Consider the following 57467-nt stretch of genomic DNA (forward strand, 5'->3'; position numbering starts at 1 on the left):
CGTTAGAGAACTGAACGATAACCGGTGCTTTTACTTTTGCAGCAGTTTCGAGAACGGCGTTGATGGAGTCGGTACCTACGCAGTTAACCGCTGGCAGAGCAAAGTTGTTCTCTTTAGCTACCTGGAATACTTTCTGAACGTCATCACCGGTGATCACGCCTGGTTTTACGAAATCAAAAATTTTAGACATGTTGTAAATCCTGTATTTACAGAAAACGGGTCTGAAATCAGGCGGAGCGATCCGCCTGCTCAGGCATTACTTCTTAGCGCGCTCTTCGAGCATCGCTACGGCTGGCAGCACTTTGCCTTCCACGAATTCAAGGAACGCGCCGCCACCGGTGGAGATATAGGAAATTTTGTCAGCGATGCCGAACAGGTCGATCGCCGCCAGGGTATCACCGCCACCTGCGATGGAGAACGCTTCGCTGTCTGCGATAGCGTTAGCCACGATCTCAGTACCTTTACGGAAGTTCGGGAACTCAAAAACGCCAACCGGGCCGTTCCACAGAATAGTTTTGGCGTTTTTCAGGATTTCAGCCAGTTTCTCAGCGGAAACATCGCCCAGATCCAGAATCTGCTCTTCATCTTTGATGTCGCTAACAGATTTCAGGGTCGCAGTCGCGGTTTCGGAGAACTCAGTGGCTACGCGCACGTCGGTCGGGACCGGAATATCACAGGTCTGCAGCAGGCGTTTCGCTTCGTCAACCAGGTCAGCTTCGTAGAGGGATTTACCCACGTTATGGCCCTGAGCGGCAACGAAGGTGTTAGCGATACCACCCCCGACGATCAGCTGATCGGCGATTTTTGACAGGGAGTCCAGTACGGTCAGTTTGGTAGAGACTTTAGAGCCACCCACGATAGCTACCATCGGGCGAGCCGGCTCTTTCAGCGCTTTACCCAGCGCGTCCAGTTCGTCAGCCAGCAGCGGGCCTGCGCACGCGACGTCAGCAAACTTGCCTACGCCATGGGTAGAAGCCTGTGCCCGGTGAGCGGTACCGAACGCATCCATTACGAACACGTCGCACAGGGCAGCATATTTTTTCGCCAGGGTTTCGTCGTCTTTCTTCTCGCCTTTGTTGAAGCGAACGTTTTCCAGAACGACCAGCTCACCCTCAGCCACTTCCACACCGTCTAGGTAGTCTTTAACCAGACGTACTGGGCTGGAGAGCTTGTCTTTCAGGTAGTTAACAACCGGCAGCAGAGAGAATTCTTCGTTGTACTCGCCTTCGGTCGGACGACCCAGGTGAGAGGTGACCATCACTTTCGCACCCTGTTTCAGGGCCAGTTCGATAGTCGGCAGGGAGGCACGGATACGCGCATCGCTGGTTACTTTACCATCTTTAACCGGTACGTTGAGATCCGCACGGATAAAAACGCGTTTACCAGCTAGATCCAGATCGGTCATCTTAATTACAGACATGGTGAATCCTCTCGTTGATTCTTAAAGTTTTGCAGACGCAAAACGCGTCCTACCTAAAACCTTTGGCGGCCATCGCTAACGTCGTGTCGAGCATTCGGTTAGCGAAACCCCATTCGTTATCACACCAGACCAGCGTTTTGATGAGGTGTGCCCCACTGACCCGCGTCTGTGTGCCATCAACAATGGCGCTGTGCGGATCGTGGTTAAAATCAGTTGAGACCAACGGTAATTCCGTATAGTCAACTATACCATGAAATGCTTCCTGTGACGCTTTTTGCAGCAACCGATTGACTTCTAATGCATTTACCGGACTTCTTACCGTCACGCTAAGGTCAATTGCCGTCACATTGATTGTCGGTACGCGCACGGCAATGGCTTCAAATTTATCGTTAAATTTTGGAAAGAAGCGCGTAATGCCCGCCGCAAGCTTGGTATCCACCGGAATGATCGACTGACTCGCCGCGCGCGTGCGCCGCAGATCAGAATGGTAGGCGTCGATCACCTGCTGATCGTGCATCGCCGAGTGGATCGTGGTGACCGTACCCGACTCAATGCCAAAAGCATCATCAAGGAGTTTAATGACGGGAATAATGCAGTTTGTGGTGCAGGAGGCGTTAGAGACGATGTTATCGTTCGGACGCAGATCGTCCTGATTGACGCCGAAGACCACTGTGGCATCGAGATCGCTGCTGCCCGGATGGGAAAAGAGCACCTTCTTCGCACCGGCGGCCAGGTGCGCCTCGCCATGCTGACGGTTGCCGTAGACTCCGGTGCAGTCTAATACGACGTCGACCTCCAGCTCACGCCAGGGGAGCGCCTCAATGCCAGGCTCGTGCAGCAGACGGATCGCGTCATGGCCGACAAACAGCTGTCCACCCTCGTGATGAACACGCTGGCTAAAGCGGCCGTGGCTGGTGTCATACTTCAACAGATGCGCAATGCCTGCGTCGTCCGCCAGCTCGTTAATGGCCACTACGGCGATCTCCGCCCGGCGTCCGGATTCATACAAAGCACGAACCACGTTACGCCCGATGCGACCAAAGCCATTTATCGCGATGCGTAGGGTCATAAGTCTCCTGCAAAGCTATCCCTGAGTCGATGGCTGACAGAGTAATGCAGCAGCATAGTCAGGGAAACCTCGCCTGTCACAAACCGTGACTAAATGGTTAAATGTCGAACAGAATTTCGACTGAAACGCTTCAGCTAGAGTAAGCGAAACGCGGAATAAAGGGAATGACTCTCAGAAGCAATAAGCCAGCTATATGACGTGCGTCACATTTTCGATGGAATAATTTCAGTGGGTTTTCGCTCACGCAGGAATAACAGACATAAAAAACCGGGCAATGGCCCGGCTTTTAGATTAACCCGGCAGATGCGCCGGGCTTGACGGATTACAGCAGCTCTTTCGCTTTGGCTACCACGTTTTCCACGGTAAAGCCGAACTCTTCAAACAGCTGCTCTGCCGGAGCAGATTCACCGAAGGTGGTCATCCCGACGATCGCGCCGTTCAGGCCGGTGTATTTGAACCAGAAGTCCGCAATACCCGCTTCGATGGCCACACGCGCCGTAACCGCTTTCGGCAGCACGGATTCGCGGTACGCCGCATCCTGCTTGTCGAATGCGTCGGTGGACGGCATGGAGACCACGCGCGCCTTCACGCCTTCGGCAGTCAGCTGTTCCCATGCGCTCACCGCCAGCTCTACTTCCGAACCGGTGGCAATCAGGATCAGCTGCGGCTGTCCTTCGCTGTCTTTCAGCACGTAGCCGCCGCGAGCGATGTCCGCCAGCTGCTGCTCGGTACGCTCCTGCTGAGCCAGGTTCTGGCGGGAGAGGATCAGCGCGGTCGGGCCGTCCTGACGCTCAACGCCGTATTTCCACGCCACCGCGGATTCAACCTGGTCACACGGACGCCAGGTGCTCATGTTCGGGGTCAGACGCAGGGAAGCGACCTGCTCCACCGGCTGATGGGTCGGGCCGTCTTCGCCCAGACCGATAGAGTCATGGGTGTAGACCAGCACCTGACGCTGCTTCATCAGCGCAGCCATACGCACTGCGTTACGGGCGTACTCAACGAACATCAGGAAGGTAGAGGTGTACGGCAGGAAACCGCCGTGCAGGGCGATGCCGTTGGCAATCGCGGTCATACCGAACTCGCGCACACCGTAGTGGATATAGTTCCCGGCAGCATCTTCGTTGATGGCTTTGGAGCCAGACCAGATGGTCAGGTTCGACGGAGCCAGGTCAGCAGAGCCGCCGAGGAATTCTGGCAGCAGCGGGCCGAAGGCTTCGATAGCATTCTGGGATGCTTTACGGCTGGCGATTTTGGACGGGTTCGCCTGCAGTTTAGCAATGAACTCATTCGCTTTCGCGTCGAAGTCAGCGGGCATCTCACCGCTCATACGGCGGGTGAACTCGGCCGCTTCCTGCGGGAAGGCGTTGGCGTAGGCAGCGAACTTCTCGTTCCAGGCGTTCTCTTTCGCCGTGCCCACTTCTTTCGCATCCCACTGAGCGTAGATGTCAGATGGGATCACAAACGGCTCGTGTTTCCAGCCCAGCTGCTCGCGGGTCAGAACGATCTCTGCATCGCCCAGCGGCGCGCCGTGGGAGTCGTGAGTTCCGGCTTTGTTCGGAGAGCCGAAGCCGATAACGGTTTTGCACATCAGCAGGGACGGCTTGTCGGTAACGGACTGTGCTTCCTCAACGGCGCGCTTGATAGCTTCTGCGTCGTGACCGTCCACGCCGCGCACGACGTGCCAGCCGTAGGCTTCAAAGCGTGCTGCGGTGTCATCGGTGAACCAGCCCTCAACGTGGCCGTCGATGGAGATGCCGTTGTCGTCATAGAACGCCACCAGCTTGCCGAGCTTCAGGGTACCGGCCAGGGAGCACACTTCGTGGGAGATGCCTTCCATCATGCAGCCGTCGCCAAGGAAAGCGTAGGTGTGGTGGTCAACGATATCGTGGCCCGGACGGTTAAACTGCGCGGCCAGGGTCTTCTCAGCAATCGCCATGCCCACGGCGTTGGCAATCCCCTGCCCCAGCGGACCGGTGGTGGTCTCAACGCCAGCGGTGTAGCCCACTTCCGGGTGGCCCGGCGTTTTGGAGTGCAGCTGACGGAAGTTCTTCAGCTCTTCGATCGGCAGGTCGTAGCCGGAGAGGTGCAGCAGGCTGTAGATCAGCATTGAGCCGTGGCCGTTGGAGAGCACAAAACGGTCGCGGTTGGCCCAGGCCGGGTTGGCCGGGTTGTGGTTCAGGAAATCACGCCACAGGACTTCGGCGATGTCTGCCATACCCATTGGGGCACCCGGATGACCGGATTTGGCTTTCTGTACCGCGTCCATGCTCAGCGCACGAATAGCATTGGCAAGCTCTTTACGTGAGGACATTTTGACTCCAGATCGGACTGTTAAAGGCCATGCCCGTAGCGACTTGACTACAGCGCAATATGGGCTACGCCGGAAAAAAGTGTCAACAATGTAACCCAAGCGGCTAGCCATGTACATGGACCATCCTTTTGCTACTTCAGAAATCTCTGGAAGCCGCTCGCAGGTTGCGCAAACACTCGCCCACGGCTTGTGATTTTCTTTATACTCAGGGAAGGTTCCCGTCTCCCTGCGTCGGGAAGACCATTAAAATTATCAATATATTGATGCGGAAGATAACCAATGAAGATTCGGCAAGCATTGCTCGCTCTGGGTGTAGCAGCGGCGTTAACCGGCTGCCAGAACATGGATTCAAACGGTTTACTCAGCTCAGGGGCGGAGGCGTTTCAGGCCTACTCTCTGAGCGATGCACAGGTTAAGGCGCTGAGCGACGAATCCTGTAAAGAGATGGACAGCAAAGCCACGTTGGCACCCGCTAACAGCGCGTACCGTCAGCGTCTGGATAAGATCGCTTCCGCGCTTGGCGACAACATTAACGGCCAGCCGGTGAACTACAACGTCTACATCACCAAAGACGTTAACGCCTTCGCGATGGCGAACGGCTGCATCCGCGTTTACAGCGGATTGATGGATATGATGAATGACAACGAGGTCGAAGCGGTTATCGGCCACGAAATGGGCCACGTTGCGCTCGGCCATGTTAAGCGCGGTATGCAGGTCGCGCTGGGCACCAACGCCGTGCGCGTTGCCGCTGCCTCGGCAGGCGGAATTGTAGGCAGCCTCTCCCAGTCGCAGCTTGGCGACCTTGGCGAGAAGCTGGTGAACGCCCAGTTCTCCCAGCGTCAGGAAGCCGAAGCGGATGACTACTCCTACGATCTGCTGCGCAAGCGTGGCATCAACCCGTCAGGCTTAGCCACCAGCTTCGAGAAGCTGGCCCAGCAGGAGGCGGGTCGTCAAAGCACCATGTTTGACGATCACCCGGCATCCGAGGCCCGTGCGCAGCATATTCGGGATCGTATGGCGGCGGACGGCATTAATTAATTAATAACAGGAGGCGATATCGCCTCCTTATTATTTCGCATCAATTGCTAATTAAACCGCACATAACGGTAAATATAGCTTTCCATATAATTAGCGTTCTTCTGTAGCGCGCTGCGCCTGCCTGTAAACCCTGATACCTCTGGTCACATAATTATTGCAATGATTTATCATTCAGGTGAATATCGAACACGCAACAACACAATTTGATATTATCCAGAAAGAGAAGTTCCCTCAGTGAAAAAAGAGTTATCATTAATTGCATTAAGTTTATTCGCCGCTATTCCCGCCGTTGCCAGCCAGCAATCCGACAGCAAGGGTTTTATTGACGACAGCCATTTAAATGTGCTTTTACGCAATGCGTATATTGGCCGGGATTATCAGCAGGGCGCGCAGGACAGGGCCGAATGGGGCCAGGGCATTATCGCCATCTATCAGTCTGGCTATACCGAAGGCGTTATCGGTTTTGGCGTTGATGGTATTGCTCAGTATGGTGTGCGTCTGGACGGTGGCCGCGGCCGCAGCGGCGCAGGCGGCATCGACTTCTTTAAACAGGAAGATGATGGTCGTGCGAAGTCCGAGCTGGCTAAGTTTGGCGCAACCGCCAAAATGCGTATCTCCAATACCGTACTGAGCTACGGCACCCAGCGTCCTGAACTACCTATTATTAATTCCGACGCCTCACGCCTGCTGTTTGAAACTTATACCGGCACTATGCTGAACTCGAAAGAGATCGACGGACTGGAGATTAATGCCGGTTACCTCACCGACGAACAGCGTAAAAGCGACGATCGCCATGACAGCGGCCTGAAGAGCCTCTCCTTCGGCGGCGCAAGCTACCAGTTCAACGACCAGTTCAGCGGCACGCTCTATGCTTCACATGTAGAAAATGTACTGAACAAACAGTACCTGGGCCTGAACTTCAACCAGCCGTTCAGCACCGGGCAGCAGCTGGTACTCGATTTTAATGGCTATAACTCCCGTCTGGATCAGGGTTATGCTAACGAGCTTAACACCGGGCGTAGCAATAGCATCTGGAGCCTGGCCGCCAGCTATATCTGGGATATCCATACCTTCAAGGTGGCATACCAGCAGAGCAGCGGCAGCACCGGCTATCACTACGGTAGCTATCGCGATCGGGGCGGCGTGGGCGACGGCGGCAACACCATCTGGCTGGCGAACTCATACTGGTCTGATTTTAACGGCGAAGACGAACGCTCCTGGCAGGCCTCATACGGGCTGGACTTTGCCGGCCTCGGTTTACCGGGCCTGAGCTGGACCACTGCTTACGTGCGTGGCGATAACATCAAGACGGCCGAAACCAGCAACGGTAAAGAGCACGAGTGGTTTAACCAGGTGCAGTACCAGGTCCAGGATGGCCCGGCAAAAGATCTGAAGCTGAAGCTGCGTTATTCCGTACTGCGCGTCTCCAGCAGCGCCAGCGATTACAACGTGGGCGGCAATGAGATCCGCGCTTACGTGGAATATCCGTTTAACGCTTTCTAAGCACAATAAAAAACCCTCTCACAGGAGAGGGTTTTTTTATCCCGCAACGAGAGGCTTATTCGCCTTTTTTTGCCGCCTGGATATAGAGCATCTCCAGCGCCAGCGTGGCTGCGGCCAGAGCGGTAATTTCCGACTGATCATATGCCGGCGCGACTTCCACCAGATCCATCCCCACGATATCCAGATCCTGCAGGCCGCGCAGCAGCTTGATCGCGCGATCGGAGGTCAGGCCGCCAATCACCGGCGTACCGGTACCCGGCGCGAAAGCCGGATCCAGGCAGTCGATATCAAACGTAAGGTAAACCGGCATGTCGCCGACGATCTGCTTCACCTGAGCGATGATGTCATCAACGCTACGATCGTTTACCTGGCAGGCATCCAGCACCGTAAAGCCGTTGTCTTTATCAAACTCGGTACGGATCCCGATCTGCACAGAGTGGTTCGGATCGATCAGACCCTCTTTCGGCGCGGTATAGAACATGGTGCCGTGATCGAACTCGCAGCCGTTGGAGTAAGTATCGGTGTGGGCATCGAAGTGCACCAGCGCCATCTTACCGAAGTGTTTGGCGTGGGCGCGCAGCAGCGGCAGCGTGACAAAGTGGTCGCCGCCGAAGGAGAGCATACGCTTGCCAGCCGCCAGCAGACGCTCGGCGTGGGCCTGGAGTTTCTCACTCATTTCACGGGCGTCGCCAAAGGCGTAGACCAGGTCACCGCAGTCAACCACGTTCAGGCGCTCGCGCATGTCGAAGTTCCACGGGAAGCGGCAGTGCTCCCACGCCAGGTTGGTGGAGACCTGACGGATAGCGCCCGGACCCTGACGGCTACCGGAGCGTCCGGACGTCGCCATATCAAACGGCACACCGGTGATAACCCAGTCAGCATCGCTGTCGTACGGCTGGAAGTTCAGCGGCAGGCGTAAAAAACCAAATGCGTTAGATACCAGAGAGTTATCGTATTGATGACCTAAGGTGCTCATGGCTATGACCTCTTTTTCGTCGATAAAAAAACCCTTCCGCGTCGTTAGGCCCGACGAGGAAGGGTTTGAATGGGGTGACTGCTTGTCTGGGGCGGATTATCGCCGTTAATCTGTACCGGTTCAAGTAAGTCCAAAATAATCTGCCCATTACCCCTGCGTTTACGTTCGTATCGACGATTATAGCCCACGCAGATGGGTGATGAGCGGCCCGGCCTCCTCAATTAAGGTTTGCGTCGAGGGTGCGCAGAGACACTCCAGGGAGACCGCATGGTAATATCCGCTGTTTTTTAATGCCCGATAGATATCATCAATGGGAAGATGGCCATACCCCGGAAAGGCCCGGTTGGAGTCGGCGAAGTGGACGTGCTTCAGGCGCGATCCCAGCGTATCAATCGCTGCGGCAAAGTCGCGATCTTCAATATTGGCGTGGAAAATATCCCACAGCACGCCAACGTTTTCCGGCGCATCGCTGAGGGTTAAAAATTCCATCATATCCTCTGCGCTGTGCAAGTGGTTCATTTCGTACCGGTTAAGCGCTTCAATGACCAGCGTCACCCCGCACTTCCGGGCCTGCTCAACGCAGGGCTGCATCGCCTCGGCCAGCTCATGCATATACTGCGTTTTGCTCAGGGCGCGATCCATCGCCCGCAGAGAGCCAATCGTGACGTGGCTCGCCAGCTGGGCGGCGACATCAATATGCTCAGAGAGCCGCTGCCGGGTGCGCTCGACAATCGCCCTGCCGCTGGAGAGCAGCGACAGACCGTCAAGCTTGCGAGCCTGGCCGGTGGCGATTGTGGTGCAGCCCAGCCCGTGATAGTCCAGGCGCTGTTTCAGCCTGGCGATATCAATCCCTTCGTAATCATTAATGCAGAGTTCGGCGGCATCAAAGCCGCTCTTCGCCAGCCAGGCCAGGCCCTGTTCCAGCTCATTCGCCGTAAATGGCGAAAAGAGCGTGTCATACCGGCACGTCAGCGTTGCGCTAAATCTGATCATAGGTCCACCCTGATAGCGTGGCCGGCACCCAGGGTCCCGGCCCGGTATGTTATTTCACTGCCTTACTTAGGATTCGGCTGGCATTACGGGGGAACTGCTCTGCTGCCTCTTTCACCGTCAGCTTGCCGTGGTCGATGTTCTCTATGGTGTTGCGCCACAGCTCCACGAATTTCGGGTTATCAAAATGGGGCGAGGTGGGAATGGCATGAGGAAGTGACAGAGACGATTTAATCCCGGCTACGGTGATATTGTCCTCCTGAATTACCCCCTCCTCACTCAGCTGCTGGTAAGCCTTTTTACTCAGCGGCGTGCCGCGCTCAAGCCCCATGGCCTTGACGCCCTGCGGATCGTTCATCAAGAAGTCGATTAGCTTTGCGGCCTCCGCCGGATGCTTCGTCGATTTACCGATGCTGAACATCATTGTCGGTTTGAAGAACAGTCCGGCGTCTTTTGCTCCCGGCAGCATAAAGAACGGCCCTAGCTCCAGCGTGTCGTAAGGGGCGGTCAGGTTGTTTTCATACATTACGGCGTTGGTGTTCCACATATAGACACCGCCCCATTTGCCCTGGATCCAGGGCCTCATTTCCCAGGTGTTGGTTTTGCCATAAGAGGTCAGCACCCGCATAGAGGGGAAAACATGGTTATCCACCAGATCCTTATAGATCTGGAAAAAGGCTTCCCACTGCTGCGGGGTATAGGTGAATTTACCCGTGCTCTCGTCGATAGCCGGGATGTTGTACTTCTGTACCATCCAGGACTGAACCAGCGTCAGCGACTCCATGTAGTCGAGAACCAGCGGGTATTTCTCTTTATCTTTTGCCTCGAACGCTTTTCCGGCGGCCATCAGCTCTGTCCAGCTCTGCGGATAGCTGACGCCCATCTCCTCCCACAGCTTTTTGTTGTAGTAGAAGCTGCGGGCGGTAACCGCCACCGGCAGACCGTTCAGCTTGCCGTCTACCGTGGTGCTGCTGAGCGACTGCGGATCGTACTGCTGAAGATCGAGCACCGCTTTCTGTTTATAGAGGTCATAAAAACCGTTGCCGTCCTTTGAGAAGAGCGGTAGCCAGTTCCAGTTGGTCTGGATCACATCCGGCTCGTTCCCTCCGGCTATCTGTACCGTCAGGCGTGACAGGTAGCCTTCCCAACCGGCGTACTCCGCCTTTACTTTGATGTCGGGATACTTCTCTTCAAACAGTTTTATGGCCTCCAGCGTGGCCTGGTGGCGACTGTTACCGCCCCACCATGAGATACGGATCTCCGCGGCCTGGGCAGCCGTAAGACAGGAGCACGCCAGCAAAAACGACGCGGCAACGGGGGCGATAAGCTTATGCATGGGAAGCTCCTTGTTTAGCCGTGGATTTGGCGTAAAACGTCTTCAGGAATTTCGGCCAGGTAGAGCGCTGGCTTGCCGTCTTTATCGGTGCTGAACAGAACTGCTTTCTCATCGGGGGTGAACGACGGGTGCGGGTGCGTCACCTGCCGATCTCCATCCAGTACCCGCCATGAGGTGCCGTGGCGGGCAATTTTGTGGGCCTGCTTGTTCTCTAAATCAAAGAGCCAGAGCCAGGGATCGCTGGTGTCGCCATAGCCCGCGTTATCAGCAATATCAATGGGCACGCCGGAACCGTCCCCGACCGCCAGCGAGCCGCTGTCGTTGCTCATGACGTGTGAGCAGGGTGGCATCGCCATCAGACGCTCATCTTCACCGGTCTCGCCGTCGATGCGGCAGAGATAGCGCACGGGGCTGTTCTTGACGTAGGTGACATACATCAGGGCAGAGCCATCCGGCACCCAGAACTCGTGGGTATAGCTCTCTCCCAGCGCGGGCTCCCGGGCCTTGCGGATGTTGCTGCCATCCTCATTCATCAGCCACATGCGGGCATCGACGCGATCGAGCGGTCCCTCATGGCAGAAGGCCACGGTGTTATCATCGAATGGTCGGTAGATGGGGTGTCCCAGCCACTGGTTCTCCTCCAGCAGCGTCTCCCGCTCCCCGCTGCGCAGGTCGATACGGATCACCCGGCAGCGCGGCGCTTCGGCATAGAACTCCTGAAAGACGGTCCAGTCGCTGATAGGCCGCCAGCTGTCGCGATGGATCTCCACCCCAACCAGCTTGTCGCAGGCGGAGTTTGCCACCCAGGTGCCATACCCTACCCACTCGTCGGGCACGCGATATACCGCCTCTTCCTGGAGTGTCGCCAGGGTGACACGCATTAAATTGCGTTCACCTTTGACGTAATAGAGATAATTTTCATCGGGGGATAAAAAGCCGCCAAAGGTATTATCCCCGGCCCCTTCGGTTAACTGCGTTGCTATACCGGTAGCCAGCTCGAGTAAATAGTAATTACGATGGGTATCAAACTCGCCAGCAAAAATAAGCTTCTTGCCGCCGTCGATGAAACACTTTTGATAAAAGTAGTTGCGGTGGCAAATAACATCCGTTGGCGTGAAGCGGGTGACCTTCGCGCCGGTATCCTCATCAATATAGCGTTCGTAGTTCAGTTGCAGCGTTGTACCTTTGGCCATTTACTTTCCTCTCATTGATACGCAATTAGCCCGGTCGCCTTCGAGCAGGCTCACACTTTCTGTTTTACTCAGGCCACGATGTTTGACCTTTCATCTCGCCGCCTCTAGCATTCCCGCTCAACGTTGCTAGCGGGATGGGCGTAATGACAACAACGAAGCCTTATCTGTTAATGGAAATTAACTCCCCTGAAATATGGCGCTGGTCTTTTTTTGAAAAAACCGTGAGCATGGCACAACGTTATGGCTTTCAGGGCCTCGTTATTCATCAACAGTCGTTATTAGCCCGCCTGGCCGCACCGTCACCGCGCTGTCATAGCGCTGAGTTAATTAACCTGAAGCTTGTTCAGGAAAACGCGCTTATTTATCTGCAAAAAGCGGGAGAATATTTGCAGCAGCGCGGCTTACAATTTTGGTTACAGGGCGAAGCCACGCCCGATAGCCATGAGCTAAAAGCAAAGTTCCCGGAGTTTTTTCTCTCTGAAAATAGCGCCAGCGATTTTATTGACTATTTCTTTCAGCACAGCATTCCGCAGATGTTGGCCGCGCTGCCTGCCGTTCGCGGCTTGCGTCTTTCGCTATCGACTCCCGACGTCAGCAATGAACGCTGGAAAACGTCACTAAAAACGCTTTACCAGGGTATTCGTCAGCTGGGACGCCAGCTTATCCTGCGCGACTATCAGGACAAAACCTGGCCCCGGCAGATGCTGCGTACCGCACTGGAGACGCTCCCTGATGACGTACGCGCCTCTGTAAAGGCGACCGAGCTTGATTACCGCCCGGGCTTTGCCAATAACCCCAACCTGCTTAATCTTCACGGCAACCGGAAGTGGCTGGAGCTGGATCTCTGGGGCCTGGAGTATGGCTGGACCCTGCTGCCCTGCTATCTGCTGGAGGAGATCCAGCAGCGTCTCGCCTGGCTTAGCCAGCACACCAACAGCGCTCCCGAGGCCATTACCGTACGCGTCGACTGGGAGTGGCTGCCCGATCTGGCGCTTTCCGACTCCCTTAATGAGCTTAATCTGTCCGGCCTTTCCCGCCTGGTTAACGAGCCGGAGTTATCTCCCCGCCAGATTGTTAGCCACTGGCTGCAGCAGCGTGCCGCCATATCCGCTCACGATCTCAGCGCGATCGGCGATATTATCGTTGCCAGCCATGAGTGGAGCTGTAAGACACCCAATCTGTTAGGCCGCGTGTTGCAGAGCCACAGTCGGCTCCCGGCGGATTTTACCCATGCGCTGCACCTGCTTCATCTTGATACCCGCAGCGCCAACTGGACACAGTCCTTTCAGCCTCTGATGCCCAGTGACGATCCCGACCTGGGTTATCAGCAGCGGCAGCTGATTGAGCTGGAGATCCAGCGCAGCCGCTTTCTTGCCGACTACATGCATAGCCGCTCGCTTAAGCTGCTGCCCGATGCTCCGCTGGCGGGCGAAACCCGGCAAGCCATCAGCGGCAGCGTTGTCCGCGCCCTAAAGTACACCCAGATTTACAGCGCGTTCACCCAGGCGCTGACGCTCAAGCTCTGGCTGCGTAAATATGGGGAACAGGCGGATATCCGCTCCCAGTTCAATGCTGCCCTACACGAATTTAGCCGTCAGAACCGGGAGCTTGCAGCGTGGTTTGAGCAGCACGGCGCACAACATCCACTTGCCTTCGAAACGCTGCTCAACCCGCAGCGCATCGCTGCCCTGATTTCCAGCCTGCAACACGACTAAGCGATGGTCTAAGCATGGCGGTACCCCAGCGGGAAGTAAATTGCCGGGCTTGCCAGAAAAAGGCTCTAAAGCCAGAGAACGGGAGAAAAAGCGAAGGCGATCACGACCTGGGAAGATTTCAGGTGATGCCGCTCACACTCTGGCTGTAGGGTTTTGTGATCGGGTAAAAGATTTTTGCCACCCAATAAAAAAGCCCAGCAGGGCCGGGCTTTAGTTTAGGTACGCAATATTCACTCTATGACGAGCTTTTCGGTGCTGCTCTCTGATAACAGCCGATCCCAGTCGCTCGGTGGGTTGCCGTTGGATATCATTGCGCTGAATACCTTATACGCATCACGCTTGTGATCGTAGGCGCGCCTGGTAGATTCATCGTTTACCCACGCCAGAATAATGGTTCTATGCTGCTCACTGAATCGAAAAAACAAATGGTACTGGCCAAGAAACTTAGCACGAAACCAGTGTTTATTTTCTTCCCCCAGCGTCTCTCCTTGCCTAAACCTGGCGTCCATTGGGTTGCCGCAGATTTCCATTTTGATAACCTTCAAAATCGCGGCAAGCAATTTCGTGGCGGCTTTCTTTTGATAGTTATCCGGACCCTTTTTCTTAAGCTCTTCTACCTGCGCCACCAGCGCTTCAAGTTGTGAATCAAAGCAGGGGTGGGTATACAACTTCCAACCATTAATTTCGGTCGTCTTTCCGTTCATTTGTCCACTTACTCTTCATCAGTAAGCGGAGCGTCGAGGTCGATATCCATATCAGCAGTTAAAGACTCCGCGTGCGCCAGAAGTGAAGCGCGTAACGGTTTAATGCGGCCTGGATTTTCTTGCATATCGTTCTCAAGAAATTGCAGGAAAGAGCCTATTACTGGATCTTCATTTTCCGCAGAATTTTTGCGACACATAAGAACCTGACCATCGGGAAGTACGGCATATTCTATCTCCTCCCCAGGTTTTAACTTCATCGCGTCTCTAACTGAAGCAGGGATAGTCGTCTGACTGCGGGCGGTGAGTTTCGAAGACGCACGCAGAGACACTCCGGCTTGAGTTAAAAGGTTCATTTGGATTTGCTCCGCTCTAACGAGTCAATTTTACATAGCTACTACAACAATAAAGGATAGCGAGCGTTGACGGTTTCCCGTGCTGCAAAGAGTAGCTCACCGGCAAAAGCAATGCAAGTGCATTGCAATGCATGTGAATTGCTAAAGATGAAAGCTAACCATGAATGAAAAACAGGCAGGAAAGACCCGGCAGCACTGAGGCCGCCGGGCAAACACGATTACTCGTCTTCGAGATAGGTGTAGCCGTAAAGCCCGGCTTCGAACTCTTCGAGGAACTGTTGCTGCAGCGCATCGTCCAGCCCGGTCTGCTTCACCTGATCGCGGAAGTGGGTCAGCAGCGTATTCGGATCAAGCTGCACGTACTCCAGCATATCCGCCACCGTGTCCCCTTCGTCGGAGAGCTCCACCTCAACACTGCCGTCCGGGAAGACAAAGACGTCCACCGCTTCGGTATCGCCAAACAGGTTGTGCATGTTGCCAAGGATCTCCTGATACGCGCCTACCATAAAGAAGCCCAGCAGCGGCGGGTTGTCAGGATCGTACTCCGGCATCGGCATCGTCGTAGCGATCCCGTCGCCATCCACGTAGTGATCGATAGCGCCGTCAGAGTCACAGGTGATATCCAGCAGCACCGCACGACGCTTAGGGATCTGATCCAGCCCTTCCAGCGGCATTACCGGGAAGAGCTGGTCGATACCCCACGCATCCGGCATCGACTGGAATAGCGAGAAGTTGACGTACATTTTGTCCGCCATCCGCTCCTGCAGCTCATCGATAATCGGACGGTGCGCGCGGTTGCTCGGATCCAGCTGCTTCTGCACCTCGTGGCACATGTTCAGATAGAGCTGCTCTGCCCAGGCACGCTCCTGCAGGCTGAACGAGCCGGAAGAGTAGCCGATATGAATATCGTGCAGATCCATCTGGCTGTCGTGCAGCCACTCACGCAGCGAGCGGCGGGTGCCCGGCTCGTGCATCTCCTGCCATGTCTCCCACATGCTTTGCAGGGCACGCGGCGCATTCTCAGCAGGCGGCGTCGCTTCGGTATATTCGTTGCGCTCCACACCGATAATGTTCGACACCAGCACGGTATGGTGCGCGGTCACGGCGCGGCCAGACTCGGTGATCACCGTCGGGTGCGGCAGGCCATGCTCTTCGCAGGCGTCGCCAATGGCCCAGATGATGTTGTTGGCATACTCGTTCAGGCCGTAGTTAACCGAGCAGTCAGACTGGGAGCGGGTGCCCTCATAGTCCACACCCAGGCCACCGCCCACGTCAAAGCACTCAATGTTCACGCCCAGCTTGTGCAGCTCAACGTAAAAACGGGCCGATTCACGCACGCCGGTGGCGATATCGCGAATGTTCGCCATCTGCGAGCCGAGGTGGAAGTGCAGGAGCTGAATACTGTCGAGACGTCCCCGCTCGCGCAGGATCTCCACCAGCTGCAGCACCTGGGTTGCTGCCAGGCCAAACTTGGATTTTTCCCCGCCGGAGGACTGCCACTTGCCGGAGCCCTGCGACGCCAGACGCGCACGCACGCCGAGGCGTGGCACCACGTTCAGACGCTCGGCCTCTTCCAGCACGATGGCAACTTCAGACATCTTCTCAATGACCAGATAGACCTTGTGGCCCATCTTCTCGCCGATCAGCGCCAGGCGGATATACTCCCGGTCTTTATAGCCGTTACAGACGATGACGCTGCGGGTCATGCCCGCGTGCGCCAGGACCGCCATCAGCTCGGCCTTCGATCCAGCCTCAAGCCCCAGCGGTTCGCCGGAGTGGATCAGGGATTCAATGACGCGGCGGTGCTGGTTAACCTTGATCGGGTAGACCAGAAAGTAGTTGCCGTTATAGCCGTAGGATTCACGGGCGCGCTTGAACGCGGCGTTAATAGAACGCAGACGGTGCTGCAGGATCTGCGGGAAGCAGAACAGCGCAGGCAGGCGTTGCCCCTGGGCCTCGCGGGCTTTGACCAGCTGAGCGAGATCAACGCGCGCTTCCGGCACGTCAGGATCGGGGCAGACGGTGATGTGGCCCAGCTCGTTGACGTCGTAATAGTTATTGCCCCACCAGGCAATATTGTATGTGCGCAGCATTTTACTGGCTTCCTGGGAGCTCATCGCTACCTCCTGCATGGAACGTAGTACACCTTGTTCGCCCGCTGACGAAGGCGAAACCGAAGAGATGTCGTCAGACATAGCGAACCTCAAATTGTATTAGTAAGTGTAAAACAGTTGACTACTATCGCGTTCCGTAGAGGCGATAACAACCCATAAACGGCCCGGTTATCCAGCGTATTATGCTGAAGCGTGAGCCGTGCGACCGGTTTCTTATTCATATCATTGTAAAACACGTATCCGAACTCTGTATGACAAGGTTCGGCGAAACCACGAGAAAACTCCTGAATTAACAAGAGCGCCCTTGTTCAGTTGTCACCAGGCGTAACCGGCCCTGGAGTCCTGAGAAGCGCCGAAATGGGTATAACATCGGCAGGTTTGCAGAGTAGATGTGCGGGTAGCGGGAAATGCGTGCACGCCAGAACGGCGCGGCAGATTTTGCGGTAAACAACGGTTCATTATTGGGTATCACCTCCACGCCAACCAGCTGGTTAGCGGCTGGTCCAGGTATACAAGCCGCGTGCGGCGTTTTATACCGATAACAGGGTGAAAAAGCAAAACAAAAAAGCCCGTTTTGCCGCGTGGATAGAGAAAGTTACGTCCTGAATTTCACCCATAGTGCGATGAATATCAAAAAATGCTGGAAACGGGGTCAAGAAGTGACCTAAAATAGCCGTCCAGATGTTAATCCATCCATACCGATTAACCCTCAGACCTCCGGTGCCACTTACCTGCATGCCTTGTTAAGGCACATACAGGCACTGAGTCCGAGCTAATAAAATTTCCCCCAGGGTGAAGAGAACATGGCAAAACACCTTTTTACGTCCGAGTCAGTTTCCGAAGGGCATCCTGACAAAATTGCTGACCAGATCTCCGATGCGGTGCTGGATGCAATTCTTGAGCAGGATCCGAAAGCACGCGTGGCGTGTGAAACCTACGTTAAAACCGGCATGGTTTTAGTCGGCGGTGAGATCACCACCAGCGCATGGGTCGATATCGAAGAGATCACCCGTAACACCGTGCGTGAAATCGGCTATGTCCATTCAGATATGGGCTTTGACGCAAACTCCTGTGCGGTACTGAGCGCTATCGGTAAACAGTCTCCGGATATCAATCAGGGCGTTGACCGTGCCGATCCGCTGGAGCAGGGTGCAGGCGACCAGGGCCTGATGTTTGGCTATGCCACCAATGAAACTGATGTGCTGATGCCAGCACCGATCACCTACGCACACCGTCTGGTGCAACGCCAGGCTGAAGTGCGTAAAAATGGTACCCTGCCGTGGCTGCGCCCGGACGCAAAAAGCCAGGTGACCTTCCAGTACGACGCAGGCAAAATTGTCGGTATCGACGCGGTAGTACTCTCTACCCAGCATGCAGAAGATATCGACCAGAAATCGCTGCAGGAAGGGGTGATGGAAGAGATCATCAAGCCGATCCTGCCTGCCGAGTGGCTGAACAGCTCGACTAAATTCTTCATCAACCCAACCGGACGCTTTGTTATCGGCGGCCCGATGGGTGACTGCGGCCTGACCGGACGTAAAATCATCGTTGATACCTACGGCGGCATGGCCCGTCACGGCGGCGGTGCCTTCTCCGGTAAAGATCCATCAAAAGTTGACCGCTCTGCGGCCTACGCGGCACGTTACGTGGCGAAGAACATCGTTGCTGCTGGCCTGGCCGACCGCTGTGAAATTCAGGTCTCCTACGCTATCGGCGTAGCCGAGCCGACCTCTATCATGGTGGAAACCTTCGGTACCGAGAAGATCGCTTCTGAGCAGCTGACTCTGCTGGTACGCGAGTTCTTCGACCTGCGTCCGTATGGTCTGATCCAGATGCTGGATCTGCTGCACCCGATCTATAAAGAGACTGCCGCTTACGGTCACTTTGGTCGCGAACACTTCCCGTGGGAAAAGACCGACAAAGCAGACGTACTGCGCGAAGCCGCTGGCCTGAAATAAGCCACCCCGCTCTCCCTCTCTACTAAGGCCAGCCTCGCGCTGGCCTTTTTTATAGCCATTTTCTGATAGCGATTACACGCACGATCCGCGGGTTTATTTACCTGTTTTGCTCAAAATGCTGCATCCAGTGGCTTTGTTACATAATATTTCGGTATAGTCTGAGCCCCTTTACACAAGATTACGCTACTATTCATTAACTTTATGATTTGTATTGTTACTTTTCGGTGACGCCGCCTGAGAACAGTGTAACCGATTACACTGATGTGATTAACCTCACATCTTTTTATGCAGCTCTCACCTAACCTTTATACCGTTAAAATTGATAACCCAACTGGAGGGCAGTATGCCTGACAATAAAAAATCGGGGCGCTCGAACAAGGCAATGACCTTCTTTGTCTGTTTTCTCGCCGCGCTGGCCGGATTGCTGTTCGGCCTTGATATCGGCGTCATTGCGGGCGCGCTGCCCTTTATCGCTGACGAATTTCAGATTAGTTCACACACGCAGGAGTGGGTCGTTAGCTCCATGATGTTCGGGGCTGCCGTCGGTGCCGTAGGCAGCGGCTGGCTCTCCTTTAAGCTGGGCCGTAAGAAAAGCCTGATGATTGGTGCGATCCTGTTTGTGATCGGCTCACTCTTCTCGGCTGCGGCACCTAACGTTGAAGTGCTGATCCTCTCCCGCGTGTTGCTGGGGCTGGCGGTTGGCGTTGCTTCCTACACCGCCCCGCTCTACCTCTCTGAGATCGCCCCGGAAAAAATTCGCGGCAGCATGATCTCCATGTATCAGCTGATGATCACCATCGGTATTCTGGGTGCTTACCTCTCCGATACCGCCTTTAGCTACAGCGGCGCATGGCGCTGGATGCTCGGCGTGATCATCATTCCGGCTATCCTGCTGCTGATCGGCGTCTTCTTCCTGCCGGATAGCCCGCGCTGGTTTGCCGCTAAACGCCGTTTCCACGATGCCGAGCGCGTGCTGCTGCGTCTGCGCGACACCAGCGCCGAAGCTAAGCATGAGCTGGACGAGATCCGTGAAAGCCTGCAGGTGAAGCAGAGCGGCTGGGCGCTGTTTAAAGAGAACAGCAACTTCCGCCGCGCGGTATTCCTTGGCGTGCTGCTGCAGGTAATGCAGCAGTTCACCGGGATGAACGTCATCATGTACTACGCGCCGAAGATCTTTGAGCTGGCGGGTTACACCAACACCACCGAGCAGATGTGGGGGACGGTTATTGTTGGCCTGACCAACGTGCTGGCGACCTTTATCGCTATCGGACTGGTTGACCGCTGGGGCCGTAAGCCTACCCTGGTGCTTGGCTTCCTGGTGATGGCTGCCGGTATGGGCATTCTGGGTACCATGATGCACATCGGCATTCACTCGCCATCGGCGCAGTATTTTGCCGTCGCGATGCTGCTGATGTTTATCGTGGGCTTTGCGATGAGCGCCGGTCCGCTGATCTGGGTACTGTGCTCTGAAATCCAGCCGCTGAAGGGGCGCGATTTCGGTATCACCTGCTCTACCGCGACCAACTGGATCGCCAACATGATCGTCGGTGCGACCTTCCTGACCATGCTCAATTCACTGGGCAACGCCAACACCTTCTGGGTCTACGGTGCACTGAACGTGCTGTTCATTGTCCTGACCCTGTGGCTGGTGCCGGAAACCAAGCATGTCTCGCTGGAACACATCGAGCGCAACTTAATGAAAGGGCGTAAACTGCGCGAGATTGGCGCAAGCAACTAACCTGATAAACCTCCTCCCGTCCGGGAGGAGGTTTTTTACTTTACCCGCCGTTAGCTTCCCCGATACGTTGAGTAACCATACGGGCTTAACAGCAGGGGAACGTGATAGTGCTGATCCGTTTTGCTGATGTGAAATTCAACCGGGATCTCCGGGAAAAAGCTCTCCTGCTTTTTGCTGTCAAACCAGGGTTTAGTTTTAAACGTCACGCGATAATCACCGGGCTTCGCCTCCTGCTCTGGCCATAACGCCTTAATGCGGCCATCTTTATCCGTATAGCCACTGTTTAACTGTTGCCATCCGCTATTGCTTTTCTGCTCCAGCACTACCTCAACATTCTCGGCAGGTTTGCCGGTCTGCTGATCAAGAATATGCACGCTCAGAATATTGGCGGCGGCCATGGCGAGAGGGGATGCTGAAATAACAGCAAGTGTCGCTGCGGTCAGGATATACTTTTTCATGTGTTGCTCCGTGTTCAAGTCGTCCCTGAAATGTATATGAACCGTGCGCCGCTAACCTGACATTAGCATTACATTTTCGTCATCCTCGACGATATTTTTACCCCTCCCCCACCGCTTGTGACATAGTGAATCCATGAAGATTTTACTTATTGAAGATAATCAAAAAACTAGCGACTGGGTAAGCCAGGGGCTGACCGAGGCTGGCTATGTTGTGGACACGGTGAGCGATGGCAGAGACGGTTTACGCCTCGCATTGCAGGAGTCTTATTCGCTGATCGTTTTAGATATTATGCTGCCCGGCATGGATGGCTGGCAGGTTCTGAAAGCGATCAGGACGGCGCATCAGACACCGGTTATCTGTCTCACCGCCCGCGATGCGGTCGAAGACAGGGTAAAAGGGCTGGAGCTGGGCGCCAATGATTATCTGGTTAAGCCTTTCTCCTTCGCTGAGCTATTAGCGCGGGTGCGAACGCAGCTCAGAAATAACCCCGCTGCCCATACGCATCTGAAATCGCATGGGCTGGAGATGGACTCCATTAAGCAAAGCGTCTCCAGGGATGGGAAAACAATAGTATTAACCCGTAAGGAGTTTCTCCTGCTGTGGCTGCTGGTCTCAAGGGCCGGTGAAATTATTCCCAGGGCGGTAATTGCCAGTGAGGTATGGGGAATTAACTTTGACAGCGAGACCAATACGGTTGATGTCGCCATTCGGCGCCTGCGGGCAAAGGTCGACGATCCTTTCGATACGAAATTGATCGGCACCGTCAGAGGCATGGGCTACAGATTTGGGGCAGATGAAAACAGTGAAACCTGAGTTATCAATGACGTTACGTCTGACGTTATCATTTGTGCTTGTTATGGCATTAGCCTGCACCGGCGTAAGCTGGACGTTATACCGGGCGCTAAGCCACGAATTAACGTGGCGGGATGATATCACCCTGATTAACCGGGCTGAGCAGATCAGACAGCTGCTAGTAGATGGCGCAAAAGCAGAGAATCTTCCGCTCTACTTTAACCGCATGATGGATACCCACCAGGATATGCTGCTTATCCATACACCCAATGCGCAGACTGTTTCCGTCAACCATACGGGAGTCGATGCCTCGCTGCTGGCTCCGTTACCCGCACTGAAAAAACCGGCTTTGGACACTATCGTCAAACGCGATGTCGCAGGTACAGAGCTTTCTGCAGTACGGATTACTGCGCTTAGCTATGACCAGCCCGTAACCATTACCGTCGCCAGGCTGGCATCAGAGCGACAATATATGCTGGAACAGTATCGCAATAACAGTATCGTCATCTGCATCATCGCTATTCTGATCTGTTCGGCGCTGAGTCCGTTATTAATCAGGCGTGGCCTGAGCGCCATTCACTCTCTGAGCCGTTTAACGGCGAATATAGATAGCCGCGGACTGAGCCAGCCTTTAGATGAAAAAGCGCTGCCCGCTGAGCTGAAACCGCTGGGTAGCGCGTTAAATATTATGCGCCAGAAACTGGCTGACGATTTTACGCGGCTGAATCAGTTTGCTGACGATCTGGCACATGAATTACGGACGCCGGTCAATATCCTGCTCGGCCATAATCAGGTGGTCCTGAGTAAAGAGCGCTCTATAGATGAGTACCAGCAGGCGCTGGCAAACAATATCGAAGAGCTTGAGGGGCTTTCTCGCCTGACGGAAAATATCCTTTTCCTTGCCCGCGCTGAGCATAATAATATTTTGCTGAAAAAAGAGGCGATCTCTGCTGCTGATACGATCGGGGACCTTATTGAGTTTCTGGAGTATGAAGCGGATGAAAAAAATATCACCTTTGTCACCGCATGCGAGGGGACGCTTCAGGCCGATCGGATCCTACTCCAGCGCGTGCTGTTAAATCTGCTCAGCAATGCGGTGAGATACTCACCGGAAAATGCCGTTATCCGGATCGCTACGCAGGTGAAAAATAGCGAAACAGTGGTTGAAGTGAGCAATCCTGGAAGCGAACTGGACGCGCCGGACAAGCTATTTAACCGTTTTTGGCGAGGCGATAACGCCCGCCACTCATCCGGTTACGGCCTGGGGCTATCGATGGTGAAAGCGATTATGACATTACATTCAGGCTCGGCAGAGTACCGTTTCGCCGACGGGTATCACATCTTCTCCCTGCGTTTTCCTGGCTGAGGGTCGGGCGGCTGTTGCAGCGGTTTTTTTTAGCGATTATCCTCTGCGATTATGAAAACGCCACGAATCCCCATCGCCCTCCAGCAGGCCGTTATGCGCAGCCTGCGCGACAAGCTTGCCCAGGCGAACCGTTACCTTGAACGTCACTATCCTGAACCTACCCTCGTCTACCAGCAGCGCGGCGCGGCGGCAGGTACGGCCTGGCTTGCCAGCTATGAGATCCGCCTGAATCCGGTGCTGCTGCTGGAGAACCAGCAGGCGTTTATTGATGAGGTCGTGCCGCACGAGCTGGCCCACCTGCTGGTATGGAAACACTTTGGCCGCGTTGCACCGCACGGCAAAGAGTGGAAGTGGATGATGGAGAGCGTGCTTGGCGTCCCCGCCCGTCGCACCCACCAGTTTGAGCTGGCCTCGGTACAGCGGAATACCTGGCCCTACCGCTGCGCCTGCCAGCAGCACCAGCTGACCGTGCGCCGTCATAACCGCATCCTGCGCGGCGAAGCGGTCTACCGCTGCGTGCACTGCGGCGAGCCGCTGGTTGCCGAACCGGCATAAGCCTGAACAATCAAACGCTTTTGTGAACTGACTGATTGCATCTGAGAACCGCATTCGCTAGGGTGCGCCTACGTTATGCAATGGAGTTTGTCATGTTCCGCCCTCATCTTCTCACCCTTACCCTGCTGGCAGCAGGCCTCTCCCACACCGCGCTGGCCGAGGGGATCCACAGTTTCGCCCAGGCCAAGGCGGCAGGCGTAAAGATCAACGCCGACGCGCCGGGGGATTTCTACTGCGGCTGCACCATTATCTGGCAAGGCAAAAAGGGCGTTGTCGATCTCGCCTCCTGCGGCTATAAGGTGCGTAAAAATGCCAACCGTGCCAGCCGTATTGAGTGGGAGCACGTGGTGCCCGCCTGGCAGTTCGGCCACCAGCGCCAGTGCTGGCAGGATGGTGGGCGCAAAAACTGCACGAAAGATCCGGTCTACCGCCAGATGGAGAGCGACATGCACAACCTGCAGCCCGCCGTCGGCGAGGTCAACGGCGATCGCGGCAACTTTATGTACAGCCAGTGGAACGGCGGCGAGGGTCAGTACGGCCAGTGCGATATGAAGGTCGATTTCAAAGAGAAGATGGCTGAGCCGCCTGCCCGCGCCCGCGGCGCCATCGCCCGCATCTACTTCTATATGCGCGATCGCTACTCGCTGTCGCTCTCTCGCCAGCAGACGCAGCTGTTTGAGGCCTGGAACAAGCTCTATCCGGTCACGCCCTGGGAGTGCGAGCGCGACAGGCGTATCAATAAGGTTCAGGGCAACCCCAATCCCTATGTGCAGCGCGCTTGTCAGGGGTGAAAGAGCTAACCTACACTAGCGCCATCTTGTTAACCGTGCGGCAGCCTTGCCGCACTCTCTATCCCGGACGATGTTTTCATGCGCAAACCCCGCATTTATCACCCTGAACTCCTCACCGTTGGCCAGCAGGTTGCGTTAAGCGACGATGCGGCAAACCACGTCGGCCGCGTGCTGCGCATGGGCGCAGGCCAGGCCCTGCAGCTCTTTGACGGCAGCAACCAGCTTTTTGAGGCGGAGATCCTGCGCGCCGATAAGAAGAGCGTGGTAGTGAACCTGCTGTCAGGTGAGACCGACGATCGCGAGTCGCCGCTGCATATTCATCTCGGTCAGGTGATGTCCCGGGGCGAAAAGATGGAATTTACTATCCAGAAATCGATCGAACTGGGGGTAAGCCTCATTACGCCACTTTTTTCTGAGCGCTGCGGGGTTAAACTGGATGCTGAACGCCTGAACAAGAAGATCCAGCAGTGGCAAAAGATCGCCATTGCTGCCTGCGAGCAGTGTGGCCGTAACCGGATCCCGGAGATACGTCCGGCAATGGATCTGGAGGCATGGTGCGCCGAGCCTGAAGACGGGCTGAAGCTGAACCTGCACCCGCGGGCCAGCGCCAGCATCAATACGCTGCCGCTGCCGGTTGAGCGCGTACGGCTGCTGATAGGCCCGGAAGGCGGCCTGACGGCGAATGAGATCGCCATGACCGCAGAGTACCAGTTTACTGATATTCTGTTAGGACCACGCGTTTTGCGCACTGAAACAACCGCGCTCACCGCCATTACCGCACTCCAGGTGCGTTTCGGTGATTTGGGGTAAGAGTGGCTACAGGTTTAAACGGAGAAAGCGAATGATTAAGCTCGGCATTGTGATGGATCCCATCGCAAGCATTAACATCAAGAAAGACTCCAGCTTTGCCATGCTGCTGGAAGCGCAGCGTCGCGGCTATGAACTGCACTATATGGAGATGGCGGATCTCTACCTGATTAACGGCCAGGCCCGCGCCCGTACGCGCCTCCTGAGCGTGGAGCAGAACTACGATCAGTGGTATACGTTCAACGGCGAGCAGGATATCGAGCTGGCCGACCTTGACGTGGTGCTGATGCGTAAGGATCCGCCGTTTGATACTGAATTCGTCTACGCCACCTATATTCTGGAGCGTGCGGAAGAGAAAGGGACGCTGATCGTCAATAAGCCTCAGAGCCTGCGCGACTGCAACGAGAAGCTGTTCACCGCCTGGTTCCCGGAGCTGACCCCGGAAACGCTGGTTACCCGCAACAAGGCGCAGATTAAGGCGTTCTGGCAGAAGCACACCGACATCATCCTGAAGCCGCTGGACGGCATGGGCGGGGCCTCGATCTTCCGCGTGAAAGCGGGCGATCCGAACCTCGGCGTGATTACCGAAACGCTGACCGAGCACGGTAGCCGTTACTGCATGGCGCAGAATTATCTGCCGGCGATCAAAGACGGCGACAAGCGCGTGCTGGTTGTGGATGGCGAGCCTGTTCCCTACTGCCTGGCGCGTATCCCGCAGGGCGGCGAAACCCGTGGCAACCTGGCCGCCGGGGGGCGTGGTGAACCGCGTCCGTTAACCGACAGCGACTGGGATATCGCCCGTCGCGTCGCGCCTACCCTGAAGGCCAAAGGGCTGATCTTTGTCGGTCTCGATATCATCGGCGATCGCCTGACCGAGATTAACGTCACCAGCCCGACCTGCATCCGTGAAATCGAAGCGGAGTTCCCGGTCTCCATTACCGGCATGCTGATGGACGCCATCGAAAAGCGTCTCGGCAACTAAATTCAGCACGCCCGTAACGGCCTGTTTGCAGGTGAAAGACCCGGAATTGCGATCCACAGGGATAGCAAAGCTGGGGCTTTCACCGCATACTGGGTGCTTGTTGCTTTTTGAACCAGGAACAGAACCTCTGACAATGAATTTACAGCATCACTTTCTGATTGCCATGCCTGCTCTCCAGGATCCCTTCTTCCGCCGCGCCGTGGTCTATATCTGCGAATATAACGAAGATGGCGCGATGGGGATCATCATCAATAAGCCGCTGGAAAACCTGAAGGTCGAAGGGGTACTGGAGAAGCTTAAGATCAACCCAGAGGGGCGCGACCCGGCGATCCGTCTGGATAAACCGGTGCTGCTCGGCGGCCCGCTGGCGGAGGATCGCGGCTTTATCCTGCATACGCCGCCAGCGAAGTTCTCCTCAAGCATCCGTATCTCGGACAACACGGTGATCACCACCTCCCGGGACGTGCTGGAGACGCTGGGTACCAACGAGCAGCCCTCCGACGTGCTGGTAGCGCTTGGCTACTCCTCATGGGAGAAGGGCCAGCTTGAGCAGGAGATCCTCGACAATGCATGGCTTACGGCCCCGGCGGATCAGAACATCCTGTTTAAGACGCCTATCGCTGACCGCTGGCGCGATGCGGCAAAGCTGATCGGCATTGATATCTCGACCATGCCCGGCGTGGCGGGACACGCCTGATGAGCGGCACTCTGTTAGCCTTTGACTTCGGCACTAAAAGCATTGGCGTGGCGATTGGCCAGCGCGTAACCGGCACCGCCCGCCCGCTGGCGGCGCTGAAGGCGCAAAACGGCACCCCAGACTGGAACCTGATTGAGCGCCTGCTAAAAGAGTGGCAGCCCGATGAGGTCGTGGTCGGTCTGCCCCTGAATATGGACGGCAGCGAGCAGCTGCTTACCGCCCGGGCGCGCAACTTTGCCAATAAGATCCACGGCCGCTTTGGGGTGCGTATTGCCCTGCACGACGAGCGCCTGAGCACCGTTGAGGCGCGCTCAGGTCTCTTCGCCCACGGTGGCTACCGGGCGCTGAACAAGGGTAGCGTTGACTCCGCCTCGGCGGTGATTATCCTCGAAAGTTACTTCGAACAGCACGCCTGATCCCTCCCCTGCTCCCCCAGCCGCCCGGCAGCGACCCGCTGCTGACGGCTCTGGCTGAAGGTCTGCATACCCGCCAGCTGCCCGGTCTGCATCAGGCCAGGCAGCTGGTGCGTTTTGCCGTCGCGGATCAGGTTTGCCACCGCCGGGGTGTTAACCAGCAGCTCAAACAGCGCTACGCGTCCGCCCTGCTTATCAGCTTCCAGCTTTTGTGCCAGTACCGCCTGCAGGCTGCCTGCCAGCTGGCTGCGCACCCAGGCTTTTTCTTCAGCGGGAAAGGTATCGATCAGTCGCTCAACTGCCTGGGCTGCACCTCGGGTATGCAGCGTCGCCAGCACCAGATGCCCGGTCTCAGCGGCGGTCAGCGCCAGACGAATAGTCTCGCTGTCACGCAGCTCACCGATTAAAATGACGTCCGGATCCTCACGCAGCGCGGCACGCAGGCCGTCGGCAAACGACGGACAGTGCTGGCCGATCTCCCGCTGCTCAATCAGGCACTGCGCCCCCTGGTGAACAAACTCCACCGGATCTTCCAGGGTCAGAATATGTCCTGCCAGGCGATGGTTGAGATAGTCGACCATTGCTGCAAGGGTGGTGGATTTACCGCTGCCGGTAGCGCCGGTCACCAGCACCAGCCCGCTGTCGCAGGTCAGGATCTGCTCCAGCGCAGGTGGCGTATCCAGCGCGTAGAGTTTCGGACAGGCAGTGGGCAGCAGGCGCAGCGCCAAAGAAATACCGCGATGGTGCATAAAGGCGCTGGCCCGCAGCCGCTGCTGGTTTGCCAGCTCAAGGGCAAAGTCTACCTGCCGATTGGCCCACCACTCACCCTGCTGCTCGTCGGTCAGCGCCTCGCGAAGGATCGCCTCAATGTCCAGAGGTGGAAACGGGGCATCTTCAAGCAGACCCTGCCTGCGCCAGCGCGGCGGCCAGGTGCTGCACAGGTGTAGATCCGAGACGTTATGCTTTACACTAAGGGCCACTATTTCTTCCATATCCATAATTAAGCCTCCGGGAAAGATGAACGATATCGCGCATAACCTGGCACAGGTCCGGGACAAAATCTCAGCCGCTGCGCTACGCTGCGGCCGTGCTTCAGAAGATGTTGCTCTGCTTGCAGTCAGCAAAACCAAACCTGCGAGCGCTGTCGCAGAGGCCATCGACGCCGGACAACGCGCCTTTGGTGAAAACTATGTCCAGGAGGGGGTAGATAAAATTCGCCACTTTCAGGATCAAGGCGTGACGGGGCTACAATGGCACTTTATTGGGCCTTTGCAGTCCAACAAAAGCCGCCTGGTGGCAGAGCATTTTGACTGGTGCCATACCGTTGATCGTCTGCGCATTGCCAGTCGCCTGAGCGACCAGCGCCCGGCCGGCATGCCGCCGCTTAACATCCTGATTCAAATCAATATTAGTGATGAAGAGAGCAAGTCCGGCATTCCGCTTGCCGAGCTGGATCTTCTTGCCGCCCAGGTTGCTGGGCTACCGGGCGTCTGCCTGCGCGGGCTGATGGCAATCCCCGCCCCCGTGTCAACTTATGAAAGGCAGTTTGCGGTGGCACGGCAAATGGCTGTAGCATTTGACGCGCTTAAATTGCGCTACCCGACGGTAGATACGCTCTCTCTGGGGATGAGCGACGATATGGAAGCCGCCATCGCGGCGGGCAGCACCCTGGTACGCATCGGCACCGCCATATTTGGTGCTCGTGACTATACAAAAAATTAAGGAAAACTGAGGAACGCCATGAAGACGTTGACTTTCCTGCTCTCAACGGTAATTGAGCTTTATACGATGGTGCTGCTGTTACGGGTCTGGATGCAGTGGGCCCGCGTGGATTTTTATAACCCTTTCTCACAGTTTATCGTGAAGATCACCCAGCCGGTGGTGGGGCCGCTGCGCCGCATTATTCCGGCCATGGGCCCGCTCGACAGCGCCTCGGTGCTGCTGGCGCTTGTCCTCTGCGTGCTGAAGGCTATCGTGCTGTTTATGGTGGTGACCTTCCAGCCGATCATCTGGATTGCCGCCGTGCTGATCCTGCTGAAAACCATCGGCCAGCTGATCTTCTGGGTGCTGCTGCTGATGGCGATCATGAGCTGGGTCAGCCAGGGACGTAGCCCGGTTGAGTTTGTGCTGATGCAGCTCGCCGATCCGCTGCTGCGCCCTATTCGCCGACTGCTGCCCTCCATGGGTGGGATCGATTTCTCGCCGATGATCCTGGTGCTGCTGCTCTATGTGATCAACATGGGGATCGCCGAGCTGTTGCAGGGCACGGGTAATATGCTGCTGCCGGGGCTGTGGATGGCGCTCTAAGCGCCGCCTGCCGTGGTGTAAATGAATCAGGATTTAACTATGCAAAAAGTAGTTCTTGCTACCGGCAACGCCGGTAAAGTGCGCGAGCTGGCCTCGCTGCTTAACGATTTTGGTCTCGACGTGGTGGCGCAAACCGAGCTGGGCGTCGAGTCTGCCGAGGAAACCGGTTTGACCTTCATCGAGAATGCGATCATCAAAGCGCGTCACGCTGCGCAGGTTACCGGCCTGCCGGCGATTGCCGATGACTCCGGCCTGGCGGTTGACGCCCTCGGCGGCGCGCCGGGGATCTACTCCGCGCGCTTTGCCGGTGTAGACGCCACCGACCAGCAGAATCTGGAGAAGCTGCTGGTTGAGCTGCAGGACGTACCCGACAGCGAGCGCCAGGCGCAGTTCCACTGCGTGCTGGTCTATATGCGCCACGCTGACGATCCGACCCCGCTGGTGTGCCACGGCAGCTGGCAGGGCACCATCGCCCGTGCGCCTGCGGGCAGCGGCGGCTTTGGCTACGATCCTATCTTCATTGTGCCAGAGGCAGGCAAAACCGCTGCCGAGCTGACCGCGGACGAGAAGCGCGCTGCCTCCCACCGTGGCCAGGCGCTGAAACTGTTACTGGAAGCCCTGCGTAATGGCTGATTTGCCACCTCTGAGCCTTTACATCCATATCCCCTGGTGCGTGCAGAAGTGTCCCTACTGCGACTTCAACTCGCACGCACTGAAGGGAGAAGTTCCCCATGACGACTACGTTCAGCATCTGCTGAGCGATCTCGACGCTGATGCGCCCTGGGCACAAGGGCGTGAGGTTAAGACGATCTTCATTGGCGGCGGGACGCCGAGCCTGCTCTCTGGCCCGGCGATGCAGACCCTGCTCGACGGCGTGCGGGCGCGCCTCAATCTGGCCGCTGACGCGGAGATCACCATGGAAGCCAACCCCGGTACGGTGGAGGCCGACCGTTTCGTCGACTACCAGCGCGCGGGCGTTAACCGTATCTCTATTGGCGTGCAGAGCTTTAGCGAAACCAAGCTGACGCGGCTGGGGCGCATCCACGGGCCAGAAGAGGCGAAACGCGCTGCCCGGCTGGCGACGGGCTTAGGGCTGCGCAGCTTTAACCTCGATCTGATGCACGGCCTGCCGGACCAGACTCTGGAAGAGGCGCTGGACGATCTGCGTCAGGCCATTGAGCTGAACCCGCCGCACCTCTCCTGGTATCAGCTGACCATAGAGCCAGGCACGCTGTTTGGCTCCCGTCCGCCGGTGCTGCCGGATGACGATGCGTTGTGGGAGATTTTCGAGCAGGGCCATCAGCTGCTGACGGCGGCGGGCTACCGCCAGTATGAGACCTCGGCCTATGCGAAGCCGGATTACCAGTGCCAGCATAACCTGAACTACTGGCGCTTTGGGGATTACCTTGGGATCGGCTGTGGCGCGCACGGCAAGGTGACCTTCCCGGGCGGACGCATTCTGCGCACCGCTAAAACGCGTCATCCGCGCGGCTATATGCAGGGAACCTATCGCGACCGGCAGCATGAAGTTGAAACCGCCGACAAGCCGTTTGAGTTCTTTATGAACCGCTTCCGCCTGCTGGAGCCTGCGCCACGGGCTGAGTTTACCCGCTATACGGGGCTGGATGAGTCGGCGATCCGTCCGCAGATCGAACGTGCTTTAGCGCTTAACTACGTGACCGAGTCCGCCGACGCGTGGCAGATCACGGAGCACGGCAAGCTGTTTTTGAACTCGCTGCTTGAGCTGTTTCTCGCCGAATAGTTCATCTACAGAGTAGCGTGGTGAGCGCGTGCCAGCATCGGCTCGCGCTCACCGGCGAGCCGAATTATTTAAACCCTTTCTGCTCTTTGATCAGCTCGTAGGCTTTCTGAATCTCCTGCGCTTTCTGCTTCGCCATCTCCATCATCTCCGGCGGCAGCCCTTTGGCCACCAGCTTATCCGGATGGTGCTCGCTCATCAGCTTGCGGTAGGCGCGCTTGATGGTCGCCGCGTCATCGGTGGGCTTCACGCCCAGCACGTTACAGGCATCTTCCAGAGTTGGCCCGCGTTGGGCCTGCTGCCAGCCGCCATTGGACTGCTGCTGGCCGTGGAAGCCGCCGCCAAACTGGGCCCCGCCCTGCATCATGCGCAGGAACTGGTCAAACTGAACGCGAGAGATCCCCAGCTCCTCGGCGATGACGTACAGCACCTCACGCTCGTTCGGGTGCAGCGAGCCGTCGGCGAACGCCGCCTGGATCTGAATTTCCAGAAACATCCTAATCAGATCGAAGCGGCCAAAACAGACGCTGCGGAACTGACGCATCTTCTCCCGCAGCGGATAGTTATCGGTTTTGCCGACGCGGAACGCCTGCTGGGCAAAGGCGCGTGAATCGCCATGCAGGTTGAGCCGGTCCATAAACAGGCTTGCCACCTGAATATCCGCTTCGGTGACGCGCCCCTTGGATTTAGTCAGATGCCCCATCACCTCAAAGGTGGTAGCGAAAAAGAGCGTCTGGCGCTCGCGCTGGTTGGCAAAAAACGCCATTTTGCGGCTGCGCGCCTTGTCAAACATGTGTCCAATGAGTAAGCCGAGGACCACGCCCCAGAAACCGCCGCCCATCATTAATGCGATGGCGACGCCAATCACTTTTCCCCAATACTGCATATACTCCCCAAATGGTCATGCCGTCGGCTAAGATTTGCATTATCATACCCGTCATTCTATGCCGTGCACAGGCACAGCCTTCTCTACCAGGCTCGAAAGCGGGCAGGATTAACACTAGCGCTGTGAAGGTGAGTAAGTTAGTCTCTGAGCGCTTGCAAGCCGAAAAGCCACTGATGACGGAACAACAAATACAACGTATGAAAAAACGTATTCCCACCCTTCTGGCCACAATGATTGGCTCAGCCCTGTACAGTCAACAGGGGCTGGCGGCCGATCTCGCCTCGCAGTGTCTGCTGGGCGTCCCGAGCTATAACCGTCCTCTGGTAGAGGGCGAACCTAACCAGCTGCCCGTCACTATTAACGCCGATAACGCGAAAGGGGACTATCCCGAAGATGCCGTATTTACCGGCAACGTCGACGTTCAACAGGGTAACAGCCGCCTTCGCGCAGATGAGATGCAGCTTCACCAGCAGCAGCCAGAGGGTCAGACCGATCCGGTCCGTACCGTCGATGCGCTGGGCAACGTGCACTATGATGATAACCAGGTGATCCTGAAAGGGCCAAAAGCCTGGGCTAACCTGAACACCAAAGACACCAACGTCTGGAACGGCGATTACCAGCTGGTAGGACGCCAGGGTCGCGGCACCGCCGATCTGATGAAGCAGCGTGGCGAGAACCGCTATACCATTCTGGATAACGGGACCTTTACTTCCTGTCTGCCAGGCTCAAATACCTGGAGCGTGGTGGGTAGCGAAGTGATCCAGGATCGCGAAGAGCAGGTCGCCGAGATTTGGAACGCGCGCTTTAAGCTGGGTCCGGTTCCGGTGTTCTATAGTCCCTATCTGCAGCTGCCGATTGGCGACAAGCGCCGCTCTGGTTTCCTGATCCCGAACGCCCAATACAGCTCGAAGAATTACTTTGAGTTTACGCTGCCGTACTACTGGAACATCGCCCCGAACTTTGATGCCACCATTACGCCGCACTATATGGACAAACGGGGCAGCATTCAGTGGCAGAACGAATTCCGCTACCTGACCCAGGCGGGTGCAGGCCTGATGGAGTTTGACTACCTGCCCTCGGATGATGTCTTCAAGGAAGACTATCCTACTGAATCCGATAAGCACCGCTGGCTGTTCTACTGGCAGCACGCCGGGGTGATGGATCAGGTATGGCGTTTCAATATCGACTATACCAAGGTCAGCGATCCGTATTACTTCAACGACTTTACATCGAACTATGGCTCCAGCACCGATGGCTACGCCACGCAGAAATTCAGCGTAGGCTACTCGCTGGATAATTTTGACGCCACGGTTTCGACCAAACAGTTCCAGGTCTTTGACGCCGAGCGCAGCAACTCCTACGCTGCAGAGCCGCAGCTGGATGTAAACTACTACCAGAACGACGTCGGGCCATTTGATACCCGTATCTACGGTCAGGCCGTGCACTTCTCGAACACTAACTCAGATATGCCGGAAGCCACCCGTCTGCACCTGGAGCCGACGATCAACCTGCCGCTCTCTAACCAGTGGGGCAGTATCAACACCGAAGCGAAGCTGCTGGCGACTCACTACCAACAGACCAATCTCGAAGACTATAACGCAGCAAACGGTACCGACTATAAAGATTCCGTAAACCGCGTGATGCCGCAGTTTAAAGTGGATGGCAAGCTGATCTTCGAGCGCGATATGAACTGGCTGGCGGGTTATAGCCAGACGCTGGAGCCACGTGCCCAGTATCTCTACGTGCCATACCGCGACCAGAGCCATATCCAAAACTATGACTCGTCCCTGCTGCAATTTGACTACGGCGGCCTGTTCCGTGACCGAACCTACGGCGGCCTCGACCGCATCGCATCGGCGAACCAGGTCACGACCGGGGTCACATCGCGCGTTTATGATCAGGAATCTGTTGAACGTTTTAACATTTCCGTGGGTCAAATCTACTACTTCACCGAATCCCGTACCGGTGATGACAAAATTAATTGGGAAAAAGACGACCAGACCGGATCGCTGGTTTGGGCAGGTGATACCTACTGGCGGATGAGTGAACGCTGGGGTCTGCGCGGCGGCGTGCAGTACGATACGCGTCTCGACAACGTCGCGAACGGTAATGCCACGCTGGAGTACCGCCGCGATGAGGATCGTGTCCTGCAGCTGAACTACCGCTACGCCAGCGAGGAGTATATTCAGGCGACGCTGCCAAACTACGCTTATACCCCTCAGACCAAAGACGGTATTTCTCAGGTGGGTGGGGTGGCAAGCTGGCCAATCGTTGATCGCTGGTCTGTAGTCGGAGCCTACTACTTCGACACTAAACAGAACAAAGCCGCCGATCAGATGCTCGGTGTGCAGTATAGCTCCTGCTGCTACGCGATTCGCTTTGGCTACGAGCGTAAACTCAACGGTTGGGGACCTGCGCCGACGGAGAGCGTCTACGACAACGTCGTCGGCTTTAACATCGAACTGCGCGGCCTGAGCTCTAACTATGGGCTGGGCACCCAGCAGATGCTGCGTTCGAATATTCTGCCTTATAGTAGCTCTTTGTAATGTAGTCGCTTAGTGATGAAGTAGATTGGTTATGAAGTTGATTTGCCACGTAATCCGCATTGCGGTTAATTGAAATGGAAAAAGTATGAAGAACTGGAAAACGCTGCTTCTCGGTATCGCCATGGTTGCGAATACCAGCTTCGCCGCGCCGCAGGTTGTCGATAAAGTCGCTGCCGTCGTTAATAACGGCGTTGTGCTAGAAAGTGACGTTGATGGTTTGATGCAATCCGTAAAGCTTAACGCCGGTCAGGCGGGTCAGCAGCTTCCTGATGACGCCACGCTGCGTCACCAGATCCTGGAGCGTCTGATCATGGATCAAATCATTCTGCAGATGGGCACCAAAATGGGTGTCAAAGTCACCGATGAGCAGCTCGATCAGGCTATTGCCAATATCGCCAAGCAGAACAACATGTCGCTGGACCAGATGCGTAGCCGCCTGGCCTATGACGGTATGGACTACAACACCTACCGCAGCCAGATCCGCAAGGAGATGCTGATCTCGGAAGTACGTAACAACGAGGTGCGCCGTCGCATTACTATTCTGCCGCAGGAAGTTGACTCTCTTGCTCAGCAGGTGGGTAACCAGAACGACGCCAGCACCGAGCTGAACCTGAGCCACATTCTCATTCCGCTGCCGGAAAATCCTACCTCCGATCAGGTTAACGAGGCGGAGAGCCAGGCACGCTCGATCATCGAGCAGGCGCGCGGCGGCGATGACTTTGGCAAGCTGGCGATCACCTACTCTGCCGATCCGCAGGCGCTGAAAGGCGGCGAGATGGGCTGGGGCCGTATTCAGGAGCTGCCTTCAATCTTCGCCCAGCCGCTGAGCACGGCGAAGAAAGGCGACATCATCGGACCGGTCCGTTCCGGCGTTGGCTTCCATATTCTGAAGGTCAACGATCTGCGCGGCCAGAGCAAAAGCATCTCCGTGACCGAAGTTCACGCTCGCCATATCCTGCTGAAGCCATCGCCGATCATGACTGACGACCAGGCTCGCGTGAAGCTGGAGCAGATCGCAGCGGACATTAAGAGCGGTAAAACCAGCTTTGCTGCAGCGGCTAAATCCTTCTCCCAGGATCCCGGCTCGGCTAACCAGGGTGGCGATCTCGGCTGGGCGGCGGCGGATGTTTTCGATCCGGCCTTCCGCGATGCGCTGATGAAGCTGAACAAAGGCCAGATGAGCGCCCCGGTGCACTCCTCTTTTGGCTGGCATCTGATCGAACTGCTGGATACGCGTAACGTGGATAAAACCGACGCTGCGCAGAAGGACCGTGCCTACCGCATGCTGATGAACCGCAAATTCTCTGAAGAGGCGGCCAGCTGGATGCAGGAGCAGCGCGCCAGCGCCTATGTTAAGATCCTGAGCAAATAATGAACGTCCAACGCATCGTTATCACCCCCGGCGAACCCGCCGGGATTGGTCCGGAGCTGGTGGTCCAGCTGGCCCAGCGCGACTGGCCCATGGAGCTGGTGGTCTGCGCTGACCCCCAGCTTTTAGCTGGCCGGGCATCACAGCTTGGTCTGCCGCTGACCCTGCTCCCCTACGATGCCGACCAGCCCGCCCAGCCGCAGCGCACCCGCACCCTGACGGTGCTGCCCGTTGCCCTGCGTGCGACGGTTATCCCCGGCCAGCTTAGCGTGGCTAACGGTGGCTACGTTGTTGATACCCTTGCCCGCGCCTGTGACGGCTGCCTGAACGGCGAATTTGCCGCACTGGTCACCGGCCCGGTGCACAAAGGGGTGATTAACGATGCTGGCGTGCCCTTTACCGGGCACACCGAGTTTTTTGAAGAGCGTTCTGGCGTACCCAAAGTAGTGATGATGCTGGCGACCGAGGCGCTGCGGGTGGCGCTGGTAACCACCCACCTGCCGCTGCGGGACGTGGCGGACGCCATCACCCCAACTCTGCTGCGCGACGTCATCACCATTCTGTATCGCGATCTGCAAAACAAGTTCGGCATTGCCCATCCGCACGTGCTGGTCTGCGGCCTGAACCCGCACGCGGGCGAAGGCGGCCATATGGGCAGCGAAGAGATAGACACTATCATTCCGCTGCTTGAGGAGCTGCGCGGCCAGGGGATGAACCTCAGCGGCCCGCTGCCTGCTGACACGCTTTTCCAGCCAAAATATCTCGATAGCGCCGATGCGGTGCTGGCGATGTATCACGATCAGGGCCTCCCCGTGTTAAAATACCAGGGCTTTGGCCGCGGTGTGAACATTACGCTCGGTTTACCCTTTATTCGCACATCCGTAGACCACGGCACCGCATTAGAACTCGCGGGCCAGGGGAAAGCCGATGTCGGCAGTTTTATTACGGCGCTTAATCTCGCCATCAAAATGATTACTAATACTCAATGAATAGCAGAGTCCATCAGGGGCACCTGGCCCGTAAACGTTTCGGGCAAAACTTCCTTAACGATAAATTTGTCATCGACAGCATTGTGTCAGCCATTAATCCGCAGAAAGGCCAGGCTATGGTCGAAATCGGTCCCGGCCTTGCCGCGCTGACCGAGCCGGTGGGTGAACGCCTGGATGAGCTGACCGTCATCGAGCTGGATCGCGATCTGGCCGCGCGCCTGCAAACGCATCCGTTCCTCGGGCCGAAACTGACCATCTATCAGCAGGATGCGATGACCATGAACTTTGGCGAGCTCTCCCAGACCCTGGGCCAGCCGCTGCGCGTCTTTGGCAACCTGCCCTATAACATCTCTACGCCATTGATGTTCCACCTGTTTAGCTATACTGATGCCATCGCCGATATGCACTTCATGCTGCAAAAAGAGGTGGTGAATCGTCTGGTTGCAGGCCCGAACAGCAAAGCATATGGTCGTTTAAGCGTAATGGCACAATACTATTGTCAGGTGATCCCGGTTCTGGAAGTGCCGCCGACAGCCTTTACGCCACCGCCTAAAGTCGACTCTGCAGTAGTGCGTCTGGTACCGCATGCCACCATGCCGCACCCGGTGAAAGAGGTTCGCGTCCTGAGCCGCATTACCACCGAAGCGTTTAACCAACGCCGTAAAACCATTCGTAACAGCCTCGGCAATCTGTTTACGCCGGAGGTGTTAACCTCGTTGGGTATTGACCCGGCGGTGCGGGCAGAAAATATCTCTGTCGCCCAGTACTGCCAGATGGCAAACTACCTGACAGATAACGCGCCACCGAAGGAGAGTTAAGCCATGATCAATTCGCCCCGGGTATGTGTTCACGTACAGAGTGTCTATATTGAATCGCAGTCGGCACCTGATGAGCAGCGCTATGTTTTCGCCTATACGGTGACCATCCGCAATCTGGGACGCACGCCCGTGCAGCTGCTGGGGCGTTACTGGCTTATCACCAACGGCAACGGCCGTGAAACTGAGGTACAGGGCGAAGGTGTGGTGGGTGTCCAGCCGCACATTGCGCCCGGCGAAGAGTACCAGTATACCAGTGGGGCGGTTATCGAAACCCCGCTGGGTACCATGCAGGGCCACTATGAGATGATCGATGCCGAGGGCAATCCGTTCCGCATCGCCATACCGGTCTTCCGACTTGCCGTTTCAACACTCATCCATTAATCCATGTCGACATATCTTATCGGCGACGTTCATGGTTGCTACGATGAACTGATCGCATTGCTAAAAAAGGTCGCGTTTGATCCTAAAACCGACACCCTCTGGCTAACGGGCGATCTGGTTGCGCGTGGCCCGGCATCCCTGAAGGTGCTGCGCTTCGTGAAATCGCTGGGCGACAGCGTGCGTGTCGTGCTGGGCAACCATGACCTGCATCTGCTGGCTGTGTTTGCCGGCATCAGTAAAAATAAGCCGAAGGATCGTATTACGCCGCTGCTGGAGGCACCGGATGCCGATGAGCTGCTGAACTGGCTGCGTCGTCAGCCGCTGCTGCAGGTAGACGAAGAGAAAAAGCTGGTGATGGCCCATGCGGGGATCACTCCCCAGTGGGATCTGCCGACGGCTCAGGCCTGCGCGAGGGATGCGGAAGCGGTGCTGGCCAGCGACTCCTACCCGCTCTTTTTAGATGCAATGTATGGCGACCTGCCGAACAACTGGAGTCAGGAGCTGAGCGGCCTGGCACGCCTGCGCTTTATCACCAACGCCTTTACGCGGATGCGCTACTGCTTCCCGAACGGCCAGCTCGACATGTACTGCAAAGACATGCCGGATAACGCCCCTGCCCCGCTGAAGCCGTGGTTTGTGATCCCAGGCCCGGTGACGCAGGAGTACAGCGTGGTGTTTGGTCATTGGGCATCGCTGGAGGGGAAAGGCACGCCGGAAGGCATTTACGCTCTGGATACCGGCTGCTGCTGGGGAGGCGTCCTGACCTGCCTGCGTTGGGAAGATAAAGCATACTTTACCCAGGCCTCAAGCCGCCATCTGGATCTGGGCGAAGGCGAGATCGTTGCATCTTAAATTAGCGATTTCCGCGGTTAATGCGTCAGGCCCGGTTTAATAACCGGGCCTTTCTTTTTTGATAAATACCTGTCCTTAAACGTACATTGATCATTGCCGTGTTTTTGATGATATTAAGCGCTTTAAAATTAAACTCAAGCTCACGATTATTATGATTAAATATAAACACTTCCTTGCCCTTTTTACTACTACACTGATCTTTTCTTTATATCAGCCAGTTGCTATGGCATCGATAACGCTGGGTGGGACACGTTTTCTCTATAATGCTTCAGAGGACAGTATTTCTGTAAATGTAAATAATCATGATGAAAACCCTTACCTTGTTCAATCCTGGGTTTCACACTATTATCGCTCTGACAGCGAGCGTAAGCAGAACAATAAAAGTAACATTCCATTTATTATTACGCCACCCCTGTTTAAAATCTCCCCAGATGACACTGCCACGATAAATATCGTTAAAAGCGAGCATGATAACCTGCCTAAAGACCGTGAGTCCATATTCTATCTCAATGTAAAAGCGATTCCCGGCATCGCTAAAAACCATAAAAGCAGCCTAATGATATCGGTTAATTCATCAATGAAACTGTTCTTCCGACCAGAAACTCTTGAGGGAGAAGAGGCTGACTCGGCATGGGAAAAAATCAATTTCCGACAGGCTAAAAATCTTATCAAGGTAAGCAATCCGACCCCCTATTTTGTCACGCTCTACTCCTTTACCGTAAACGGTAAAAAAAAGGAGCTACCACAAAATGCGATGCTTGATCCCTTTGGTACGCTAGACATTCCCGTATCGGAAAAAGCGCGAACCATTTCATGGAAAGCTCTGGGTGCGCAAAGTCAAATAACGTCAGAAAAAAACAGAACATTATAGCTTAGCATTGGAATAGTAAGCAGATGGATAGCAATGTTTTTTCATGGCGCACGGCTGCCGTTTTATTGCTATTTTCTGGAGTGGCACACGGTGAAGCGCTTTTTTTTGATAGCGCTGCCATTGAAAACACCACTCAGATTTCGGCAAGCAGTATTGACTTAAGCAAGTTTATCGGCTCAAAGAATCCGCCAGGAAATTATTATGTTACGGTTAAAGTCAACAATCGTATTGTCGCCAAACGGAACTTTGATTTTATCGAAAACAAAGAGGGAAAGCTCTACCCTGTACTATCTGTCACTCAACTACATGAACTTGGCGTCTATCTAACAAATAATCAGATAGATGCTGATGATAACTATCAACTCCCTGGGGAACTATCAGGAATAAATATCTCATTTGATTTTCGCAAGCAGCTGCTTAATATCAATATCCCCCAAGCGTACCTTAAGGTCGGGCCGGACGCGGATCTCAGTATTGCTCCCTCACAATGGGATGAAGGTATTAGTGCGTTCAGTCTGAACTATGACCTCAACGGCGCCCAAAGAAAAAAAGAGGGAGAGAGTTTCAAACCTGATGACAGCTCTTTACGATTGAATAGCGGCATCAACCTTGGCGCATGGCGATTACGCAGCGCTGGTATGCTCGATAAGCCCGCCGATAGCACGGTGAGCTGGAATAGCGAAAAGACATGGTTACAGCGTGATATCCCCGCGTTACGCAGCCTTGTTATGCTGGGTGATAACGGTACGGATGGGAATCTTTTTGATAGCGTTGATTATCGAGGGGTCTCACTCGCAACGGATGATGCCATGTTCTCCGATCAAGTTCAGGGATACGCACCTACCATACGAGGCATCGCCAAAACTTCAAATGCACGGGTAGAGGTCAGTCAGAATGGTAATGTCATCTACCAACGTTACGTCCCTGCAGGTCAATTTGTCATTAACGATCTTTTCCCTCAGTCTGGTGGCGGAGAGCTAAAGGTCACCATTACAGAGGCGGACGGTAGCGTCCATCACTTTACCCAGGCGTGGGGAGTAGTTCCTGCAATGCAGCGCGAGGGGCATCTCCGGTACAGTCTTGATATGGGTCGCACCCATGGCGTGGATGCAAATAATCAGCAGTTCTCTCAGTTCACCTTTTTTTACGGGTTGCCAGCAGAGACAACCATGTTTGGCGGCGATCTGTTGAGCAAATATTATCATGCCTTCGATCTGGGCTATGCGGTTGGCCTTGGCGATTTTGGCTCCACGTCAGTCGACATAACGTCAATGACGACGCAAGGTAGGGAAACGCCACGCACGCATGGTCAAAGTTACCGCATACGATATGCAAAAAATTTTACCGAATCGAATACGGATATGTCGGTCTCCTGGTCTTTTGCACCCACTGATGGCTATATCTCTTTTTCGGATGCTATTGCTCCGTTAGACAGCGATAACAAGATACCCGTATCTCAAAAAAACAGATGGCAAATCTCCGTAAACCAACCGGTGGGTGACATCAACACGCTGGTGCTCTCTGCCTGGCGTGCCGATTATTGGCATCAAAGTACAGATAAAAATCTCTCACTATCTGACACTCTCTCTTTGGGCGATACCAGTATCAGCCTGAGTTGGGCATGGACACAAAACGAAGAAAATAATTCTGAGCAACAGTTTGCGATGAATGTACAAATTCCTTTCTCTGTATTTAACAAAGACATTTGGGCTTCGTTTTCCAGTAACGTACAACGTCCAGGCGCGCCTTCACAATCTATAGGCATCAATGGCAATGCATTTGCGGATGACGCCCTTAGCTGGAGCGTTGATGCTAGCCATGGGGACAGTCAGTCGACGTCACAGGACGTTCATCTTGATTATAAAAATAGTGGTGGTCAATACATAGCTAACTATAGCCATGCTACGGAACGGCAAAGTCTCAGCTATGAAGTCAAAGGCTCTTTTATTGCTTCGGCCTATGGTTTTACCGCAGGGCAGCCATTCAGTACGGATAATGCCGTCGCCCTGGTTAAAGCGGAGAGCGCATCTAACCTACCGGTTAAGAACAATATTGGCGTCGCTACTGATTACCGGGGCTATGCCATCGTTCCCTACTTACAACCCTATCGTCAGAATAGCGTTACGCTAGAGCAAACTGCTGCGAGTAAAAACAGTATTGAATTGACGAGCAGTAGCGTATCTGCAATACCCACGGAATCGGCCATTGTTATGGCTGAATTTATGCCTCATATCGGGGCGAAAATTTTGGTCACGCTGCACCTTCCTAATGGTAAGCCTCTTCCTTTTGGCGCGACTGCCACAGTGGATGGTCTGGCTAACGAAGGCATTATTGATGAGAAAGGTCAGGTCTATCTGTCAGGCGCGCCTCTTACAGGCTCTATTACTGCGCAATGGGAAAGCCCGACGCAGGAGTGCCACGCTCCGTATAAAATAAACACAGCATCTGGAAAGCATCTTTATGAATTACAACTTATTTGCCAGTAAATATTTATTAACGACGTTGCTGTTTTTTACCCTCTGCATTGGCAAAATAGCCTCTGCCCACGCTGGCTGTCATGCTTCAGGTACGCAAAGAATAAAATTTACGCTTCCCGCTATTACGCTCTCGTCTTCAACACGACCAGGCACCATTTTGGCTCAAAAAACTGTTGATGCGGATGAGGTAAAAGAGGATCTCTTTGTATGCTCTGGAAGCGGCCACCTGACGGCCTTAATGCGGAATGCCGGAAAAAATGCGCAGGGCGTACATGCAACAAATATCAAAGGCATCGGCTACCGTCTGTTTATTGATGACCACCCTTTCCCCTGGGAAACGCGGCTGAACTGCCAGCAAGAACGCTGTCAACTGCCCTGGCCGATTGTGCCCCGAATCACATTTCAGCTTGTCCAGACCCTGCCTGATATTGAAGTAAATAGCGTGGTGCACTCTGGCGTTTACGGTGTAATACGACCCGATACAGGCAGGCCAGCCGTGCTCATTACGCTGGCGAGCCCAATCCACCTTTCTCAGGAGTCTTGCTCAGTTCACAATGAAACCGTAGATTTTGGCGAGATGCTCCTCGACCCTTTACTCAAACCTGGCAGCGTTATTAGTACAAAACCCTTTTCCATTGACTACGACTGTCCCTTTACGGGTTCGATATTAACCCGTTGGGAAGGGGTAAGCTCATCGCATGGCTATCTCTCCTCACCACAGCTGCAAAAACGCGGCGTAGCCATCAGAATAAAAGATACTTATGGTACACCTGTTTATCTCAACCGCTTATTCCGGATGGCCCCTCAGGCCGATAAGCTACCATTTATAGCGCAGCTAATCAGCACTCAAAAAGTCTCAGCCGGACAGTTCAATGCTACCGCAACATTTCATATCATTTACCCTTAAATAATACTTAAATTAAAATAAGAAACCGGATCCAGTACGTAACTGGATCCGGTTATTAAAGCGAGCAAATTATAAAGCTAATTTAAAACGAGGCAGTGCGCTTAGTTATAAAGTACATGAAGGGAGGTAGAGACCATGTAATCGCCCTCATCAACACCCTCTTTCATGATTTTCATCGCGGCAGCTAATGGGAAACTTATCGCACCATTAGTTAAATTTTTGCCGGTGTTCGGGGCAACGTTAGGCTTGTAATAGCTGCCAGAGTTTACATCTTTGATCATCATCGCGATATGATCCATTTGATTACCGGTGCCCTGCTGCAAAGCAAATACAGTACTGTTACCACTAAATGCGTTACCTTCAAAATCAAGTCTGGCGCTAGTTACGCTGCTTGGGCAGTCGCTAATATCTACAGTAAATGGAATCTCGGGCGATGTTTCGCCCAGTGATAATCCGGAGGTGTCAACCTGACCGATATCAACAGTGCTTTGCCCTTGATTAACTGAAACATTACATGATGAGCTCACCATGCTGCCTTTAAAATTAATCTGCACGCCAGGAGTACTAGCGGCAAACGCGGAGCACGATACAGAGATTGCAGCAGCTAACATACCGATCTTAAAAATACTTTTCATTTTTTAATTCCTTGCTAAATAAATAAACACAGTCACCATTCATAATAATGAATAGCGATAGGTATACTATCCATTATTGAATAGCGTATAAACCCGCTTTTATGTCCTTATTAGGACATAGGATCGGATGTGTTTTATTACATAGAATTAATTATCTAGTATTTATTTTATCGCATGGAATAGCTCTGCGTTCAGACGCTAAATTGTTGGTTAAATAAATAATATTAATACCCGACAGCATTACACGTGCCGGGTCTCTGGTTCAGCGCAGATTTACCGACGCTCGAGGATCTCAAAGCAGTAACTATGAGAATTCTGCGCATCGGCATCGTGAAACTCGCTAAAGGTCGACTCCCAATCGTCCGGCTCATAGTCCGGGAAATGGGTATCCCCTTCCACCTCTGCATCAATATGCGTCAGGTAGAGGCGCTGGGCCTTGGGCAGAAACTGCTCGTAGATGCGCCCGCCGCCGATCACCATAATCTCCTGGGCATCACCGCAGGCGGCAATGGCATCGTCAATGGAGCTAACCCACTGGACGCGATCGTCACTGCCCGGCTGGCTGCTAATGACGATGTTTTTACGCCCCGGCAAAGGACGCCCGATGGATTCCCAGGTCAGGCGACCCATCACCACCGGTTTGTTTAAGGTATTGCGTTTAAACCAGGCGAGATCGGCAGGCAAATTCCACGGCATGGCGTTTTCCATACCAATTACGCGATCGACCGCTAACGCTGCAATCAGACTGATCATTGTATCTATCCCGGAGCTAAAAATTGTCGCCACTATACGGAAAGCACTGACGCTCGTCGACTGGCGGAAAGGTAAAGAGAACGAAAATTTTTCATTCTGCTGGCGGGCCCGCAGTTGCCTGTGGGCCGCCAGCATGGATGATTAAACCGTCGGCTTAGCCTGCGGCTCATCGCTGGCATCGCCGGAGTGTTTACCCTCCTCCGTGCCCTGCCAGCCGTGCCGCTGGGTATGAGAGAGGTGCGCCCGATCCTCGGTGATGATCTCCGTTAGCATGGCGCTGGTGCGTTTGAACACCGCTGCCCGCGCCTGGGTATCGTCTTCACCCTGCACCATCTCCTCTATCATGTCTGAATTATAGCGGCGAAACAGATCGGCGCGCTCCCTGGCCTCATACTCTCCTAGCCCCAGGCTCTCCAGCGCCAGACGACCGGTACGCAGTGCGCCCTCAAAGGTTTCACGCTCTGGCCGCTCAACGCCCGCCTGACGCAGGCGGATAAAGTGATCGACGTCGCGAGCGCGGGCAACGATCTGCAGGTGCGGGAAGTGCTCTTTAACCAACTCGGTCAATTGCAGGTTGGCTTTGGGATCGTCAATGGCGTTGATCAGCACCTCGGCCTTGCCTGCCCCGGCAGACTCGAGCAGATCTACGCGGGTCGCATCGCCGTAGAAGACCTTCATGCCAAACTTGCGCAGGGTTTCAATATGGTCGGGGTCGTGATCGAGAACGACCATTTTCACCCCGCTGGAGAGCAGCAGACGCCCGGCAATCTGTCCGAAACGACCGAAGCCCGCAATGATAACTCGCGGCTGCTCCTCATCAATCTCATCCGCTTCACGCTGCTGGCCCGTGGTTTTGTTATCAAGCCGGGTCAGCAGCACCAGCAGCAGCGGCGTTGCCGCCATTGAGAGCGCCACCGCCAGGGTGAGCGCTTTAGCCCACTCGGGATCCAGCACGTTGGCGGACTGTGCCGTGCCAAACACCACGAAAGCAAATTCACTCCCCTGCCCCAGCAGGACCGCGAACCAGCGCCGCTGTTTGCCCGGTACTTTTAACGGACGGGCAATCAGCCACAGCACCAGGGTTTTAATGACCAGGAAGCCCACCAGCAGGATGATAATGCGCAGCGGATGCGTCACCAGAGTACCGAAATCGATAGACATGCCGACGCCGATAAAGAACAGCCCCAGCAGCAGACCCTTAAACGGCTCGATATCGCTCTCCAGCGCGTGGCGGTATTCGGAGCTGGCCAACAGCACTCCGGCCAGGAAGGCCCCCATCGCCATCGACAGCCCGGCCTCCTCCAGCAGCAGCCCGAAACCAAAGATCAGGAACAGCGCGACGGCGCTGAACACTTCCCGCAGGCCGGTACGGGCGACAAAGCGCAGCGCCGGACGTGCGACGTAGCGGCCAATCAGCACCACGATCGCCAGCGCGGCGACAACCTTTAGTGCTGAGAGGGTAAAGGCACCCAGCGTGGTGGCTGCGCCGCTGGTCGCCAATAGAGGGATCATCGCCACCAGCGGAATGGCGGCAATGTCCTGAAACAGCAGCACGGCAAAGGCGCTGCGCCCCATCTGGGAGACCATCAGGTTACGCTCGTTCATCGCCTGCATGGCGATCGCCGTCGAGGAGAGTCCCAGCGTCAGGCCAATCAGCACCGCCACCTGCCAGCGCAGACCCAGCGCCATACAGAACGCACCCAGCAGCAGGCCGCAGACCAGCATCTGCAATGCGCCGCCGCCAAACACCGAGGCGCGCAGCTTCCATAGCCGCTGGGGATCCAGCTCAAGGCCGATGACAAACAGCATCAACACCACGCCGATTTCAGCGAAGTGTAGAATTGACTCGGCGTCGGTGACCAGCCGCAGCCCCCATGGACCAATAATGCAGCCGGCAATCAGATAGCCGAGCACCGAGCCGAGGCCGAGGCGCACCGCAATCGGCACGATCAGCGCCGCCGATCCCAGATAGATCAGCGCCTGTATCAGGGTATGGCTATCCATGATTCACCTCCTGCCATGCCATCAGCCGCTGTTTATAGTGACGCGCCTTGGCATTCAGGGTTTCATCATCGTTGACGAACGTATTGTGCATAGAGAAAGGGGCCAGCCACTTCAGGCCGCAGTAGATTGCCGTGGCCTGTAGGGGCTGCGCCAGGGCTTCAAAGCCTGGGTGCGATCCGATATCAAAGTGGTGCTCGCCACCGCCGGTGGTCACGGCCCACAGCAGGTGCTTGCCGTGCAGGGCCGTACCGCCCTCGCCGTAGGCCCAGCCGTGCGTAAGCACTTTATCCATCCACAGCTTGAGCAACGGCGGGACGCTATACCACTGGAGAGGATGCTGCCAGACCACCAGGTCCGCGCGCGAGACGGCCTCCTGCTCAGCGGCGATATCGATATTGAAGTCGGGATAGAGTTGGTAAAGCGAGCGGACTTCGACGCCGTCCAGAGTTCCTGCCTGTTCAAGCATCCGCTTATTCGCATGCGAATGACGCGGATAGGGATGGGCATAAATAATCAGAATCATTCATTAACCTGTCTAAACTGCACTATTGTAATGGCAGTGAGTTTAGACAGTTAATGGATGCGCTTACAGAGGAAAGATCCGCTTTGCTTACTCTTTTTCTATCAGCTGCGAGACGTCGGACGTTTTGATCTGGCGGCTATAGCCCTGCTGGTCGACATAGCGGGTCATACCGGTATCTTTATCAATTTCAGGCTTGCCCTGGGTAACAATCATTTCGCCGTTTTTGGTCGACATAATGTAGTCGCTTGAGCAGCCTACCAGCGAAAGTGATACTGCGCCCAGAAACAGAACAGCAACAATTCTCTTCATAACGGACTCCGTTTTATCGTGAAGAGGAGAGTTTAGCGAAGCAATATATTATTTAATATCGAGAAAATATATTAAAATGCTAAAGACGAAGCGATTGGAAATATATTCATCTGGGTTATTGTTTGGATGGCGACAATAAAAAGCCCGGCAGTTTTACTCTGCCGGGCGTTGGGCGACAAAACTCAAGGTATAAAATTAGTTATCGAGTTCGCTCATATTTTTCAGCTGGTCGCGATTGATCTGTTCTGTTTGACCCGTTGCGGCATTTTTGTACGACACCATACCGGTGTCATCATCAACCTGCGGCTTTCCATCAGTAACGATAGTTTTGCCATCAGTCGTTTTTACGGCCTGATTAGAGGAGCAACCTGCTACGGTAAACAACGTTGCTGCGGCTAAAACAGATGCCATAAGAGTGCGCTTTTGCATGGTGTTCTCCCTGCTTTTCAGTGATTTTCAGTGGTCTTCCTAATTAAAGGTAGACTATTTGTCTGATGTATCAGGAGAATACAGAACACTCTTAAACGCCCGTTAATAACGCCATGCCGTAACTGCTTAAAATGAAAAAACCCGCCGGAGCGGGTTTTGGCAACATTGTAGGACGCTTATTTAGCGATCTGGGCGTGCATCTCCTGTACGGAGGTCACTTTCTCGGTGGCATCCGCATTCAGCGCCATCGCCGTGGCGAAACCGCCGTTCAGCGTGGTGTCATAGTGCACCTTGTACTGCAGGGCGCTGCGGCGGATCAGTTTGGAGTCCTCAATCGCCTGACGGCCTGCGGTGGTGTTGATGATGTAGGTGTATTCGCCATTCTTGATACGATCCTGAATGTGCGGACGACCTTCATGCACCTTGTTCACCAGGCGCGGGTTGATACCAGCTTCACCCAGAACAATTGCCGTGCCGTGGGTAGCATCCAGCTCAAAGCCGAACTTCAGCAGCTTAGCAGCCAGGTCTACTACACGCTCTTTGTCGCCTTCGCGTACGGAGAGCAGCGCCCGGCCCTGTTTCTTCATGGTCGAGTTGCTGCCCAGCTGCGCTTTGGCAAAGGCCTCGGCAAAGGTGCGGCCTACGCCCATCACTTCCCCGGTAGAGCGCATCTCTGGCCCCAACAGCGGGTCCACGCCAGGGAACTTGTTGAACGGCAGCACCACCTCTTTCACCGAGTAGTACGGCGGGATAATCTCTTTGGTGACGCCCTGCTCGGCCAGGGTTTTACCTGCCATCACTCGCGCCGCCACTTTCGCCAGCGGTACGCCGGTGGCCTTGGAGACGAACGGCACGGTACGTGCCGCGCGTGGGTTGACCTCAATCAGATAGACTTCGTTGTCTTTCACCGCGAACTGAACGTTCATCAGGCCGCGCACCTGCAGCTCGAAGGCCAGCTTCTGCACCTGCTGGCGCATGACGTCCTGGATCTCCTGGCTCAGCGTGTAGGCTGGCAGTGAACAAGCCGAGTCACCGGAGTGAACGCCCGCCTGCTCGATGTGCTCCATAATGCCGCCAATCAGCACCGTTTCGCCGTCGCAGATAGCGTCAACGTCCACCTCTACCGCGTCGTCGAGGAAGCGGTCCAGCAGCACCGGCGCGTCGTTAGAGACGCTGACCGCCGTCAGGAAGTAGCGACGCAGGTCGATCTCGTCGTAGACAATTTCCATCGCCCGGCCGCCCAGTACGTAGGAGGGGCGCACTACCAGCGGGTAGCCAATCTCTTTCGCCTTCTCTACCGCCTGCTCGATAGCGGTAACGGTGGCGTTCGCCGGCTGCTTCAGCTTCAGACGATCCACCGCCTGTTGGAAACGTTCGCGGTCTTCGGCGCGGTCGATAGCATCCGGGCTGGTGCCAATAACCGGCACGCCTGCGGCTTCCAGCGCACGGGCCAGCTTCAGCGGGGTCTGGCCACCGTACTGCACGATAACGCCCTTCGGCTTCTCGATGCGGACGATTTCAAGTACGTCTTCCAGGGTTACCGGCTCGAAGTAGAGGCGATCCGAGGTGTCGTAGTCGGTGGAGACGGTTTCTGGGTTACAGTTGACCATGATGGTCTCGTAACCATCTTCGCGCAGCGCCAGCGAGGCGTGGACGCAGCAGTAGTCGAACTCAATGCCCTGGCCGATACGGTTTGGACCGCCGCCCAGCACCATGATTTTGTCACGATCCTGAGTCGGGTTGGCCTCACACTCCTCCTCGTAGGTGGAGTACATGTAGGCGGTATCGGTGGAGAACTCGGCCGCACAGGTGTCCACGCGTTTGTAGACCGGGTGCAGGTCGTACTGGTCGCGCAGCTTGCGCACCTCAGATTCACGCACGCCCGCCAGCTTGGCCAGACGCGCATCGGCAAAGCCTTTACGCTTCAGCTGGCGCAGGAAGTCAGCGTCGAGGCCGTTGATGCCCACTTCCGCTACCTTCTCTTCCAGGCGCACCAGCTCTTCAATTTGTACCAGGAACCAGCGGTCGATGTTGGTCAGGTTAAAGACGCCGTCAACCGACAGGCCCGCACGGAACGCGTCCGCGATGTACCAGATACGCTCCGCGCCCGCGTCTTTCAGCTCGCGGCGAATTTTGGTCAGCGCTTCTGGATCGTCCAGGCTCACCTTCGGGTCGAAACCGGTCGCGCCCACTTCCAGGCCACGCAGCGCTTTCTGCAGCGACTCCTGCTGGGTACGACCAATCGCCATCACTTCGCCCACGGACTTCATCTGGGTGGTCAGTCGGTCGTTGGCACCAACGAACTTCTCGAAGTTGAAGCGTGGAATTTTAGTGACCACGTAGTCAATGGATGGCTCAAACGATGCCGGGGTACGGCCGCCGGTGATGTCGTTCATCAGCTCGTCGAGGGTGTAGCCCACCGCCAGCTTGGCCGCGACTTTTGCAATCGGGAAGCCGGTCGCCTTCGACGCCAGCGCCGAGGAGCGGGAGACGCGCGGGTTCATCTCGATAACGATCAGACGACCATTCTTCGGGTTCACCGAGAACTGGACGTTGGAGCCGCCGGTTTCCACGCCGATTTCACGCAGTACCGCCATCGAGGCGTTACGCATGATCTGATACTCTTTATCGGTCAGGGTCTGCGCCGGGGCGACGGTGATGGAGTCACCGGTATGGATACCCATGGCGTCAAAGTTCTCGATAGAGCAGACGATGATGCAGTTGTCGTTCTTATCGCGCACCACCTCCATCTCGTACTCTTTCCAGCCGATCAGCGACTCATCAATCAGCAGCTCGTTGGTTGGGGAGAGATCCAGGCCGCGGGCGCAGATCTCTTCAAACTCTTCGCGGTTATAGGCGATGCCGCCGCCGGTGCCGCCCATAGTGAATGAGGGGCGAATAATGCACGGATAGCCGACGTCAGCGGCAACCGCCAGCGCCTCTTCCATGTTATGCGCAATGCCGGAACGAGCGGTGTCGAGGCCGATTTTCTTCATGGCGACGTCGAAACGGCGGCGATCTTCCGCTTTATCAATCGCGTCGGCGGTGGCACCGATCATGGTCACGCCAAACTCTTCCAGAACGCCCTGGCGCTCCAGCTCCAGCGCGCAGTTCAGCGCGGTCTGGCCGCCCATAGTGGGCAGCACCGCATCCGGGCGCTCTTTTTCGATGATTTTGCGTACCACTTCCCAGTGGATAGGCTCAATGTACGTTGCGTCCGCCATCTCCGGGTCAGTCATGATGGTTGCCGGGTTAGAGTTAACCAGGATGACGCGGTAACCCTCTTCACGCAGGGCTTTACAGGCCTGAGCACCGGAGTAGTCAAATTCGCAGGCCTGGCCGATTACGATCGGGCCAGCGCCAAGGATCAGGATGCTTTTAATGTCTGTACGTTTTGGCATGGTCTTCTCGGCTCCTGATTATTTAGCAGTCTTACGGTATTGCTCGATAAGTTCGATAAAGTGATCGAACAGCGGCGCAGCATCGTGCGGGCCTGGGCTGGCCTCCGGGTGACCCTGGAAGCTGAACGCTGGCTTGTCGGTACGATGGATACCCTGCAGGGTACCGTCGAACAGCGATTTGTGCGTTACGCGCAGGTTCGCCGGCATGGTCGCCTCATCCACCGCGAAACCGTGGTTTTGCGCGGTGATCATCACGGTGTTGTTATCGATATCCTTAACCGGATGGTTGCCGCCGTGGTGGCCGAACTTCATCTTCACGGTTTTCGCGCCGCTCGCCAGGGCCAGCAGCTGATGGCCGAGGCAGATACCAAACACCGGAATGTCGGTCGCCAGGAAGGCCTGAATGGCGTCGATAGCGTAGTCGCAGGGAGCCGGGTCACCGGGGCCGTTGGAGAGGAAAATGCCATCCGGGTTCATCTTCAGGACTTCATCCGCCGGGGTCTTCGCCGGGACTACCGTCAGGCGGCAGCCTCTGTCTACCAGCATACGCAGGATGTTGCGCTTCGCACCGTAGTCGTAAGCCACCACGTGGAACGGCAGCTCCTCTTCTTTTTTCGCTTCCGGCAGCTCACCGGCCAGCGTCCAGCTCCCCTGGGTCCAGCTGTAGGACTCAGCGGTGGTCACCTCTTTCGCCAGATCCATGCCGTTCAGGCCCGGGAACGCTTTCGCTTTCTCCAGCGCCAGGGCGGCATCCGGACTGTCGCCCGCGATGATGCAGCCGTTCTGTGCGCCCTTCTCGCGCAGCAGGCGGGTCAGCTTACGGGTATCGATATCGGCAATCGCCACGATGTTATGGCGTTTCAGGTAAGAAGAGAGGTCTTCGGTATTGCGGTAGTTGCTGGCAATCAGCGGCAGGTCACGAATAATCAGGCCTTGAGCGTGAACCTGGGACGCTTCTTCATCGGCTTCGTTAGTGCCGACATTACCAATATGGGGATAAGTAAGAGTGACGATTTGGCGGGAATAGGAGGGATCAGTAAGGATTTCTTGATAACCGGTCATTGAAGTATTGAAAACGACTTCCCCAACCGCCGAACCTGTTGCCCCTATGGCCCGACCGTGAAACTGGGTTCCGTCTTCCAGAACCAATAGCGCTGACTTAATCAAAACACCCTCCAGAGAATATTCACTCACTTTATTTGCATATTAATTCATATTGAAGCCACAAATCAATGCAAATCTGCTTACCGGTGTATTTTTGGCAAACGGCGGCATTCTAGAGACAAGCCTGGTAAAAGTCTACATTCAAACGTACTTTTTCTTAGTTTTTTGCCAGCCTGAGGGATAAGCGACACTTTAAGATGCAAAAAAGCCAGCTAAATTGCACAGGAAAACGCTTGCGCACCGCTGTGAATTACTCTTTTTTATACGAGGCGGTAAAAACAGCATCTGACGCGAGAAATGTGTCATTTTTAAATAAAATAGGCAGTAAAAGCTTAACTTATGGCAGACTGAAGTAGAAAACAAGACATAACAGATAAAATAAAGGGGCAATAAAATATTGCCCCTTGCAATCAAAGTATTGCGATCACAATAACCACATCACGATGGGTAATAAATATCACAAACTGTTGAGTTCAAGCACATCACGCATGTCAAAAAGACCACTCTTTTGCGACTTAAGCCATAAAGCGGCCCGAACGGCACCGTTTGCAAAGGTCATACGGCTGGAGGCCTTATGGGTGATCTCAATCCGCTCGCCAACGTCAGCAAACATAGCGGTATGCTCACCCACAATGTCGCCTGCGCGAACGGTGGCAAAACCGATGGTGCCCGGCTCGCGCTCGCCGGTGTAGCCTTCGCGGCTATAGACGGCGCAGCTCTTCAGATCCTTATCCAGCGCATGAGCAATAGCTTCACCCATTGCCAGCGCAGTTCCTGACGGGGCATCAACCTTATGACGGTGATGCGCCTCAATAATTTCAATGTCGGTGTAGTCACCCATTACCTTCGCCGCTTTCTCCAGCAGCTTAAGCATAACGTTGACCCCAACGCTAAAGTTAGCGGCAAAAACGATACTGATGTTCTGTGCCGCGTCGCTGATAGCCTGCTTGCCCGCGTCGTCAAAGCCGGTGGTGCCAATGACCATGCCCTTACCATGCTGACGGCAGAAGGCCAGATGGGTCAGGGTGCCTTCCGGACGGGTAAAATCGATAAATACATCGAAGTCGTCCTTCACCGCCTCCAGGCTGCTCTGCACCGTCACGCCTGATTTGCCGGCACCCGCCAGCTCTCCTGCGTCGCTGCCCAGCAGAGAAGATCCCTCCCGTTCCAGCGCCGCGCCCAGGGTTACGCCATCCATGTTTAGCGCCGCCTGGATCAGCTGGCGGCCCATGCGCCCACCAGCGCCCGCAATGGCAACGCGAATTTGTGCTTCGTGCATAGTTGTGCTCTTTTGTTAATGAAATGCTATAAATCGCTTCCAGATTAACCAGCCCGCTACCGGGCCGCCAGCCGAAAACGCCGATAATAAGAATTTAATGATAAACGCCGAAAAGTATCAGCAAAAGACATGATTGCTGCCTGAGCGGCAGCAACGTGCTATGGCAGGAGATAACTGATGGTAAGCTGGCCTTTCTTCTGCTTTATGCTACTAATCACCAGCTTATCGATATTTTGCAGGCTCGACACATGCGTGCCGCCGCACTCGTAAGCAGGCAGATCGCCAAAGCGTACTTTACGACGATCGCTTTCAAACTCCACATGGCGCAGCAGCCCGGCGCTTATCCATGCCTCAATGCTTGCCAGCAGCATGTCGCTGTCCGGTACTTCTGCCCCCTCGCCCGCAATAAAGGTCACTTTGCCTTCGCCCGGCCAGTGGTGTGCTTTTACCGGCTGCCAGCCATGCTGCTCTGCTGCATAGCCAACCAGATGACCAGCGCTATGCCAGCGCGCATGCAACGCTCGGACTTCCGCATTGACCTGCAACGTCGCATCGCCTGTCGCAAGCGGTTCGGGCAGAATGTGTATAACGCTCTCCCCGCGCTGGATGACGCTCTCAACGGCTATGCCATTGATGGTTCCCCTGTCAGCGGGCTGACCTCCCCCCTGCGGATGAAACAGCGTCTTATCCAGCTCGATTGCATAGCGGCCGTCAGGCTCTTCGCTGCAGCTGCGCACCTGAGCGACGCCCTGGATGGCATCGCTGGTGTAATAAAGACGTTCAGTCATGGTTGTTCTCCTCTGTCTGAGAACAGTATATTCATAATCTCCTGGGCGATAATTCCCTTTTCATTCACTGCACTTTTGCTTAACAGGCACAGATGAATCCACTTCTGCTTCCCGATCTTGCGACCTTTGTGACCATTATTGAACAGGGTAGCTTCTCTGCTGCGGCACGGACTAATGGTGCAACACCCTCCGCTATCAGTCGCTGTGTATCACGCCTGGAGCAGGAGATGGGCTGTAAGCTGCTGCACCGCACCACCCGCAAGCTGGCGCTGACGGAGACAGGCCGAACCGTTTATGAATATGCCCAGGAGATGCTGGAGGCGGCCAGGCAGGCGTTAGATTCCGGTGGCAGCCTGCAAACCGTTGCCCAGGGCAAACTTACTTTAAGCGTCCCTAAAGCCGTTGGGCGCTTTGTTATTCACCCGCTGATGCCTGAGTTTCTTGCCCGCCATCCGCAGATCGACGTCGCTCTGCGCCTGGAGGATCGCTATGTTGATTTAATTAACGACGGCGTCGATCTGGCGCTGCGCATCACCGACTCTCCTTCACCGGGGCTATATGGCAAAGCGCTGATGCCGGTAACCCACGTTATCTGCGCGACGCCTGAGTATTTACGCAAGCACGGCATGCCCACGCACCCGCAGGATCTGCGTCGTCACAGCTGCATCTCTCTGGGCGAAACGCCCGCTGACGCACGCTGGAAGTTTCGCCTGCGGGAAAAGACAGAGGCCGTGCAGACGCGGGGACGCTATGCGGCGAACCATACCGGCGTACGCCTGGACGCGGTTAAGCAGCATATCGGCATTGGCAGCCTGCCGCTGTTTACCGCCCGCGAGGCGCTGGAGAGAGGAGAGATTGTGCAGGTGCTGCCGGATTGGGAATTTATCAGCACCTACTCCGGGGAACTTTGGTTACTGTGGACGCGAAATAAACATATGCCCGCAAAGATGCGGGCAATGATTAGCTATCTTACCGAGAAGATGCCCACCGGCACCGTTTGAGGATTACTCGACTTCGCGTACGTCCATGCGCAGCTCTTTTGGTACCTCAAAGACGATATTCTCTTCGCGGCCCTCAAGAGGAATGGCTTCCCCGCCGCCCAGCGCTTGCAGGCGGGCAATAACGTTCTGCACCAGAATATCCGGCGCGGAGGCACCGGCGGTGACGCCGACGCAGGCCACATTCGCTACCCATGCTTCCTGGATATCGGACGCGTCGTCGATCAGAAACGCCGCTTTCCCCATCCGCTGAGCAAGCTCTGCCAGCCGGTTAGAGTTCGAGGAGTTCTTCGAGCCAACTACCAGCACCACGTCGGCCTGCTCGGCCAGCGCGCGCACCGCCTCCTGGCGATTAGTGGTGGCGTAGCAGATATCATCCTTACGCGGCCCGACAATTTTCGGGAAGCGGCTACGCAGGGCGTCGATAACGTCAGAGGTATCATCCACCGATAGCGTGGTCTGGGTCATAAACGACAGCTTAGTTTCGTCTTTGACGTTCAGGGTCAGCACATCTTCCGGGGACTCCACGAGGTACATCCCCCCTTTCGGATTGCTGTACTGGCCCATTGTGCCTTCAACTTCCGGGTGACCGGCATGGCCGATAAGGATCGACTCTTCGCCGCGGCGGCTGGCGCGCGCCACTTCCATATGCACCTTGGTCACCAGCGGACAGGTCGCGTCAAACACCGTCAGATCGCGGCTTTTAGCTTCGTTACGTACCGCCTGGGAGACGCCGTGGGCGGAGAAGATCAGGATAGCGCCGTCCGGCACTTCGCTGATCTGCTCGATAAAGATGGCGCCACGCTCGCGCAGGCTATCGACGACGTAGCGGTTATGCACCACCTCGTGACGCACGTAAATTGGTGCGCCGTAGATTGCCAGCGCGTTCTCAACAATGCTGATAGCGCGGTCTACCCCGGCGCAGAAGCCGCGCGGGTTGGCCAACAGGATCTGCATCTTATGCCTCCAGTGCCGGATCGACTTCCAGCACTTCAATATCAAAATGAACGGTTCGATCGGCCAGCGGATGGTTGAAGTCAACGGTGATCGAGTCGCCGTTAATCTCGCGGATCACGCCTGGCATTTCGCTGCCATCCATTGCGGTAAACAGCATGATTGCACCGGTTTCCGGCTCGCCCGCATCCATAAATTCACGGCGCGAAAAGTACTGGATCAGATCCGGGCTGCTGATACCAAAAGCAGCGTCCGGCTCCAGCGAAAAGGCACGCTTATCGCCCGCTTTCAACCCCAGCAGGTGTTGCTCCAGCCCTTCCGACAGCGAGCCGTCACCGAGACGAAACAGCGCCGGTTTACCGTTATTACGGGTGGACTCGGCAACGGAGCCATCATCAAGCTTCAGCGTGAAATGCACCAGCACCGCGCTGTTGCTCTGTACAGAGTTAGACATGCAGATATAGCCTTTCAGTGTGTTTGCCCGGTGGCGCTATGCCTACCGGGCCTACAGGTTTTGCGCTGCGGTTATGCCGCTTTTTTCTTCGCCGCTGAAGGAATAAAACCCTCCAGCACGATTAACGCCGCACCGATACAGATGGCCGTATCGGCGAGGTTAAAGGTTGCGAAGTGCCAGTCGCCAACGTAGAAGTCGATCATATCGACCACGAAGCCGTGCCACAGGCGGTCAAACAGATTACCCAGCGCGCCGCCAATAATCAGCGCGTAGGCGATGTTGTTCAGCTTCTGCGACGCCTTTGCGCGGTACATCATCACCGCCAGCACCA

The 57467-nt window shown here is 55.5% G+C and carries 55 protein-coding genes (2 of these 55 running past the window's edge); 27 read left to right on the forward strand and 28 right to left on the reverse strand.

Annotated features, from left to right (window positions below; genetic code table 11):
- The 4 genes from fbaA to tkt all read right to left on the reverse strand — a co-directional run.
- Positions 1 to 190 carry the 5' portion of a class II fructose-bisphosphate aldolase gene (gene fbaA / locus RTM13_RS15510; protein WP_103818435.1) on the reverse strand. The gene continues 887 nt to the left of window position 1, outside the view, so 190 of the gene's 1077 nt are visible here — the first part of the coding sequence; its start codon is at positions 188 to 190; its stop codon lies beyond the left edge, outside the window.
- A 66-nt stretch (positions 191 to 256) separates the two neighbouring features.
- On the reverse strand, positions 257 to 1420 hold the full coding sequence (pgk, locus tag RTM13_RS15515; RefSeq protein ID WP_312212987.1) for a phosphoglycerate kinase: 1164 nt from the start codon (positions 1418 to 1420) through the stop codon (positions 257 to 259).
- 49 nt (positions 1421 to 1469) lie between these two features.
- Positions 1470 to 2489: an erythrose-4-phosphate dehydrogenase gene (epd, locus tag RTM13_RS15520; protein ID WP_312212989.1), complete on the reverse strand. Its 1020-nt coding sequence runs from the start codon at positions 2487 to 2489 to the stop codon at positions 1470 to 1472.
- Positions 2490 to 2811: 322 nt separating this feature from the next.
- Entirely contained in the window at positions 2812 to 4803 is a 1992-nt protein-coding gene (gene tkt, locus RTM13_RS15525) for a transketolase (RefSeq protein WP_312212991.1), read from the reverse strand.
- 279 nt (positions 4804 to 5082) lie between these two features.
- Between tkt and RTM13_RS15530 the strand changes: the two genes are divergently transcribed.
- Both RTM13_RS15530 and RTM13_RS15535 read left to right on the forward strand, forming a co-directional pair.
- Positions 5083 to 5841: a M48 family metallopeptidase gene (locus tag RTM13_RS15530; protein WP_312212993.1), complete on the forward strand. Its 759-nt coding sequence runs from the start codon at positions 5083 to 5085 to the stop codon at positions 5839 to 5841.
- Positions 5842 to 6075: 234 nt separating this feature from the next.
- Positions 6076 to 7344, forward strand: a complete 1269-nt coding sequence (locus tag RTM13_RS15535; protein ID WP_312212995.1) for an OprD family outer membrane porin — start codon at positions 6076 to 6078, stop codon at positions 7342 to 7344.
- Between the two features lie 55 nt (positions 7345 to 7399).
- Here RTM13_RS15535 and speB read toward each other — a convergent pair whose 3' ends face one another.
- From speB to RTM13_RS15555, 4 genes are all read right to left on the reverse strand, one after another.
- Positions 7400 to 8320 (reverse strand): agmatinase, encoded by a 921-nt coding sequence (gene speB / locus RTM13_RS15540; protein ID WP_312212997.1) that lies wholly within the window; start codon positions 8318 to 8320, stop codon positions 7400 to 7402.
- 177 nt (positions 8321 to 8497) lie between these two features.
- A complete protein-coding gene (locus RTM13_RS15545) occupies positions 8498 to 9313 on the reverse strand; it encodes a sugar phosphate isomerase/epimerase family protein (RefSeq protein WP_312212999.1) in 816 nt (271 codons plus the stop codon).
- Positions 9314 to 9362: 49 nt separating this feature from the next.
- Positions 9363 to 10646, reverse strand: coding sequence for an ABC transporter substrate-binding protein (locus RTM13_RS15550; protein WP_312213001.1), 1284 nt, complete (start codon positions 10644 to 10646; stop codon positions 9363 to 9365).
- Between the two features lie 14 nt (positions 10647 to 10660).
- A complete protein-coding gene (locus RTM13_RS15555; RefSeq protein WP_312213003.1) occupies positions 10661 to 11839 on the reverse strand; it encodes an oligogalacturonate lyase family protein in 1179 nt (392 codons plus the stop codon).
- Between the two features lie 227 nt (positions 11840 to 12066).
- Here RTM13_RS15555 and RTM13_RS15560 point away from each other — a divergent pair, with 227 nt between their 5' ends.
- On the forward strand, positions 12067 to 13554 hold the full coding sequence (locus tag RTM13_RS15560; protein WP_312213005.1) for a hypothetical protein: 1488 nt from the start codon (positions 12067 to 12069) through the stop codon (positions 13552 to 13554).
- 230 nt (positions 13555 to 13784) lie between these two features.
- Here RTM13_RS15560 and RTM13_RS15565 read toward each other — a convergent pair whose 3' ends face one another.
- From RTM13_RS15565 to yqgB, 4 genes are all read right to left on the reverse strand, one after another.
- Complete coding sequence (locus tag RTM13_RS15565; RefSeq protein WP_312213007.1) at positions 13785 to 14258, reverse strand: type II toxin-antitoxin system YhaV family toxin; 474 nt, start codon at positions 14256 to 14258, stop codon at positions 13785 to 13787.
- 8 nt (positions 14259 to 14266) lie between these two features.
- Entirely contained in the window at positions 14267 to 14611 is a 345-nt protein-coding gene (locus tag RTM13_RS15570) for a type II toxin-antitoxin system PrlF family antitoxin (RefSeq protein WP_312213009.1), read from the reverse strand.
- A 218-nt stretch (positions 14612 to 14829) separates the two neighbouring features.
- Entirely contained in the window at positions 14830 to 16806 is a 1977-nt protein-coding gene (gene speA, locus RTM13_RS15575) for a biosynthetic arginine decarboxylase (RefSeq protein ID WP_312213010.1), read from the reverse strand.
- An 8-nt stretch (positions 16807 to 16814) separates the two neighbouring features.
- Entirely contained in the window at positions 16815 to 16946 is a 132-nt protein-coding gene (gene yqgB / locus RTM13_RS15580) for an acid stress response protein YqgB (RefSeq protein WP_312213088.1), read from the reverse strand.
- A 582-nt stretch (positions 16947 to 17528) separates the two neighbouring features.
- On the opposite strand from yqgB, the gene metK reads away from it, so the two are divergent.
- The gene (gene metK, locus RTM13_RS15585; RefSeq protein WP_312213011.1) at positions 17529 to 18683 is read left to right on the forward strand and encodes a methionine adenosyltransferase; all 1155 of its coding nucleotides are present in this window, start codon (positions 17529 to 17531) and stop codon (positions 18681 to 18683) included.
- Between the two features lie 343 nt (positions 18684 to 19026).
- The gene (gene galP / locus RTM13_RS15590) at positions 19027 to 20421 is read left to right on the forward strand and encodes a galactose/proton symporter (protein WP_312213013.1); all 1395 of its coding nucleotides are present in this window, start codon (positions 19027 to 19029) and stop codon (positions 20419 to 20421) included.
- A 50-nt stretch (positions 20422 to 20471) separates the two neighbouring features.
- On the opposite strand, the gene hiuH is transcribed toward galP, so the two are convergent.
- Complete coding sequence (gene hiuH / locus RTM13_RS15595) at positions 20472 to 20879, reverse strand: hydroxyisourate hydrolase (RefSeq protein WP_312213015.1); 408 nt, start codon at positions 20877 to 20879, stop codon at positions 20472 to 20474.
- A 133-nt stretch (positions 20880 to 21012) separates the two neighbouring features.
- On the opposite strand from hiuH, the gene hprR reads away from it, so the two are divergent.
- The 8 genes from hprR (at position 21013) to ruvX (ending at position 27286) form a co-directional block, all read left to right on the forward strand.
- Complete coding sequence (hprR, locus tag RTM13_RS15600) at positions 21013 to 21693, forward strand: response regulator transcription factor HprR (RefSeq protein ID WP_312213016.1); 681 nt, start codon at positions 21013 to 21015, stop codon at positions 21691 to 21693.
- A gap of 7 nt (positions 21694 to 21700) precedes the next feature.
- Positions 21701 to 23038 (forward strand): heavy metal sensor histidine kinase, encoded by a 1338-nt coding sequence (locus RTM13_RS15605; protein ID WP_312213018.1) that lies wholly within the window; start codon positions 21701 to 21703, stop codon positions 23036 to 23038.
- 51 nt (positions 23039 to 23089) lie between these two features.
- Positions 23090 to 23593: a SprT family zinc-dependent metalloprotease gene (locus RTM13_RS15610; protein ID WP_312213020.1), complete on the forward strand. Its 504-nt coding sequence runs from the start codon at positions 23090 to 23092 to the stop codon at positions 23591 to 23593.
- Positions 23594 to 23685: 92 nt separating this feature from the next.
- Positions 23686 to 24384, forward strand: a complete 699-nt coding sequence (endA, locus tag RTM13_RS15615; RefSeq protein WP_312213022.1) for a deoxyribonuclease I — start codon at positions 23686 to 23688, stop codon at positions 24382 to 24384.
- A 78-nt stretch (positions 24385 to 24462) separates the two neighbouring features.
- Positions 24463 to 25194: a 16S rRNA (uracil(1498)-N(3))-methyltransferase gene (gene rsmE, locus RTM13_RS15620; protein WP_312213024.1), complete on the forward strand. Its 732-nt coding sequence runs from the start codon at positions 24463 to 24465 to the stop codon at positions 25192 to 25194.
- 31 nt (positions 25195 to 25225) lie between these two features.
- A complete protein-coding gene (gene gshB / locus RTM13_RS15625; protein ID WP_312213026.1) occupies positions 25226 to 26173 on the forward strand; it encodes a glutathione synthase in 948 nt (315 codons plus the stop codon).
- Positions 26174 to 26306: 133 nt separating this feature from the next.
- Positions 26307 to 26870: a YqgE/AlgH family protein gene (locus RTM13_RS15630; RefSeq protein ID WP_312213028.1), complete on the forward strand. Its 564-nt coding sequence runs from the start codon at positions 26307 to 26309 to the stop codon at positions 26868 to 26870.
- Positions 26870 to 27286: a Holliday junction resolvase RuvX gene (gene ruvX, locus RTM13_RS15635; protein ID WP_312213030.1), complete on the forward strand. Its 417-nt coding sequence runs from the start codon at positions 26870 to 26872 to the stop codon at positions 27284 to 27286. The genes RTM13_RS15630 and ruvX overlap by 1 nt, the downstream gene beginning before the upstream one ends.
- Here ruvX and RTM13_RS15640 read toward each other — a convergent pair.
- Entirely contained in the window at positions 27265 to 28281 is a 1017-nt protein-coding gene (locus RTM13_RS15640; RefSeq protein WP_312213032.1) for a type IV pilus twitching motility protein PilT, read from the reverse strand. The two genes, ruvX and RTM13_RS15640, sit on opposite strands and share 22 nt — an antisense overlap.
- A 19-nt stretch (positions 28282 to 28300) precedes the next feature.
- On the opposite strand from RTM13_RS15640, the gene RTM13_RS15645 reads away from it, so the two are divergent.
- The 4 genes from RTM13_RS15645 to hemW are packed head-to-tail and all read left to right on the forward strand — an operon-like array spanning position 28301 to position 31352.
- The gene (locus RTM13_RS15645; protein WP_312213034.1) at positions 28301 to 29005 is read left to right on the forward strand and encodes a YggS family pyridoxal phosphate-dependent enzyme; all 705 of its coding nucleotides are present in this window, start codon (positions 28301 to 28303) and stop codon (positions 29003 to 29005) included.
- A gap of 18 nt (positions 29006 to 29023) precedes the next feature.
- A complete protein-coding gene (locus RTM13_RS15650) occupies positions 29024 to 29590 on the forward strand; it encodes a YggT family protein (protein WP_312213036.1) in 567 nt (188 codons plus the stop codon).
- Between the two features lie 39 nt (positions 29591 to 29629).
- Positions 29630 to 30223, forward strand: a complete 594-nt coding sequence (locus RTM13_RS15655) for an XTP/dITP diphosphatase (protein ID WP_312213038.1) — start codon at positions 29630 to 29632, stop codon at positions 30221 to 30223.
- On the forward strand, positions 30216 to 31352 hold the full coding sequence (gene hemW / locus RTM13_RS15660) for a radical SAM family heme chaperone HemW (RefSeq protein WP_312213040.1): 1137 nt from the start codon (positions 30216 to 30218) through the stop codon (positions 31350 to 31352). The genes RTM13_RS15655 and hemW overlap by 8 nt, the downstream gene beginning before the upstream one ends.
- 64 nt (positions 31353 to 31416) lie before the next feature.
- Here the strand turns inward: hemW and djlA are convergent, their stop codons facing one another.
- On the reverse strand, positions 31417 to 32235 hold the full coding sequence (gene djlA, locus RTM13_RS15665; RefSeq protein ID WP_312213042.1) for a co-chaperone DjlA: 819 nt from the start codon (positions 32233 to 32235) through the stop codon (positions 31417 to 31419).
- Between the two features lie 197 nt (positions 32236 to 32432).
- Between djlA and lptD the strand changes: the two genes are divergently transcribed.
- From lptD to RTM13_RS15710, 9 genes are all read left to right on the forward strand, one after another.
- Positions 32433 to 34781, forward strand: coding sequence for an LPS assembly protein LptD (gene lptD, locus RTM13_RS15670; RefSeq protein WP_312213043.1), 2349 nt, complete (start codon positions 32433 to 32435; stop codon positions 34779 to 34781).
- A gap of 85 nt (positions 34782 to 34866) precedes the next feature.
- Positions 34867 to 36153 (forward strand): peptidylprolyl isomerase SurA, encoded by a 1287-nt coding sequence (gene surA / locus RTM13_RS15675; protein ID WP_312213044.1) that lies wholly within the window; start codon positions 34867 to 34869, stop codon positions 36151 to 36153.
- On the forward strand, positions 36153 to 37139 hold the full coding sequence (pdxA, locus tag RTM13_RS15680; RefSeq protein ID WP_409456055.1) for a 4-hydroxythreonine-4-phosphate dehydrogenase PdxA: 987 nt from the start codon (positions 36153 to 36155) through the stop codon (positions 37137 to 37139). The genes surA and pdxA overlap by 1 nt, the downstream gene beginning before the upstream one ends.
- Positions 37136 to 37957 carry a 16S rRNA (adenine(1518)-N(6)/adenine(1519)-N(6))-dimethyltransferase RsmA gene (rsmA, locus tag RTM13_RS15685; RefSeq protein ID WP_312213046.1) on the forward strand — a complete coding sequence of 274 codons (822 nt, stop codon included), beginning with the start codon at positions 37136 to 37138 and terminating at the stop codon, positions 37955 to 37957. Before pdxA ends, rsmA begins: the two co-directional genes overlap by 4 nt.
- Positions 37958 to 37960: 3 nt before the next feature.
- Positions 37961 to 38338, forward strand: coding sequence for a Co2+/Mg2+ efflux protein ApaG (gene apaG / locus RTM13_RS15690; protein WP_312213048.1), 378 nt, complete (start codon positions 37961 to 37963; stop codon positions 38336 to 38338).
- A gap of 3 nt (positions 38339 to 38341) precedes the next feature.
- Entirely contained in the window at positions 38342 to 39190 is an 849-nt protein-coding gene (apaH, locus tag RTM13_RS15695; RefSeq protein ID WP_312213049.1) for a bis(5'-nucleosyl)-tetraphosphatase (symmetrical) ApaH, read from the forward strand.
- Between the two features lie 151 nt (positions 39191 to 39341).
- Positions 39342 to 40061 carry a molecular chaperone gene (locus RTM13_RS15700; protein WP_312213050.1) on the forward strand — a complete coding sequence of 240 codons (720 nt, stop codon included), beginning with the start codon at positions 39342 to 39344 and terminating at the stop codon, positions 40059 to 40061.
- Positions 40062 to 40084: 23 nt separating this feature from the next.
- A complete protein-coding gene (locus RTM13_RS15705; protein WP_312213051.1) occupies positions 40085 to 42547 on the forward strand; it encodes a fimbria/pilus outer membrane usher protein in 2463 nt (820 codons plus the stop codon).
- Positions 42522 to 43445, forward strand: coding sequence for a fimbrial protein (locus RTM13_RS15710; RefSeq protein ID WP_312213052.1), 924 nt, complete (start codon positions 42522 to 42524; stop codon positions 43443 to 43445). The genes RTM13_RS15705 and RTM13_RS15710 overlap by 26 nt, the downstream gene beginning before the upstream one ends.
- 101 nt (positions 43446 to 43546) lie before the next feature.
- Here RTM13_RS15710 and RTM13_RS15715 read toward each other — a convergent pair whose 3' ends face one another.
- From RTM13_RS15715 to RTM13_RS15760, 10 genes are all read right to left on the reverse strand, one after another.
- Complete coding sequence (locus tag RTM13_RS15715; protein ID WP_312213053.1) at positions 43547 to 44080, reverse strand: fimbrial protein; 534 nt, start codon at positions 44078 to 44080, stop codon at positions 43547 to 43549.
- Between the two features lie 273 nt (positions 44081 to 44353).
- Positions 44354 to 44833, reverse strand: a complete 480-nt coding sequence (gene folA / locus RTM13_RS15720) for a type 3 dihydrofolate reductase (protein ID WP_312213054.1) — start codon at positions 44831 to 44833, stop codon at positions 44354 to 44356.
- A 141-nt stretch (positions 44834 to 44974) separates the two neighbouring features.
- Positions 44975 to 46837, reverse strand: coding sequence for a glutathione-regulated potassium-efflux system protein KefC (gene kefC, locus RTM13_RS15725; RefSeq protein WP_312213055.1), 1863 nt, complete (start codon positions 46835 to 46837; stop codon positions 44975 to 44977).
- On the reverse strand, positions 46830 to 47360 hold the full coding sequence (gene kefF, locus RTM13_RS15730) for a glutathione-regulated potassium-efflux system oxidoreductase KefF (protein ID WP_312213056.1): 531 nt from the start codon (positions 47358 to 47360) through the stop codon (positions 46830 to 46832). Before kefF ends, kefC begins: the two co-directional genes overlap by 8 nt.
- Positions 47361 to 47447: 87 nt before the next feature.
- Positions 47448 to 47669 (reverse strand): YgdI/YgdR family lipoprotein, encoded by a 222-nt coding sequence (locus RTM13_RS15735; RefSeq protein WP_312213058.1) that lies wholly within the window; start codon positions 47667 to 47669, stop codon positions 47448 to 47450.
- Between the two features lie 195 nt (positions 47670 to 47864).
- A complete protein-coding gene (locus tag RTM13_RS15740) occupies positions 47865 to 48098 on the reverse strand; it encodes a YgdI/YgdR family lipoprotein (RefSeq protein ID WP_312213060.1) in 234 nt (77 codons plus the stop codon).
- 176 nt (positions 48099 to 48274) lie between these two features.
- Positions 48275 to 51499, reverse strand: a complete 3225-nt coding sequence (carB, locus tag RTM13_RS15745; RefSeq protein WP_312213062.1) for a carbamoyl-phosphate synthase large subunit — start codon at positions 51497 to 51499, stop codon at positions 48275 to 48277.
- Positions 51500 to 51517: 18 nt separating this feature from the next.
- Positions 51518 to 52666 (reverse strand): glutamine-hydrolyzing carbamoyl-phosphate synthase small subunit, encoded by a 1149-nt coding sequence (carA, locus tag RTM13_RS15750; protein WP_312213064.1) that lies wholly within the window; start codon positions 52664 to 52666, stop codon positions 51518 to 51520.
- A gap of 454 nt (positions 52667 to 53120) precedes the next feature.
- On the reverse strand, positions 53121 to 53942 hold the full coding sequence (gene dapB, locus RTM13_RS15755) for a 4-hydroxy-tetrahydrodipicolinate reductase (RefSeq protein ID WP_312213066.1): 822 nt from the start codon (positions 53940 to 53942) through the stop codon (positions 53121 to 53123).
- A 158-nt stretch (positions 53943 to 54100) separates the two neighbouring features.
- Positions 54101 to 54730 carry an alanyl-tRNA editing protein gene (locus RTM13_RS15760; protein ID WP_312213068.1) on the reverse strand — a complete coding sequence of 210 codons (630 nt, stop codon included), beginning with the start codon at positions 54728 to 54730 and terminating at the stop codon, positions 54101 to 54103.
- A gap of 92 nt (positions 54731 to 54822) precedes the next feature.
- Here RTM13_RS15760 and RTM13_RS15765 point away from each other — a divergent pair, with 92 nt between their 5' ends.
- Positions 54823 to 55731, forward strand: coding sequence for a LysR substrate-binding domain-containing protein (locus RTM13_RS15765; RefSeq protein WP_312213070.1), 909 nt, complete (start codon positions 54823 to 54825; stop codon positions 55729 to 55731).
- A 3-nt stretch (positions 55732 to 55734) separates the two neighbouring features.
- Here the strand turns inward: RTM13_RS15765 and ispH are convergent, their stop codons facing one another.
- The 3 genes from ispH to lspA form a co-directional block, all read right to left on the reverse strand.
- Entirely contained in the window at positions 55735 to 56685 is a 951-nt protein-coding gene (ispH, locus tag RTM13_RS15770) for a 4-hydroxy-3-methylbut-2-enyl diphosphate reductase (protein ID WP_312213072.1), read from the reverse strand.
- 1 nt (position 56686) lies between these two features.
- A complete protein-coding gene (fkpB, locus tag RTM13_RS15775) occupies positions 56687 to 57136 on the reverse strand; it encodes an FKBP-type peptidyl-prolyl cis-trans isomerase (protein WP_103818483.1) in 450 nt (149 codons plus the stop codon).
- Positions 57137 to 57207: 71 nt separating this feature from the next.
- Positions 57208 to 57467, reverse strand: partial view of a signal peptidase II gene (lspA, locus tag RTM13_RS15780; protein WP_312213074.1) — the 3' portion only. Its footprint extends 241 nt past the window's final position; only the last 260 of its 501 coding nucleotides appear in the window; its start codon lies off the right edge, out of view; the stop codon is at positions 57208 to 57210.

Source organism: Pseudescherichia sp., assembly GCF_031979925.1.
GTDB lineage: Bacteria > Pseudomonadota > Gammaproteobacteria > Enterobacterales > Enterobacteriaceae > Pseudescherichia.

Excerpts from the sequence above, each read along its gene's own strand:
- pgk (WP_312212987.1), bottom strand. The coding sequence starts at position 1,420 with ATGTCTGTAATTAAGATGACCGATCTGGATCTAGCTGGTAAACGCGTT.
- epd (WP_312212989.1), bottom strand. The coding sequence starts at position 2,489 with ATGACCCTACGCATCGCGATAAATGGCTTTGGTCGCATCGGGCGTAAC.
- tkt (WP_312212991.1), bottom strand. The coding sequence starts at position 4,803 with ATGTCCTCACGTAAAGAGCTTGCCAATGCTATTCGTGCGCTGAGCATG.
- RTM13_RS15530 (WP_312212993.1), top strand. The coding sequence starts at position 5,083 with ATGAAGATTCGGCAAGCATTGCTCGCTCTGGGTGTAGCAGCGGCGTTA.
- speB (WP_312212997.1), bottom strand. The coding sequence starts at position 8,320 with ATGAGCACCTTAGGTCATCAATACGATAACTCTCTGGTATCTAACGCA.
- RTM13_RS15545 (WP_312212999.1), bottom strand. The coding sequence starts at position 9,313 with ATGATCAGATTTAGCGCAACGCTGACGTGCCGGTATGACACGCTCTTT.
- RTM13_RS15550 (WP_312213001.1), bottom strand. The coding sequence starts at position 10,646 with ATGCATAAGCTTATCGCCCCCGTTGCCGCGTCGTTTTTGCTGGCGTGC.
- RTM13_RS15555 (WP_312213003.1), bottom strand. The coding sequence starts at position 11,839 with ATGGCCAAAGGTACAACGCTGCAACTGAACTACGAACGCTATATTGAT.
- RTM13_RS15560 (WP_312213005.1), top strand. The coding sequence starts at position 12,067 with ATGGCACAACGTTATGGCTTTCAGGGCCTCGTTATTCATCAACAGTCG.
- RTM13_RS15565 (WP_312213007.1), bottom strand. The coding sequence starts at position 14,258 with ATGAACGGAAAGACGACCGAAATTAATGGTTGGAAGTTGTATACCCAC.
- RTM13_RS15570 (WP_312213009.1), bottom strand. The coding sequence starts at position 14,611 with ATGAACCTTTTAACTCAAGCCGGAGTGTCTCTGCGTGCGTCTTCGAAA.
- speA (WP_312213010.1), bottom strand. The coding sequence starts at position 16,806 with ATGTCTGACGACATCTCTTCGGTTTCGCCTTCGTCAGCGGGCGAACAA.
- yqgB (WP_312213088.1), bottom strand. The coding sequence starts at position 16,946 with ATGAATAAGAAACCGGTCGCACGGCTCACGCTTCAGCATAATACGCTG.
- metK (WP_312213011.1), top strand. The coding sequence starts at position 17,529 with ATGGCAAAACACCTTTTTACGTCCGAGTCAGTTTCCGAAGGGCATCCT.
- galP (WP_312213013.1), top strand. The coding sequence starts at position 19,027 with ATGCCTGACAATAAAAAATCGGGGCGCTCGAACAAGGCAATGACCTTC.
- hiuH (WP_312213015.1), bottom strand. The coding sequence starts at position 20,879 with ATGAAAAAGTATATCCTGACCGCAGCGACACTTGCTGTTATTTCAGCA.
- hprR (WP_312213016.1), top strand. The coding sequence starts at position 21,013 with ATGAAGATTTTACTTATTGAAGATAATCAAAAAACTAGCGACTGGGTA.
- RTM13_RS15605 (WP_312213018.1), top strand. The coding sequence starts at position 21,701 with ATGACGTTACGTCTGACGTTATCATTTGTGCTTGTTATGGCATTAGCC.
- RTM13_RS15610 (WP_312213020.1), top strand. The coding sequence starts at position 23,090 with ATGAAAACGCCACGAATCCCCATCGCCCTCCAGCAGGCCGTTATGCGC.
- endA (WP_312213022.1), top strand. The coding sequence starts at position 23,686 with ATGTTCCGCCCTCATCTTCTCACCCTTACCCTGCTGGCAGCAGGCCTC.
- rsmE (WP_312213024.1), top strand. The coding sequence starts at position 24,463 with ATGCGCAAACCCCGCATTTATCACCCTGAACTCCTCACCGTTGGCCAG.
- gshB (WP_312213026.1), top strand. The coding sequence starts at position 25,226 with ATGATTAAGCTCGGCATTGTGATGGATCCCATCGCAAGCATTAACATC.
- RTM13_RS15630 (WP_312213028.1), top strand. The coding sequence starts at position 26,307 with ATGAATTTACAGCATCACTTTCTGATTGCCATGCCTGCTCTCCAGGAT.
- ruvX (WP_312213030.1), top strand. The coding sequence starts at position 26,870 with ATGAGCGGCACTCTGTTAGCCTTTGACTTCGGCACTAAAAGCATTGGC.
- RTM13_RS15640 (WP_312213032.1), bottom strand. The coding sequence starts at position 28,281 with ATGGATATGGAAGAAATAGTGGCCCTTAGTGTAAAGCATAACGTCTCG.
- RTM13_RS15645 (WP_312213034.1), top strand. The coding sequence starts at position 28,301 with ATGAACGATATCGCGCATAACCTGGCACAGGTCCGGGACAAAATCTCA.
- RTM13_RS15650 (WP_312213036.1), top strand. The coding sequence starts at position 29,024 with ATGAAGACGTTGACTTTCCTGCTCTCAACGGTAATTGAGCTTTATACG.
- RTM13_RS15655 (WP_312213038.1), top strand. The coding sequence starts at position 29,630 with ATGCAAAAAGTAGTTCTTGCTACCGGCAACGCCGGTAAAGTGCGCGAG.
- hemW (WP_312213040.1), top strand. The coding sequence starts at position 30,216 with ATGGCTGATTTGCCACCTCTGAGCCTTTACATCCATATCCCCTGGTGC.
- djlA (WP_312213042.1), bottom strand. The coding sequence starts at position 32,235 with ATGCAGTATTGGGGAAAAGTGATTGGCGTCGCCATCGCATTAATGATG.
- lptD (WP_312213043.1), top strand. The coding sequence starts at position 32,433 with ATGAAAAAACGTATTCCCACCCTTCTGGCCACAATGATTGGCTCAGCC.
- surA (WP_312213044.1), top strand. The coding sequence starts at position 34,867 with ATGAAGAACTGGAAAACGCTGCTTCTCGGTATCGCCATGGTTGCGAAT.
- pdxA (WP_409456055.1), top strand. The coding sequence starts at position 36,153 with ATGAACGTCCAACGCATCGTTATCACCCCCGGCGAACCCGCCGGGATT.
- rsmA (WP_312213046.1), top strand. The coding sequence starts at position 37,136 with ATGAATAGCAGAGTCCATCAGGGGCACCTGGCCCGTAAACGTTTCGGG.
- apaG (WP_312213048.1), top strand. The coding sequence starts at position 37,961 with ATGATCAATTCGCCCCGGGTATGTGTTCACGTACAGAGTGTCTATATT.
- apaH (WP_312213049.1), top strand. The coding sequence starts at position 38,342 with ATGTCGACATATCTTATCGGCGACGTTCATGGTTGCTACGATGAACTG.
- RTM13_RS15700 (WP_312213050.1), top strand. The coding sequence starts at position 39,342 with ATGATTAAATATAAACACTTCCTTGCCCTTTTTACTACTACACTGATC.
- RTM13_RS15705 (WP_312213051.1), top strand. The coding sequence starts at position 40,085 with ATGGATAGCAATGTTTTTTCATGGCGCACGGCTGCCGTTTTATTGCTA.
- RTM13_RS15710 (WP_312213052.1), top strand. The coding sequence starts at position 42,522 with ATGAATTACAACTTATTTGCCAGTAAATATTTATTAACGACGTTGCTG.
- RTM13_RS15715 (WP_312213053.1), bottom strand. The coding sequence starts at position 44,080 with ATGAAAAGTATTTTTAAGATCGGTATGTTAGCTGCTGCAATCTCTGTA.
- folA (WP_312213054.1), bottom strand. The coding sequence starts at position 44,833 with ATGATCAGTCTGATTGCAGCGTTAGCGGTCGATCGCGTAATTGGTATG.
- kefC (WP_312213055.1), bottom strand. The coding sequence starts at position 46,837 with ATGGATAGCCATACCCTGATACAGGCGCTGATCTATCTGGGATCGGCG.
- kefF (WP_312213056.1), bottom strand. The coding sequence starts at position 47,360 with ATGATTCTGATTATTTATGCCCATCCCTATCCGCGTCATTCGCATGCG.
- RTM13_RS15735 (WP_312213058.1), bottom strand. The coding sequence starts at position 47,669 with ATGAAGAGAATTGTTGCTGTTCTGTTTCTGGGCGCAGTATCACTTTCG.
- RTM13_RS15740 (WP_312213060.1), bottom strand. The coding sequence starts at position 48,098 with ATGCAAAAGCGCACTCTTATGGCATCTGTTTTAGCCGCAGCAACGTTG.
- carB (WP_312213062.1), bottom strand. The coding sequence starts at position 51,499 with ATGCCAAAACGTACAGACATTAAAAGCATCCTGATCCTTGGCGCTGGC.
- dapB (WP_312213066.1), bottom strand. The coding sequence starts at position 53,942 with ATGCACGAAGCACAAATTCGCGTTGCCATTGCGGGCGCTGGTGGGCGC.
- RTM13_RS15760 (WP_312213068.1), bottom strand. The coding sequence starts at position 54,730 with ATGACTGAACGTCTTTATTACACCAGCGATGCCATCCAGGGCGTCGCT.
- RTM13_RS15765 (WP_312213070.1), top strand. The coding sequence starts at position 54,823 with ATGAATCCACTTCTGCTTCCCGATCTTGCGACCTTTGTGACCATTATT.
- ispH (WP_312213072.1), bottom strand. The coding sequence starts at position 56,685 with ATGCAGATCCTGTTGGCCAACCCGCGCGGCTTCTGCGCCGGGGTAGAC.
- fkpB (WP_103818483.1), bottom strand. The coding sequence starts at position 57,136 with ATGTCTAACTCTGTACAGAGCAACAGCGCGGTGCTGGTGCATTTCACG.